This window comes from Mycobacterium sp. IDUB_9, assembly GCF_055419505.1.
Genome location: NZ_JBVAXU010000009.1, coordinates 1 through 57,671 on the forward strand (window position 1 = coordinate 1; position 57,671 = coordinate 57,671).

The 57,671-nt window shown below is 66.4% G+C and carries 52 protein-coding genes, 1 tRNA gene and 1 pseudogene (1 of these 54 running past the window's edge); 32 read left to right on the top strand and 22 right to left on the bottom strand.

Features of this window, described 5'->3' with window-relative positions; translation table 11 throughout:
- Nucleotides 1–246: 246 nt before the first annotated feature.
- The 6 genes from ACZY08_RS27140 to recN are packed head-to-tail and all read left to right on the top strand — an operon-like array spanning nt 247 to nt 5,857.
- Nucleotides 247–1,101: a tetratricopeptide repeat protein gene (locus ACZY08_RS27140; RefSeq protein ID WP_463747709.1), complete on the top strand. Its 855-nt coding sequence runs from the start codon at nt 247–249 to the stop codon at nt 1,099–1,101.
- Nucleotide 1,102: 1 nt separating this feature from the next.
- Nucleotides 1,103–2,119: an HAD-IIA family hydrolase gene (locus ACZY08_RS27145; protein ID WP_463747710.1), complete on the top strand. Its 1,017-nt coding sequence runs from the start codon at nt 1,103–1,105 to the stop codon at nt 2,117–2,119.
- A gap of 28 nt (nt 2,120–2,147) precedes the next feature.
- On the top strand, nt 2,148–2,354 hold the full coding sequence (locus tag ACZY08_RS27150; RefSeq protein WP_463747711.1) for a hypothetical protein: 207 nt from the start codon (nt 2,148–2,150) through the stop codon (nt 2,352–2,354).
- Between the two features lie 6 nt (nt 2,355–2,360).
- Nucleotides 2,361–3,170, top strand: coding sequence for a TlyA family RNA methyltransferase (locus tag ACZY08_RS27155; RefSeq protein ID WP_463747712.1), 810 nt, complete (start codon nt 2,361–2,363; stop codon nt 3,168–3,170).
- Nucleotides 3,167–4,090: an NAD kinase gene (locus ACZY08_RS27160; protein ID WP_463747713.1), complete on the top strand. Its 924-nt coding sequence runs from the start codon at nt 3,167–3,169 to the stop codon at nt 4,088–4,090. The genes ACZY08_RS27155 and ACZY08_RS27160 overlap by 4 nt, the downstream gene beginning before the upstream one ends.
- A 6-nt stretch (nt 4,091–4,096) precedes the next feature.
- Nucleotides 4,097–5,857 (top strand): DNA repair protein RecN, encoded by a 1,761-nt coding sequence (gene recN, locus ACZY08_RS27165; protein WP_463747714.1) that lies wholly within the window; start codon nt 4,097–4,099, stop codon nt 5,855–5,857.
- On the opposite strand, the gene ACZY08_RS27170 is transcribed toward recN, so the two are convergent.
- Nucleotides 5,854–6,738, bottom strand: coding sequence for a pyridoxamine 5'-phosphate oxidase family protein (locus ACZY08_RS27170; protein WP_463747715.1), 885 nt, complete (start codon nt 6,736–6,738; stop codon nt 5,854–5,856). The genes recN and ACZY08_RS27170 overlap by 4 nt on opposite strands.
- Before the next feature lie 15 nt (nt 6,739–6,753).
- On the bottom strand, nt 6,754–7,215 hold the full coding sequence (locus tag ACZY08_RS27175) for a VOC family protein (protein WP_463747716.1): 462 nt from the start codon (nt 7,213–7,215) through the stop codon (nt 6,754–6,756).
- 143 nt (nt 7,216–7,358) lie between these two features.
- Here ACZY08_RS27175 and ACZY08_RS27180 point away from each other — a divergent pair, with 143 nt between their 5' ends.
- The 6 genes from ACZY08_RS27180 to xerD all read left to right on the top strand — a co-directional run bounded on the left by ACZY08_RS27180 (nt 7,359) and on the right by xerD (nt 13,599).
- On the top strand, nt 7,359–7,880 hold the full coding sequence (locus tag ACZY08_RS27180) for a CGNR zinc finger domain-containing protein (protein WP_463747717.1): 522 nt from the start codon (nt 7,359–7,361) through the stop codon (nt 7,878–7,880).
- 100 nt (nt 7,881–7,980) lie between these two features.
- Nucleotides 7,981–9,165, top strand: a complete 1,185-nt coding sequence (gene steA, locus ACZY08_RS27185; protein ID WP_463747718.1) for a putative cytokinetic ring protein SteA — start codon at nt 7,981–7,983, stop codon at nt 9,163–9,165.
- A gap of 14 nt (nt 9,166–9,179) precedes the next feature.
- The gene (locus ACZY08_RS27190; RefSeq protein ID WP_463747719.1) at nt 9,180–10,121 is read left to right on the top strand and encodes a copper transporter; all 942 of its coding nucleotides are present in this window, start codon (nt 9,180–9,182) and stop codon (nt 10,119–10,121) included.
- A gap of 136 nt (nt 10,122–10,257) precedes the next feature.
- Complete coding sequence (locus ACZY08_RS27195) at nt 10,258–12,033, top strand: CTP synthase (protein ID WP_463747720.1); 1,776 nt, start codon at nt 10,258–10,260, stop codon at nt 12,031–12,033.
- Nucleotides 12,026–12,646 carry an NUDIX domain-containing protein gene (locus ACZY08_RS27200; RefSeq protein WP_463747721.1) on the top strand — a complete coding sequence of 207 codons (621 nt, stop codon included), beginning with the start codon at nt 12,026–12,028 and terminating at the stop codon, nt 12,644–12,646. The genes ACZY08_RS27195 and ACZY08_RS27200 overlap by 8 nt, the downstream gene beginning before the upstream one ends.
- A complete protein-coding gene (gene xerD / locus ACZY08_RS27205; RefSeq protein WP_463747722.1) occupies nt 12,643–13,599 on the top strand; it encodes a site-specific tyrosine recombinase XerD in 957 nt (318 codons plus the stop codon). The genes ACZY08_RS27200 and xerD overlap by 4 nt, the downstream gene beginning before the upstream one ends.
- On the opposite strand, the gene ACZY08_RS27210 is transcribed toward xerD, so the two are convergent.
- Genes ACZY08_RS27210 through ACZY08_RS27240 form a run of 7 tightly spaced genes read right to left on the bottom strand, consistent with a single transcriptional unit; the run spans nt 13,596 to nt 20,956 of the window.
- Entirely contained in the window at nt 13,596–14,345 is a 750-nt protein-coding gene (locus tag ACZY08_RS27210; protein ID WP_463747723.1) for an O-methyltransferase, read from the bottom strand. The two genes, xerD and ACZY08_RS27210, sit on opposite strands and share 4 nt — an antisense overlap.
- A gap of 54 nt (nt 14,346–14,399) precedes the next feature.
- A complete protein-coding gene (locus ACZY08_RS27215) occupies nt 14,400–15,152 on the bottom strand; it encodes an O-methyltransferase (protein ID WP_463747724.1) in 753 nt (250 codons plus the stop codon).
- Nucleotides 15,149–16,501 carry a cytochrome P450 gene (locus ACZY08_RS27220; RefSeq protein ID WP_463747725.1) on the bottom strand — a complete coding sequence of 451 codons (1,353 nt, stop codon included), beginning with the start codon at nt 16,499–16,501 and terminating at the stop codon, nt 15,149–15,151. Before ACZY08_RS27220 ends, ACZY08_RS27215 begins: the two co-directional genes overlap by 4 nt.
- A gap of 34 nt (nt 16,502–16,535) precedes the next feature.
- Nucleotides 16,536–17,579: an aminotransferase class I/II-fold pyridoxal phosphate-dependent enzyme gene (locus ACZY08_RS27225; protein ID WP_463747726.1), complete on the bottom strand. Its 1,044-nt coding sequence runs from the start codon at nt 17,577–17,579 to the stop codon at nt 16,536–16,538.
- Nucleotides 17,567–18,598, bottom strand: a complete 1,032-nt coding sequence (locus ACZY08_RS27230) for a 3-oxoacyl-ACP synthase III family protein (protein ID WP_463747727.1) — start codon at nt 18,596–18,598, stop codon at nt 17,567–17,569. Before ACZY08_RS27230 ends, ACZY08_RS27225 begins: the two co-directional genes overlap by 13 nt.
- 8 nt (nt 18,599–18,606) lie before the next feature.
- Nucleotides 18,607–19,272, bottom strand: coding sequence for an SRPBCC family protein (locus ACZY08_RS27235; protein ID WP_463747728.1), 666 nt, complete (start codon nt 19,270–19,272; stop codon nt 18,607–18,609).
- Nucleotides 19,253–20,956, bottom strand: coding sequence for a thiamine pyrophosphate-binding protein (locus tag ACZY08_RS27240; RefSeq protein ID WP_463747729.1), 1,704 nt, complete (start codon nt 20,954–20,956; stop codon nt 19,253–19,255). The genes ACZY08_RS27235 and ACZY08_RS27240 overlap by 20 nt, the downstream gene beginning before the upstream one ends.
- 183 nt (nt 20,957–21,139) lie before the next feature.
- On the opposite strand from ACZY08_RS27240, the gene ACZY08_RS27245 reads away from it, so the two are divergent.
- From ACZY08_RS27245 to ACZY08_RS27285, 9 genes are all read left to right on the top strand, one after another.
- Nucleotides 21,140–22,024 carry a ParA family protein gene (locus tag ACZY08_RS27245; RefSeq protein ID WP_463747730.1) on the top strand — a complete coding sequence of 295 codons (885 nt, stop codon included), beginning with the start codon at nt 21,140–21,142 and terminating at the stop codon, nt 22,022–22,024.
- A complete protein-coding gene (locus tag ACZY08_RS27250) occupies nt 22,021–22,899 on the top strand; it encodes a segregation/condensation protein A (RefSeq protein ID WP_463747731.1) in 879 nt (292 codons plus the stop codon). The genes ACZY08_RS27245 and ACZY08_RS27250 overlap by 4 nt, the downstream gene beginning before the upstream one ends.
- Before the next feature lie 8 nt (nt 22,900–22,907).
- Nucleotides 22,908–23,645, top strand: coding sequence for an SMC-Scp complex subunit ScpB (gene scpB / locus ACZY08_RS27255; protein ID WP_463747732.1), 738 nt, complete (start codon nt 22,908–22,910; stop codon nt 23,643–23,645).
- A gap of 1 nt (nt 23,646) precedes the next feature.
- Nucleotides 23,647–24,387 carry a pseudouridine synthase gene (locus ACZY08_RS27260; protein ID WP_463747733.1) on the top strand — a complete coding sequence of 247 codons (741 nt, stop codon included), beginning with the start codon at nt 23,647–23,649 and terminating at the stop codon, nt 24,385–24,387.
- Nucleotides 24,384–25,070, top strand: coding sequence for a (d)CMP kinase (gene cmk, locus ACZY08_RS27265; protein WP_463747734.1), 687 nt, complete (start codon nt 24,384–24,386; stop codon nt 25,068–25,070). Before ACZY08_RS27260 ends, cmk begins: the two co-directional genes overlap by 4 nt.
- Nucleotides 25,067–26,482 (top strand): ribosome biogenesis GTPase Der, encoded by a 1,416-nt coding sequence (gene der / locus ACZY08_RS27270; RefSeq protein WP_463747735.1) that lies wholly within the window; start codon nt 25,067–25,069, stop codon nt 26,480–26,482. Before cmk ends, der begins: the two co-directional genes overlap by 4 nt.
- Nucleotides 26,483–26,514: 32 nt before the next feature.
- On the top strand, nt 26,515–27,282 hold the full coding sequence (locus ACZY08_RS27275) for a sulfite exporter TauE/SafE family protein (protein WP_463747902.1): 768 nt from the start codon (nt 26,515–26,517) through the stop codon (nt 27,280–27,282).
- Nucleotides 27,283–27,525: 243 nt separating this feature from the next.
- Nucleotides 27,526–28,512, top strand: a complete 987-nt coding sequence (locus ACZY08_RS27280; protein ID WP_463747736.1) for a sulfite exporter TauE/SafE family protein — start codon at nt 27,526–27,528, stop codon at nt 28,510–28,512.
- A 36-nt stretch (nt 28,513–28,548) separates the two neighbouring features.
- Nucleotides 28,549–28,622, top strand: a tRNA-Pro gene (locus ACZY08_RS27285).
- Nucleotides 28,623–28,692: 70 nt separating this feature from the next.
- Here the strand turns inward: ACZY08_RS27285 and ACZY08_RS27290 are convergent.
- Nucleotides 28,693–28,926, bottom strand: coding sequence for a hypothetical protein (locus ACZY08_RS27290; RefSeq protein ID WP_463747737.1), 234 nt, complete (start codon nt 28,924–28,926; stop codon nt 28,693–28,695).
- Nucleotides 28,927–29,277: 351 nt separating this feature from the next.
- Here ACZY08_RS27290 and aspT point away from each other — a divergent pair, with 351 nt between their 5' ends.
- On the top strand, nt 29,278–31,002 hold the full coding sequence (gene aspT / locus ACZY08_RS27295; protein ID WP_463747738.1) for an aspartate-alanine antiporter: 1,725 nt from the start codon (nt 29,278–29,280) through the stop codon (nt 31,000–31,002).
- 27 nt (nt 31,003–31,029) lie between these two features.
- Nucleotides 31,030–32,670 carry an aspartate 4-decarboxylase gene (gene aspD / locus ACZY08_RS27300; RefSeq protein ID WP_463747739.1) on the top strand — a complete coding sequence of 547 codons (1,641 nt, stop codon included), beginning with the start codon at nt 31,030–31,032 and terminating at the stop codon, nt 32,668–32,670.
- Nucleotides 32,671–32,698: 28 nt separating this feature from the next.
- Here aspD and ACZY08_RS27305 read toward each other — a convergent pair whose 3' ends face one another.
- Nucleotides 32,699–33,058, bottom strand: a complete 360-nt coding sequence (locus ACZY08_RS27305; RefSeq protein ID WP_463747740.1) for a hypothetical protein — start codon at nt 33,056–33,058, stop codon at nt 32,699–32,701.
- Complete coding sequence (locus tag ACZY08_RS27310; protein WP_463747741.1) at nt 33,055–33,768, bottom strand: hypothetical protein; 714 nt, start codon at nt 33,766–33,768, stop codon at nt 33,055–33,057. The genes ACZY08_RS27305 and ACZY08_RS27310 overlap by 4 nt, the downstream gene beginning before the upstream one ends.
- Nucleotides 33,769–33,920: 152 nt before the next feature.
- On the opposite strand from ACZY08_RS27310, the gene ACZY08_RS27315 reads away from it, so the two are divergent.
- Nucleotides 33,921–35,666, top strand: coding sequence for an arylsulfatase (locus ACZY08_RS27315; protein WP_463747742.1), 1,746 nt, complete (start codon nt 33,921–33,923; stop codon nt 35,664–35,666).
- Nucleotides 35,667–35,682: 16 nt separating this feature from the next.
- Here the strand turns inward: ACZY08_RS27315 and ACZY08_RS27320 are convergent, their stop codons facing one another.
- The gene (locus ACZY08_RS27320) at nt 35,683–36,255 is read right to left on the bottom strand and encodes a hypothetical protein (RefSeq protein ID WP_463747743.1); all 573 of its coding nucleotides are present in this window, start codon (nt 36,253–36,255) and stop codon (nt 35,683–35,685) included.
- A gap of 428 nt (nt 36,256–36,683) precedes the next feature.
- Here ACZY08_RS27320 and ACZY08_RS27325 point away from each other — a divergent pair, with 428 nt between their 5' ends.
- The 4 genes from ACZY08_RS27325 to ACZY08_RS27340 all read left to right on the top strand — a co-directional run bounded on the left by ACZY08_RS27325 (nt 36,684) and on the right by ACZY08_RS27340 (nt 42,368).
- Nucleotides 36,684–38,048 carry a flavin monoamine oxidase family protein gene (locus ACZY08_RS27325; RefSeq protein ID WP_463747744.1) on the top strand — a complete coding sequence of 455 codons (1,365 nt, stop codon included), beginning with the start codon at nt 36,684–36,686 and terminating at the stop codon, nt 38,046–38,048.
- 69 nt (nt 38,049–38,117) lie between these two features.
- Nucleotides 38,118–39,425 carry a hypothetical protein gene (locus ACZY08_RS27330; RefSeq protein ID WP_463747745.1) on the top strand — a complete coding sequence of 436 codons (1,308 nt, stop codon included), beginning with the start codon at nt 38,118–38,120 and terminating at the stop codon, nt 39,423–39,425.
- Complete coding sequence (locus ACZY08_RS27335) at nt 39,425–40,366, top strand: glutamate ABC transporter substrate-binding protein (protein ID WP_463747746.1); 942 nt, start codon at nt 39,425–39,427, stop codon at nt 40,364–40,366. Before ACZY08_RS27330 ends, ACZY08_RS27335 begins: the two co-directional genes overlap by 1 nt.
- A gap of 1 nt (nt 40,367) precedes the next feature.
- Nucleotides 40,368–42,368, top strand: coding sequence for a serine/threonine-protein kinase (locus tag ACZY08_RS27340; protein ID WP_463747747.1), 2,001 nt, complete (start codon nt 40,368–40,370; stop codon nt 42,366–42,368).
- Nucleotides 42,369–42,371: 3 nt separating this feature from the next.
- Here ACZY08_RS27340 and ACZY08_RS27345 read toward each other — a convergent pair whose 3' ends face one another.
- The 5 genes from ACZY08_RS27345 to ACZY08_RS27365 all read right to left on the bottom strand — a co-directional run bounded on the left by ACZY08_RS27345 (nt 42,372) and on the right by ACZY08_RS27365 (nt 48,006).
- Nucleotides 42,372–43,010 (bottom strand): TetR/AcrR family transcriptional regulator, encoded by a 639-nt coding sequence (locus tag ACZY08_RS27345; RefSeq protein ID WP_463747748.1) that lies wholly within the window; start codon nt 43,008–43,010, stop codon nt 42,372–42,374.
- A 24-nt stretch (nt 43,011–43,034) separates the two neighbouring features.
- Nucleotides 43,035–43,673, bottom strand: coding sequence for a glycoside hydrolase (locus tag ACZY08_RS27350; RefSeq protein ID WP_463747749.1), 639 nt, complete (start codon nt 43,671–43,673; stop codon nt 43,035–43,037).
- Nucleotides 43,674–43,745: 72 nt separating this feature from the next.
- Entirely contained in the window at nt 43,746–44,867 is a 1,122-nt protein-coding gene (locus ACZY08_RS27355; RefSeq protein ID WP_463747750.1) for a patatin-like phospholipase family protein, read from the bottom strand.
- Nucleotides 44,864–45,970 carry a ComEC/Rec2 family competence protein gene (locus tag ACZY08_RS27360; protein ID WP_463747751.1) on the bottom strand — a complete coding sequence of 369 codons (1,107 nt, stop codon included), beginning with the start codon at nt 45,968–45,970 and terminating at the stop codon, nt 44,864–44,866. Before ACZY08_RS27360 ends, ACZY08_RS27355 begins: the two co-directional genes overlap by 4 nt.
- Before the next feature lie 8 nt (nt 45,971–45,978).
- Nucleotides 45,979–48,006, bottom strand: coding sequence for a CHAT domain-containing protein (locus tag ACZY08_RS27365; RefSeq protein WP_463747752.1), 2,028 nt, complete (start codon nt 48,004–48,006; stop codon nt 45,979–45,981).
- A gap of 311 nt (nt 48,007–48,317) precedes the next feature.
- Here ACZY08_RS27365 and ACZY08_RS27370 point away from each other — a divergent pair, with 311 nt between their 5' ends.
- The gene (locus tag ACZY08_RS27370) at nt 48,318–49,517 is read left to right on the top strand and encodes a hypothetical protein (protein WP_463747753.1); all 1,200 of its coding nucleotides are present in this window, start codon (nt 48,318–48,320) and stop codon (nt 49,515–49,517) included.
- A gap of 70 nt (nt 49,518–49,587) precedes the next feature.
- Nucleotides 49,588–50,925 (top strand): acyltransferase family protein, encoded by a 1,338-nt coding sequence (locus tag ACZY08_RS27375; RefSeq protein WP_463747754.1) that lies wholly within the window; start codon nt 49,588–49,590, stop codon nt 50,923–50,925.
- Nucleotides 50,926–50,985: 60 nt separating this feature from the next.
- Here ACZY08_RS27375 and aceA read toward each other — a convergent pair.
- Nucleotides 50,986–53,269 (bottom strand): annotated as a pseudogene (gene aceA / locus ACZY08_RS27380) (isocitrate lyase ICL2).
- 119 nt (nt 53,270–53,388) lie between these two features.
- On the opposite strand from aceA, the gene ACZY08_RS27385 reads away from it, so the two are divergent.
- A complete protein-coding gene (locus tag ACZY08_RS27385; protein WP_463747755.1) occupies nt 53,389–53,784 on the top strand; it encodes a DUF4267 domain-containing protein in 396 nt (131 codons plus the stop codon).
- A gap of 7 nt (nt 53,785–53,791) precedes the next feature.
- Here the strand turns inward: ACZY08_RS27385 and ACZY08_RS27390 are convergent, their stop codons facing one another.
- The gene (locus tag ACZY08_RS27390) at nt 53,792–55,057 is read right to left on the bottom strand and encodes a spinster family MFS transporter (RefSeq protein ID WP_463747903.1); all 1,266 of its coding nucleotides are present in this window, start codon (nt 55,055–55,057) and stop codon (nt 53,792–53,794) included.
- Nucleotides 55,050–55,904, bottom strand: a complete 855-nt coding sequence (locus ACZY08_RS27395) for an SDR family oxidoreductase (RefSeq protein WP_463747904.1) — start codon at nt 55,902–55,904, stop codon at nt 55,050–55,052. The genes ACZY08_RS27390 and ACZY08_RS27395 overlap by 8 nt, the downstream gene beginning before the upstream one ends.
- 174 nt (nt 55,905–56,078) lie before the next feature.
- Here ACZY08_RS27395 and ACZY08_RS27400 point away from each other — a divergent pair, with 174 nt between their 5' ends.
- Nucleotides 56,079–56,999, top strand: coding sequence for a DUF7159 family protein (locus tag ACZY08_RS27400; protein ID WP_463747756.1), 921 nt, complete (start codon nt 56,079–56,081; stop codon nt 56,997–56,999).
- Nucleotides 57,000–57,015: 16 nt separating this feature from the next.
- Here the strand turns inward: ACZY08_RS27400 and ACZY08_RS27405 are convergent, their stop codons facing one another.
- Nucleotides 57,016–57,671: the 3' portion of a Dyp-type peroxidase gene (locus ACZY08_RS27405; RefSeq protein ID WP_463747757.1), read on the bottom strand. The gene runs 661 nt beyond the window's last position; 656 of the gene's 1,317 nt are visible here — the last part of the coding sequence; its start codon lies off the right edge, out of view — the gene reads right to left on this strand; the stop codon is at nt 57,016–57,018.

Consider the following 57,671-nt stretch of genomic DNA (forward strand, 5'->3'; position numbering starts at 1 on the left):
CGGAAGCTAAGCCTGCCAGCGCCGATGATACTACCCTGTCGGGTGGAAAAGTAGGACACCGCCGAACACAAATTAAGAATCGCCCCCCACGTTTTACGTGGGGGGCGATTCGTTTTTAATTATCGATTTCACAGTCGAATTCAGTTGATATTCGAGCGATTACTCGCTGCGTCGGCGCTCACATAATTATGTCGGCCGTGGCTGCTGCCAGTATCCTTTGCGGGAAGGGCGGGTAGAAAGGCACACGTGGTCGGAGACAGACAGGGCGACGCAGAGCGGCGCCCGCGGCGTGCATCGAACGACCGCGCATCGGGCAACAGTTCAGGCCCTCGCCGGCACTACGACCAGCGCGGGAGGGATCAACGTGCCGGCGCACCCCGGGCCTCCGGGCCGGGCCGGGCGCGGTCGGCGCAGCCCACCGAGGATGGCGAACCGAGGAACGACGGCCCGAAATTGCCGGTCGACGTCGAGGCGAAAGAGCTCGCTCCCGATGTGCGTCGGGAGCTGATCACGCTGGACAAGACGACCGCCGATTTCGTGGCCCGCCATCTCGTGATGGCCGGCAAGCTGCTGGATGAGGATCCCGAGACGGCGCTGGCCCACGCTCGTGCCGCCCGCAACCGGGCCGGGCGGATCGCGGTGGTGCGTGAGGCGGTCGGTATCGCGGCGTATTACAGCGGCGACTGGGCCCAGGCGCTCGCCGAGTTGCGTGCGGCGCGGCGCATGGGCAGCAAGTCGGCCCTGCTGGCGATGATCGCCGATTGCGAGCGCGGTGTCGGCCGGCCCGAACGGGCGCTGGAACTGGCGCGCAGTGACGAGGCTGTCGCGCTCACCGGCGAGGACGCCGACGAGCTTCGGATCGTCACGGCTGGTGCGCGTTCCGACCTCGGGCAGTTCGAGCAGGCGTTGGCGATTCTGTCGTCCCCGCCCCTGGACCCGACCAAAGTGGGACCGACCTCGGCCCGGCTGTTCTACGCATACGCCGACACACTGCTGGCACTTGGGCGTGGCGACGAGGCCCTGCAATGGTTCGTCCACGCGGAGCAGGCTGATGTCGACGGAATCACCGACGCGGAAGACCGGATCACGGAGCTGTCCTGACGTGACCACGCTTGCACGGCAACATGATTGCCTGCTGCTCGACCTCGATGGCACGGTGTTTCGCGGGCACGAGCCCACCGCGGGTGCACTGGAGAGCTTGTCCGGGATCGACGCACGGGTGCTGTATGTCACCAACAATGCGTCGCGAGCGCCTGAACAGGTCGCCGAGCATCTGCGTGAACTCGGCTTCGCCGCCGAATCCGACGATGTGGTGACCAGCGCACAGAGTGCGGCGCACCTGTTGGCCGCCAATCTGCCGGCGGACTCAGCCGTTCTCGTCGTCGGGACGGATGCACTTGCCGGCGAGGTGAGCAACGCGGGGTTACGGCCGGTTCGGACGTTCGACGAGCACCCGGTCGCGGTCGTGCAGGGCCATTCGCCCACTACCGCATGGCCGGATCTGGCCGAGGCGGCACTCGCCATTCGTGCCGGTGCCCTGTGGGTGGCGGCCAACGTGGACCTGACGCTGCCGTCCGAGCGCGGGCTGCTACCGGGTAACGGCTCGATGGTGGCTGCATTGCGGGTGGCGACCGGCCAGGATCCACTGGTGGCCGGGAAGCCTCAACCGACTTTGATGAACGACGCGCTGAGCCGTGGGACGTTCGCGACTCCGCTGGTGGTGGGGGATCGGCTCGACACCGATATCGCCGGCGCCGTCGCGGCGGGGTTGCCGAGTCTCATGGTGCTCACCGGCGTCAGCACCGCAGTCGAGGCAGTGCGGGCGGTTCCTGCCGAGCGTCCCGGCTACCTGGCCGCGGATCTGCGGGGGCTGCATGACGACGCCGACGCCTTGCGCATCGCGGCGCAGCCGGCCTGGCGGATCGATGTGGACCGGGACACGGTGACCGCGCATGCCACCGGGGAGGATCCACGCGACGACCTGTCGGTGGTAAGGGCCACCGCGTATGCGGTCTGGAGTGCGGACCTGGACCACGCCGCGTTCACGGTGTCGGCCGGCGACGACACAGCCCGTCGAGCACTGCAACGTTGGTCCTTGCTGTCGGTGCCGGTCGATTAGTGCGCCATCGACTAGCGTGAGTGTTGCTATGAGTACCGATCCCGACGAACTGCGTGCCCAGGTCGCTGCGGTGCTGGCCGGTGTGCCGGATCCCGCGGTGGACCCCTCTGCACTCGAAGGCATGGACATCGACGTGGTGGCCTCGAGACTCGAGCAGGCCCACGATCTGCTGGTGGCGGCCCTTGAATCCGTCGACAGGGGGCAACCAAGCGGACCGCAGGCGACCGGAAGGTGAGCGTCGGTGGCGCGGCGCGCCCGCGTTGATGCCGAGCTGGTGCGGCGGGGTCTGGCCCGGTCACGCCAGCAGGCGGCGGAGATGATCGAGGCCGGGCGCGTGCGGATCGACGGCATGCCGGCCGCCAAAGCGGCCACGGCCGTGGCCCCGGACACCAACATCACGGTGATCGCGACCGCGGAACGGACCTGGGTCTCGCGTGGCGCGCACAAGCTGATCGGTGCGCTCGACGCGTTCGACGTCGCCGTTGAGGGTCGGCGCTGCCTTGATGCCGGGGCCTCCACCGGGGGCTTCACCGAGGTGCTGCTCGACCGCGGAGCCGCGGAGGTGGTGGCCGCCGATGTGGGCTATGGACAACTGGCCTGGCCGCTGCGGTCCGATGAACGGGTGCACGTGCTGGAGCGCACGAATGTGCGGGAGTTGACTGCCGAGGCGATCGGCGGGCCGGTGCAGCTGATCGTGGCCGACTTGTCGTTCATATCGCTGGCCACAGTTCTTCCCGCGCTGACGGCCTGCGCAGCTGCCGACGCCGATATCGTTCCGATGGTGAAACCACAGTTCGAGGTCGGCAAGGATCGGGTGGGCGCCGGCGGCGTGGTGTCCGATCCCGAGCTGCGCATCGACGCGGTGTGCACGGTCGCGCGCAAGGCGGCCACATTGCAGTGGCATGCTGTCGATGTGACGGCTAGCCCGCTCCCGGGGCCATCGGGCAATGTCGAGTACTTCCTGCACCTGCGTGCCCGGAGCGACCGTTCGCTGGACGGCGAAGCGCTCGAGCAGGCAGTGCGGCAGGCGGTCGAGGAGGGGCCGCAATGACGGCTGAACGCACGATCCTGCTGGTGGTGCACACCGGCCGGGACGAGGCGACCGAAGTTGCCCGTCGGGTGGAAAAGGTGCTCGGCGACAACGGCATTGGTCTGAAGGTGCTCTCGGCGGAGGCTGTGGACCGCGGCCCGTTGCACCTGGCGCCCGACGACATGCGGGCCCTCGGCGTGGACATCGAGGTGGTCGACGCAGAGGAGCGGGCCGCCGAAGGGTGCGAACTTGTGCTGGTGCTCGGCGGGGACGGCACGTTCCTGCGGGCCGCGGAGTTGGCACGCAACGTCGAGATCCCGGTGCTGGGAGTCAATCTGGGCCGGATCGGATTCTTGGCCGAAGCCGAGGCCGAGGCGATCGACCACGTGCTCGAGCGCGTCATCGGGCGTGATTACCGCATCGAGGAACGGATGACCCTGGACATCGCGGTCCGGGTGGGTACCGATGTGGTGGACCGGGGTTGGGCGCTCAACGAGGCCAGCCTGGAGAAGGGACCCCGGCTCGGGGTGCTCGGTGTGGTGGTGGAGGTGGACGGCCGGCCGGTGTCGGCGTTCGGCTGTGACGGGGTGCTGGTGTCGACCCCCACGGGATCCACTGCCTATGCGTTCTCGGCGGGCGGCCCGGTGCTGTGGCCGGACCTGGAGGCGATTCTGGTGGTGCCCAACAATGCTCACGCACTGTTTGCCCGTCCGATGGTCACGAGTCCGCTGGCCAGTATCGCGGTTGAGATCGAGGCGAGCGGCAACGATGCCCTGGTGTTCTGTGACGGTCGCCGCGAGATGGTGGTACCGGCCGGAGGCCGGCTGGAAGTGACCCGCTGTGGAACGCCGCTGAAGTGGGTGCGGCTGGACTCGGCACCGTTCACCGATCGGTTGGTACGCAAGTTCCGGCTGCCGGTCACCGGATGGCGAGGGCAGTAGATACCTGTGCTGTCGGAGATTCGTATCGAGTCATTGGGCGCGATCAGTGCTGCCACCGCGGAGTTCGATCGCGGGTTGACCGTTCTTACCGGTGAAACCGGCACCGGTAAGACGATGGTGGTGACCAGCCTGCATCTGCTCGGCGGGGCGCGGGCGGACGCGACCAGGGTCCGTTCGGGCTCTGACCGGGCTGTGGTGGAAGGCCGGTTCAGCACAATCGAACTCGGTGAGGACGTGTCCGGGAGGGTCGAGCAGATCCTGGAATCCTCCGGCGCCGAGCGTGATGATGACGGCAGTGTGATCGCAGCTCGCTCGGTGAGCCGGGCCGGACCGTCTCGGGCATATCTGGGTGGCCGCAGCGTGCCGGCAAAATCGTTGAGCGGTTTCACCGCCCAGGTGCTGACGTTGCACGGCCAGAACGACCAGTTGCGGTTGATGCGGCCCGACGAGCAGCGGGCGGCACTCGACCGGTTCGCCGAGGTGGACAAGCCGCTGACGCGCTACCGGCGTATCCGCGACGAGTGGCTGGCAGCGCGTCGTGATTTGACCGATCGTCGACGGCGGGCCCGGGAACTGGCCCAGGAGGCCGACCGGCTCAGCTTCGGCATCCACGAGATCGATGCTGTCGCACCACTTCCCGGTGAGGATGAGGCGATCATCGCCGACATCCGTCGCCTTTCGGAACTCGACGCGCTGCGGGAGGCGGCGCAGACCGCCCGCTTCGCGTTGTCCGGCGAGCTGGACGAGCCCGCGGAGTCCACCTCCGCGGCCGACGGTGTGGGCCGGGCGCAAGCCGCGCTGGAATCCACCGATGACGCCGCGCTGCAGGCACTGGCGGTCCGTCTGGCCGAGGCGATGGCGGTGATCAATGACGTATCCGGCGAGCTCGGGGACTATCTCTCCGAATTGCCCAGCGACGCCAGCACTTTGGAGACGAAACTGGCGCGTCAGGCCGAGCTGCGCACACTCACCCGCAAGTACGCCGCCGACGTCGACGGGGTGTTGGAGTGGTCGCGTGATGCCGCGGAGCGGTTGGCGCAGCTCGATGTGTCCGAGGAGAGTCTGGCTGTCCTCGACCGCAAGGTCGCCGAGCTGGAGGCGCAGTTGGCCACGGCGGCAGGCGAACTCACCAAGATCAGGTCCAAGGCGGCCAAGGGGCTGGCCAAAGCGGTGACCGCGGAACTTGCCGGCCTGGCGATGACCAATGCGGTGTTCACGATCGGTGTGGCGCCGATGCCGGCACGGGCCGATGATTCCGCGCCGGTGACTATGCCCGACGGAGAGCTGCTGCACGCCGGCCATGACGGCGTGGACGCGGTCGAGTTCGGGTTCACCGCCCACCGGGGCGCGGATGTGCTGCCGCTGGCCAAGAGCGCCTCCGGCGGTGAACTGTCGCGCGTCATGCTCGCTCTCGAGGTGGTGCTGTCGGTGTCGACGGCCGGCACCACGATGGTGTTCGACGAGGTCGACGCCGGCGTGGGCGGCCGGGCCGCGGTGCAGATCGGCCGGCGGCTGGCCCGGCTGGCCCGGACGCACCAGGTCATCGTGGTGACCCACCTGCCTCAGGTCGCGGCGTTCGCCGATGCCCACTTGCTGGTCGACAGCGGTAACGGCCGTGCCAAGTCCAGCGGTGTGCGGCGCATCGACGATGAGGACCGGGTTGCCGAATTGGCGCGCATGCTGGCCGGTCTGGGGGAGTCCGACAGCGGCCGGGCTCACGCCAGAGAGTTGCTCGAGGCCGCGCAGCAGGAGCGCAGCGCCCCCTAGCCCGGGTTGGCCGGCGACAACTCGGCGGAGCCCCATCGCAACGGGCTGATGTGTGTCAGCTCGACCACTTCGGAGACCGTGAAGTCGACCGCGCATTGTGTGCCGGCACCGGAATCGGCTTCATCCCAGTTGATTTCGGCGGTCCCGGTGAGTTGGATCGTTGATCCGGAAGACCAGTCGACCACCAACAATCCGCACCGCGGATCGGCGTCGATATTGCCCAGCGTCATGAACATCGAGTTTCCGCGATAGTCCGGCCAGCGCAGATGCCGGGGCGAGAGCACCTGCAGAAAACCGGGATTGCCACCGCGATGGGAGGCGTCGGCATTGCCCGCCGCATCCGCCGACCCGATGAAGAAGGCGTCGGCGCCGGCGACGAGCTGTTGCTGCCGGTCAGTCAGTGACTCGCCGCGGTGTACGTCGGGCACCTCCATCGTCGACCGCACCTCGGTGATATCCCTGCGCGAGATGTACTTCGGGCAGTTCGAAAACACCTGATCGACGTGGATCCGGAGGCCCTTCCCTGCTGGTTCGGCGGAGCCGTTGACCCGCATCCGGCGTCGGGTCCGCGGCTCGATGGCGATCATCCCGATCTGTTGACCGCTGCGCAGCAGATCGTGGAGAGGATCGCCCGGCCCGGGCAGCGCTTCCAGCAGGATCGTGCGTGGATCGTCGGCGTGGACGAAGCCGGGTGAGCCGGCGATCAAGCTGGTCCAGAGCCGGCCTCGGTCATCGGCTGCGGCGACCACGATCATCGGCTGTTCGGCGAGGAATGCCGCGGCGGCCTCTGGAACGTCGGTGCGGATCATCCGGCCGACGCGCGCGGCGATGGTCGACTGCCCCATCCGCCGCTGCACCGCCAACTCACCTGAGTGATACATGCTCACCTACTCGGCTCAGAAGAATCCGCAGGTGGGGGTCGCCCCATTTGGTGCAGGGGCCGTCTGCGCCCCATTCGGGGCGTACACCTCGAGCCGGGTTCCGTCCGGGTCGGTGAAGAAGATACCGCCGGATGTGGCGCCCTCTCCGTGCGCGACGACGCCGTCGTGCGCGAACTCGGTGCCAAGTGCTTTCAGGGCTGCTTCGACCGTCCGCACCTCATCGATGTCGGCTGCCTCGAACGACAAATGGTGCAGGCCCGGAGTGTCGGTGGAGAATCGGCCGTTGCTCTGCTGCCAGAGGGTCAGGCGCAGCGTCCCGCCGGCTCCCAGGAAGGCGTACCGGTGCTCGCCCTCGCCGTGGACGGCCAGCGGTTCGAAGCCGAGGGCGGTTCGGTAGAAGGCGACGGAGCGGTCGAGATCGGTGACGTTGATGCCGACGTGTCCGGTGGCGAGCTGGGGCGTGGTGGTCCCGGGCATGTAGTCCTCCTGAATGAATAACCGTTGAAGTTGTTTACACAGGTTAGAACTAGTGCAGGGCTGCCGTCAACCGCCTAATCAAATTTCATCGGTTAGTTCGGCGGGTGTCCATTGCTGTCGGTGGCGCGTGGTTACCCTCAGGTATGCGTGATCCGCGCCCGCATGTCGGCGAACCTCTTGCGCTGGATCTGCTGAACACCCGGTGGATGTCGGCGGACGGACCGCAGGACCTTCTCGCGGACGTCGAGGGGCTGCGGTGCTGGTTGCTGGCCAACGGACTGGATGACCGCTGCGAGGCTGACGAGAAGTCGCGGATTGCGCTGGTCGCGGCCCGCGAGGCGATCCTGCGGGCTCTGCAGGCAGGATCCGTCGACGAGGTGAATGAGGTGCTGGAACGCGGCCGGATCCGGCGCATCCTCACGGCCACGGGCCCCGCCGAGGCTGCCGAGGTACACCAACCCGAATGGTTGGCCGGCTGGCTGGCCGCCGTGGACCTGCTGCGGTTGCTGACCGAGGCGCCCGACCGCGTCAAGCAGTGTGCACATCCGCACTGCATCCTGTGGTTCCACGACACCTCCAAAAACGGGGCACGACGCTGGCACTCCATGGCCACCTGTGGCAACCGCGCGAAGGCGGCGCGGCACTATGCAGCGAAGCGCGATTGAGACCGATTGGCTGTTACTGATGTGACAGAAGCCAACTTGTGAGGCTGGTGTTACGGCGCGCCTCCGCCCTCTGACCGGCGATGCCCGACAGAATCGGCGCATGAAGATGTCCACGCTGCTCACTCGCAATGCCAGTACGCGTCCCGGAGTGACCGGCACTGCGCGAGTGGACCGCGACATCGATCGGCTGCTGCGTCGCGTCGGCCCCGGCGACATCGTCGTCCTCGACGCCCAGGATCTGGACCGGATCACGGCCGATGCGCTTGTCGAGGCCCAGATCGCCGGTGTCGTCAACGCCTCGCCGTCCATCTCGGGGCGTTATCCCAACCTCGGGCCCGAGGTGCTCGTCGCCAACGGTGTGGTGCTGATCGACGAGGCCGGGCCGGAGGTCTTCAGGAAGATCAAGGACGGGGCGCGGATCCGCCTGAACAACGGCGGCGTCTACTCAGGTGACCGACGCATCGCGGTCGGTACCGAGCGCAACGACCAAGAGATCCACGAGTTGATGCACGACGCCAAGAGTGGCCTCGTGGCGCACCTGGAGGCATTCGCGGGCAACACGATCGAGTTCATCCGCAGCGAGAGCCCGCTGCTCATCGACGGCATCGGAATCCCGAACATCGACGTGGACCTGCACCGTCGCCACGTGGTGATAGTCGCCGAGGAACCCGACGCAGCAGAGGACCTCAAGGCGCTCAAGCCCTTCATCAAGGAGTACCAGCCGGTGCTGGTCGGCGTCGGGGCCGGCGCGGATGTCCTGCGCAAGGCCGGATACCGGCCCGCCCTGATTGTCGGTGACCCGGACAAGATGAGCGTCGAGGTGTTGCGGTGTGGCGCCCAGGTGGTGCTGCCCGCCGACGCCGACGGCCACGCCGCCGGGCTGGAACGCATCCAGGATCTCGGTGTGGGTGCGATGACCTTCCCTGCCGCGGGATCGGCGGCTGACCTGGCGCTACTGCTGTGTGATCACCACGGTGCGTCACTGATCGTCACGGCCGGTCACACTGCCTCGATCGAGGAGTTCTTCGACCGCTCGCGCCAGCGCAGCAACCCGTCGACGTTCTTGACCCGGTTGAAGGTCGGGGAGAAGCTCGTCGACGCCAAGGCCGTGGCGACCCTGTACCGCAGCCGGGTGTCCGGCGGGGCGATCGCGCTGCTGGTCATGGCCATGCTGGTGGCCGTGGTCGTGGCGCTGTGGGTGTCTCGCGCCGATGGTGCGGTGTTCGACTTGGTCGTCGACTACTGGAACCGCTTCACGCTCTGGGTGCAGAGCCTGGTCAGCTGAGTGGGCGGTGAGCTGTGATCACGCTACGCGCGCATGCGATTTCGTTGGCGGCAGTGTTTCTGGCGCTGGCAATCGGGGTGGCCCTGGGTTCGGGACTGCTGTCGAACACGGTGCTGTCGGGTCTTCGGGACGACAAGTTGGACCTCCAGCACCAGATCGAGGCACTCAATGACGGCAAGAACGCGCTCAATGAAAAGCTGAATGCCGCAAGCGAATTCGATGCCCAGATGGCGCCGCGGATGGTACGCGACGCATTGAAGGACAAGACGGTGGTGGTGTTCCGCACGCCGGACGCCGCCGACGGCGATGTCGACGCGGTGACGCGTTTCGTCCGTGACGCGGGCGGCACCGTGACCGGGAAAGTGGCACTCACGAACGAGTTCGTCGAAGCGAATTCGGCGGACAAGCTGCTCTCGGTGGTCAACTCGCCGATCGTGCCGGCGGGAAAACAGCTGAGCACCGCGGCGGTGGACCAGGGGTCACAGGCCGGCGACCTGTTGGGGATCACCCTGCTGATCGACCGGAACCCGGCCGCGGCGCCCGTCGATGACATGCAGCGGCAGACCGTGCTCGCCGCGCTGCGCGACACCGGATTCCTCACCTATGACGATGCGCACATCGGCGCGGCCAACACGGCGCTGATCGTGACCGGCGGCGGGCTGGGGGAAGACGGCGGTAACCGCGGCGCGACCGTGGCCCGATTCGCCGCCGGCCTGGCTCCGCACGGCACGGGAACCGTGCTCACGGGTCGCTCCGGGTCCGCGTCTGGAACCGGACCCGTGGCGGTGACCAGGTCAGACGCCGGACTGGCGGCTGCGGTCGGCACGGTGGACGACGTCGATTCGAGCGCGGGCCAGATCACCGCGATCCTGGCGCTGAGCGACCTCGTGGGCGGCGGGAAGCCGGGCAGGTACGGGACCGGGCAGGGCGCGATGTCGGTGACCGTGCCGCAATAGGGGCGAGCCGGCCACCGATTTGCCGCAGGCGTACGCGGCGCGCCAGCGGCGGCTTGTCGGTGTCGGTGTTAAGGTGAGATTCCGTGGGTCGGCAGGCCACAGCAGTTTCTCGATCCCCTGCCCGTCGTCACGGAGGATGCTTTTGCCCGCCTTACGCAAGCACCCGCAAACCGCCACCAAACACCTCTTCGTCACCGGTGGCGTGGCGTCTTCACTCGGTAAGGGGTTGACGGCCTCGAGCCTCGGTCAGCTGCTGACCGCGCGGGGACTGCAGGTGACAATGCAGAAGCTCGACCCCTATCTGAACGTCGATCCCGGCACCATGAACCCGTTCCAGCACGGTGAGGTGTTCGTGACCGAGGACGGCGCCGAGACCGACCTCGATGTCGGCCATTACGAGCGGTTCCTGGACCGCGACCTGTCCCAGTCGGCCAACGTCACCACCGGTCAGGTCTACTCGTCGGTGATCGCCAAGGAACGTCGCGGCGAGTACCTCGGCGACACCGTGCAGGTGATTCCCCACATCACCGATGAGATCAAAAGCCGCATCCTGGCCATGGCGGAGCCTGACGCGACCGGTCACCGCCCCGACATCGTGATCACCGAGATCGGCGGCACGGTCGGCGACATCGAGTCGTTGCCGTTCCTGGAGGCCGCCCGTCAGGTGCGCCACGAGGTTGGCCGTGACAACTGCTTCTTCCTCCACGTGTCGCTGGTTCCGTACCTGGCCCCGTCCGGTGAGCTCAAGACCAAGCCCACCCAGCATTCGGTGGCCGCACTGCGCAGCATCGGCATCACCCCCGACGCGCTGATCCTGCGGTGTGACCGCGACGTGCCCGAGCCGCTCAAGAACAAGATCGCGCTGATGTGCGACGTCGACATCGACGGGGTGATCTCCACTCCGGACGCGCCGTCGATCTACGACATCCCCAAGGTGTTGCATCGCGAGGAACTCGACGCGTACGTGGTGCGCCGGCTCAACCTGCCGTTCCGCGACGTGGACTGGTCGGAGTGGGACGACTTGCTGCGCCGGGTGCACGAGCCGCACGAGACTGTGCGGATTGCCTTGGTGGGCAAGTACATCGACCTCTCGGACGCCTATCTGTCGGTGGCCGAGGCGCTACGCGCCGGCGGCTTCAAACACCGTGCCAAGGTGGAGATCCGGTGGGTGGCCTCCGATGACTGTGAGACCGAAGCCGGCGCGGCGGCTGCGCTCTCCGATGTCGACGGGGTGCTGATTCCCGGCGGGTTCGGCATTCGAGGTATCGAAGGCAAGCTCGGGGCGATCTCCTTCGCCCGCAAACGCAGCCTCCCGGTTCTCGGCCTGTGTCTGGGACTGCAGTGCATCGTGATCGAGGCAGCCCGGTCGGTCGGCATCGCCGGCGCCAACTCTGCCGAGTTCGATCCGTTGACCCCGGATCCGGTGATCTCCACGATGGCCGATCAGAAGGACGCCGTCGCCGGCGAGGCCGACCTGGGCGGCACCATGCGACTGGGTGCGTACCCCGCGGTGCTGGAGGCCGGATCCATCGTGTCGGAGGCCTACCAGGCCACCGAGGTGTCCGAACGGCACCGGCACCGCTTCGAGGTGAACAACGCCTACCGGGACCGGATCGCCGAGAGCGGGCTGCGGTTCAGCGGCACTTCACCGGACGGGCACCTGGTGGAGTTCGTGGAGTACGACTCCAAGATCCATCCGTTCCTGGTCGGAACGCAGGCTCACCCTGAGCTCAAGAGTCGCCCGACGCGGCCGCATCCGCTGTTCGCGGCATTCATCGGCGCAGCACTGGCCTACAAGGCCGAGGAGCGGTTGCCCGGGATGGAGCTTCCCGAACAGTTCGACGAGGCGGGCGGGGAAGTGGATGCCGGCGCGAGTCCGGCGGACGAAGCCGAAGCCGCTTCTCTTGGCTGAACACGACTTCGAGACCCGGGCCAGCGAAACCGTCTACGTCGGAAACATTTTCGCGCTGCGCGCGGACGAGGTCAGCATGCCCGGCGGCGGGTCGGCCCGGCGCGAGGTCGTCGAGCACTACGGTGCCGTCGCCGTGGTGGCTCTCGACGAGGACGGCAACGTGGTACTGGTGTACCAGTATCGCCACCCGCTGGGGCGTCGGCTCTGGGAACTGCCTGCCGGCCTCCTCGATCTGGGCGGGGAACCTCCGGAGGTGACGGCCGCGCGCGAACTGTCCGAAGAGGTCGGCCTTGCCGCCGCTCACTGGCGGGTGCTGGTGGACCTCGATTCGACGCCGGGGTTCTCCGACGAGAGCGTGCGGATCTTCCTGGCCACGGAGTTGACCGACATCGGCCGTCCCGAGGCCGAGCACGAGGAAGCTGACATGATCGTCGAGCGGGTGCCGCTCGGGGAGGCAGTGCGGCGGGTGTTCTCCGGCGACATCGTGAATGGCATTGCGGTGGCAGGCATTCTGGCCGCCCACGCGATGCCCGACGCGGAGGCGTTGAGACCGGTCGAATCGGTGTGGACCGACCGTCCGACGGCGTTCAGGCGGCGCAAAGGTCTGTCATGACAACACCGGCGCCCCTCCGATCGGCCCTCGACGACCAACTGCAGGGCTACCTCGATCACCTGACGATCGAGCGGGGCGTGGCGGCCAACACCTTGAGTTCGTACCGGCGCGACCTGCGCCGCTATGCCGAACACCTGACGCAGCGGGGCATCAGGGATTTGGCCCAGGTGGCCGAGACCGATGTCAGCGACTTCCTGATCGCCCTGCGTCGGGGCGATCCCGAATCGGGGGTGACCGCGCTGTCGGCGGTTTCGGCGGCCAGGGCCGTGGTCGCCGTCCGTGGACTGCACCGGTTCGCCACGGCCGAGGGCATCACCGAGCTCGATGTCGCCCGCGGGGTCAAACCACCCACCCCCAGCCGTCGGCTGCCCAAGAGCCTCACCCTCGACGAGGTGCTCGCGTTGCTCGAGGCCGCCGGCGGGGAGAGCGAAGCCGACGGCCCGCTGACGCTGCGTAACCGGGCACTGCTGGAACTGCTGTACTCCACCGGCGCGCGCATCTCCGAGGCCGTCGGACTCGACGTCGACGACATCGACACACATGCGCGTTCGGTGCTGCTGCGAGGCAAGGGCGGCAAGCAGCGGCTCGTACCCATCGGCCGCCCGGCGGTCACTGCGCTCGACGCGTACCTGGTGCGGGGGCGTCCGGATCTGGCCCGCCGGGGCCGGGGCACCCCCGGAATCTTCCTCAACGCCCGCGGCGGCCGGCTGTCCCGTCAGAGTGCCTGGCAGGTGTTGCAGGATGCGGCTGCGCGGGCCGGCATCGCGTCGGCGGTCTCACCGCACACCTTGCGGCATTCGTTCGCGACGCACCTGCTCGACGGTGGCGCCGATGTGCGTGTCGTGCAGGAACTGCTGGGCCACGCTTCGGTGACCACCACGCAGATCTACACCATGGTCACCGTGCACACCCTGCGCGAGGTCTGGGCGGGTGCGCACCCGCGGGCGCGTTAACCCAGGTACTCCGACTCCAGCACCAGATCGGGCAGCAGCGTCTGATATTCGGCATGGGTCTTGTGATGGGTGGTGTTCCAGAGCGAGCTCTGATGCGCGCTCATGTAGGCCAGGTACTTCGGCGCCCCCGGCAACTTCACGTTGTCGGCGACCACGATCGAGCCCGGATGCAGCCAGTCGCGGTCCAGCAGGCTCTGCAGGTCGGACAGATAGGCGTTCTTGTCGTGATCGAGGAACACGAAATCCAGTGCGCCCGGGCTGAATCCGGCCGCCGCGAGCGTGTCCAGCGTGCGGCCGCCGTCGCCGATGGTCCCGACCACGCACGTGATGCGGTCGGCAACCCCCGCGTGGGCCCAGATGCGCCGGGCGATCTCGGCGTTGGTGGCGGAGAACTCGACCGAGAACACCCGGGCAGTCGGCGCGGCACGGGCGATGCGCATCGCCCCGTAACCGCAGTAGGTACCAAGCTCGAGGGCCAGTCGCGGGTTCGCCCGGACCACTGCCGCGTCGAGCAGCGCGCCCTTCTCGTCGCCGACGTTGATCAGGAACGACTTCTCGTAGGCGAACTTGTCGATGGTGGCGATGACATCGTCGAGGTCGCCGGCGCGGGCATTGGCCACCACATAATCGGCGGCCGCGGCCTCTCGGCCGTCGCCCCATTGCCCGGTGCGGGCGAAGTGTCTGGCGCCGATTCCCATCCGGATGAACGACCACCGCAACAACGGCAGCCGCTGTTTGAGACTCATGACGGACAGCCTAGGACGGCAGATGCCGGCAGGTCAGGGTTCCTTCGGCGTGTGTCAGCCGAGGAGATCGGATTCCAGCACCAAATCGGGAAAGACGGACCCGTACTCGCCATGCGTCTTGTGCTCGACGGTCCGCCATCTCGCACCCTGCTGCTCGCGCATGTAGGCGCGGTACTTCGGGGCGCCGGGGAGCTTCACGTTGTCGGCCACCACGATCGTGCCCCTGTGTAGCCAGCCGCGGTCAAGGATGCTCTGGAGATCGGATAGGTAGGCGTTCTTGTCATGGTCGAGAAAGACGAGATCGACTGAGCCGGTGCCGAACTCGTATTCATCCGCCAGCGTCTCGAGAGTGCGGCCACCATCGCCGATGGTCCCGACCACGCAGGTAACCCTGTCATCGACGCCCGCGTGTTCCCAGATGCGTCGGGCGTTTTCGGCGTTGTCGGGCGACAGTTCGATCGAGTACACGCGGGCTGTCGGTGCTGCCCTGGCGATCCGAAGTGCCCCGTAGCCGCAGTAGGTTCCGAGTTCGAGTGCCACCGCGGGCGCAGCGCGGCGTACCGCGGCGTCGAGCAGCTCGCCTTTCTCGTCGCCGACGTTGATCAGGAACGACTCGGTGTAGGCGTATCGGTCGATGGCGGCCAGAACGTCGTCGATGTCGCCCTGGCGAGCATTCGCGAGCACGTACCGCACCGCCGCGGCTTCCCGTCCGTCGCCGATCTGTCCGGTTCTCGTGATGTTTCGACTGCCCAACGCCAGTCGCCAGAAGGACCATCGCAGCAGCGGCACGCGTTGCTTCAAACTCATGATTCCCAGCCTCGTTTCGTATCGGGTGGTGGCGGTAGCTTGCGGACGACGTGCAACCTGATGGGCCGGTTCGGTACCGCGGCGACGCCGCGGGGAATCGACCGTGGCTGTTTGCGCATTCGATCGCCGTCCGGCCGCTTCAGTTCGACCCGGCTGAGTAATGTGCCCAGAACGATCGACAGCTCCAGCGAAGCGAAAGCTGCTCCAGGACAACGCCGGTGCCCGTAGCCGAACGGCGAGTACTCAGCAGGAGGTGGCTTACGCTCCAGAAAACGGTTGGGATCGAACCGGCGTGGGTCCGGCCAGACGGCCGGATCGGCATGCAGCGCCGGCAGTGACACGCCGATCACGTCGCCCGCAGCCCTCGGGATCTGCCAGGCCTGAATGGCCGACTTCAGCTGGCGCACCACGATCGACACCGTCGGATGCATCCGGAGCGTCTCCGAGATGACGGCGCCGAGGTAGGGCAGTTTGGGCATGTCCTCGGGAGGTGGATTGCCCGCCAGCTCGGCAAGTAGCCTGCCACGGACGACGTCGTCATCGTGGATGTGAAACAGGGCCCACGCGACGGTGGTCGCCGATGTCTCGTGTCCGGATACCAGCAGCGTCCGGAGTTGTTGCAGCACCTTGTCATCGCTGCGATTGCCGGCCCGGTCATCGCACAGTAGGACGCTGAGGACGTCGTCGTAGCCGGCGGTGCCCGTCCGTCGTCGCAGAGCGATCTGCTCGGACAGCAGACCGTCAAGCTCCGCACGCCGCCGCGAGAAACGTCGCCAAGGACCGAGGCCGAACGGGGCGCGGCGCAGCGCGGGGAAGAACATGAACGGCGCGACGTAGTTGCGCATCATCGACTTGACGGTGCGGACGAATTGGTCGGTGCGCACGCGGTCCTCGATGCCGAAGACGGTCCGGATGATGATGCGCAGTGTTATCGACTGCGCCGCGTCCCGAGCGTCGATCGATATGCCTGGCCGCCAGGACTCGATCTCTTCCTCGGCTGCCCGCGCCATCGCATCGGCATAACGGCGAATGCGTTCACCGTGCAACGCGGGCAGAAACCGGGCCCGTTCCCGCTTGTGGGGCATTCCGTCGAGCAGGATTATCGATCCTTCGCCGACCACCGGCTCGATCGGATTGGGCATCGGTGGAGTCAGTACCGATGACGGAATGGTGAGGAATTCGCGGACGTGTTCGGAGCGGGTGGCGAAGAGCACCTCGCCGAGGCCCGGTATGGCCATGCCGAAGGGGCATCCGCGACGAGACCGCCTGCGGAAGTAGGCTTCAGCGTCGTACCAGGCGGCGACGGCGTGGGCGAACCGCATTCGCGGGGTGATCCCGGACTTTGCCATGTGACTCCTTCGTACCCGGGGTGGCATCGCCTCGTCACACACCCGCGGCGACCGACTTGCCGATGGCAGCCAGCACCGCGATGGTCGACGGGCGGCCGGCGACAGTGATTCGCACTCCACCGTCGCTGTAGGAGCGCACCTGCAGTCCGGTTCCCTCGAATGCCTCGCGCCACGGTTTGCCGGCCGGAGGCAGGTAGACGAAATTTGCATGCGAATCAGTGCTGGCCACACCGAGGTCGCTGAGTCGGGCGCGTAGATAAGCCCGCTCCGCAGTGATGAAGCGGATACGTTCCTGCAGTTGGTCTTCGGCGGCATAGGACGCCGCGACCGCGGCCAGGCTGGTGAAGGTGGAGCCGAACGGCAATTGCATCGCCCACAGTGCCTGCGCCGACCGTGGTGAGGAGATGCCGTAACCGGTGCGCATGCCGGCCAGTCCGTACGCCTTCGAGAAGGTGCGCACCACGATGACGTTGGCGTGCCGGCGGACCAACTCCCGGCAATCGAGACGGTACGCGGGATGCACGAATTCGATGTAGGCCTCATCGACTACTACCACGACGTCGGACGGCACCCGGTTCAGGAATCGCTGCACTTGTCCGGCGGTTTCGACGGTACCGGTGGGGTTGTGGGGCCGGCAGATCACGACCACGCGGGCATCGGTGGCTTCCTCGGCCATGGCGTCGAGATCTTGATGTCCATGTCGATCGAGCGGCACCGTAACCGGCGTCAGTCGCGCCATCTGGGCAAAGATGGGATACCCGTCGAACGTCGGAGTGGCCAGGACGATCCGGTCACCCGGTGAAGTCACCGTATGCAGGACTTGCATCATCACGCCCGTCGCTCCGGCAGCGACGATCACCTGTTCGTCGAGCACGCCGACGTGTGTGGCGATGAGGCGCCGAAGCTGTTCGGGCAGGAACTCGGGATAGCGGTTGGCCGACGCGGTGGCCTCGACGATGGCCGCGTGCACGGCAGGCAGTGGCGCGAAAGGATTTTCGTTGAGCGACAGTGCCAACGGGTTGTCCGATATTGGCACGACCTCGTGTGGGCGGGCGGTGATCTGCGTCAGCGGTTGCACGTCAGCCTGCCGCCCCAGCGGACCGCGGCCGCAGCGGCGAAGTCGCCGGCGTGGGCAAAGGCCGCCATCAATACGGTGTCACCGGCGCTCACCTGACCGTTCTGGATGGCACGGTCGAGGTTGACCGGGATGCCTGCGGCGAAGAGGTTGCCGCATTCGTCGAAGGTGTGGACATGCCGGTCGCTCGGCAATTCAAGCGCCTCGCTCCAGTTGCGGAGGAACACCCGGTTGGGCTGATTTGTGACCAGTAGGTCGATGTCTTTGGGGTGCATGCCGATTCGGTCGCACACCGCATAGGAGACCTCCGGCACTTGGCGGTTTCCCCGAGCCAGTACTTTGGTGATCTTGGATTCGGTGAAGCCGATGTACCCTTCGCCGGGGCCCGGCTGCCACCATTTGCGGGGCGGGTCGACCGCGATGGCCATGTCGCCGGCATACTCACCGTAAGTGCGGCATTCGACGTCGAGGATCGGCGATTTGTCCGAGATCGTCAGCAACCCGACTGCTGCGCCGTCGCCCGGCACGGCGGCCTGCGCCTTACGTCGCACCCCTGGTTGGTCGAACACCTGGCCGGCCGCATTCTGCGCGACCGCGACCAGCGCAGTGCTTCCTGCTCCCGACGACAACAGCCGGCGGGCGGTCTGCATGCCCAGTACGAACGCGGCGCACCCGCCATTGTGCAGATCGAGAACCCAGTCCGGGCGCATGCCAAGCCGGTGCGCGATGCCCCCGCCGGAGCCGTAGAACGGTATGTCGGGCATCTGGGTGTGGGTGATGAGCACGTCCACGTTCGCGACGACGTCCTGCCCGTGCCGTTCGATGAGACCCGTTGTGGCGCGTTCGATCATGTCGATCGCCGTTTCGTCCGGGGCGACGTGATGGCGGAATTTCGGTGCCCGGAACATGAGGTTGTCACGCAGTTCATCGGATTCGGCGAACTGGGCGTAGTACTCGGCGCTGATGGGTTCGCCGGGCAGATAGGTGGAGACGTCGACCAGGCTGACAGTGGTTTGGCTCATCGTTGGTCTCATTTCATCCAGGCCGGTGTCACGGGTAGTCCATTGCGGTGGCGGTATTCGGCGATCGCCTTGAGGTTTTTGAGTTCCAGGAGATGGCCCGCTCCGAACATGTCCCAGAAGTCACCAACCCACACCGGCCGTTCGGGTGGGGCAGTCTCGGGGTAGGGGTTGTTGTCATAGAACGGGTGATGGCAATTGGTCCACAGCACAACGGAACCCGGTTTGTTCAAAACCGTCTGTGCATCGACGACCCGCATGAGATAGACCATCCAAAGGTGCTTGCCCTGATCCCAGGCACAGTGGTAGTCGACGGTCATAGCCTGTTTGTTCGCCGTTGTGCGAGTGAAGATCTCAGTCTCGGTCCCCAAGCGGTCATACGCCGCCCACAGGCCGGCCTCATCGGTCGGCCGGAATCCCCGCAGGCTGTAAGTCCATTCCTCGAGGCAACGCGTGTCCGACAGGTAATCGAACAGATCCTCAGGCGGGCAATCGATGTAGTCGTTGATGGTGCAGTATTCGCCGAACACCAGGTCGTGTGGGTACACGGACCGCATCATCTCCATGATGATCGGAGTGGCGTTCTCCCGCGGCGATGTTTCGATCCGGACGATGCCGTCGATGGCCGTGGTGGTTCCGGAGTGAAGGGCGATGTCCTCAAGCGCGGGCAGCGACATATGACTGATCCTTCTGTGCGATCGAAATGGATTGGGCTGGAGCTAAAAAGGGCGCAAATGGCGGAATCTCGTCGGCCGAGCACTCGATGCTCACGACCGATGGGCCCTCGGCGGCCAGAGCGCGTGCGAGTGCCTGTGGAAGGTGCTCTTTCGCGTCGACATCCTCAGCCGTCAGACCGGGAAACATCGACGCCACACCCTGGCCGAGACGGCTGGCGGTGAATCGGTTGTAGCTGTAGCGGTCTTGGTAAAAAAGCTGCTCGCGGGTGACACACATCGCGTGGGCGTTGTTGTTGAACAGCACGAAGGTGATCGGCAACCGGTATTGCACAGCGGTGTGTATCTCCATGCCGTGCATGAAGAAGGCGCCGTCACCGGCGATGACAACGGTGCGCCGTTTCTTCCGGGCGAAGGCCATGCCGATGGCAGCGCCGAAGCTGTAACCCATCCCACCCATGCCGAGCGCGACGACGAACCGTCCCGACTGGCGTGCGGGCAGATGGTGAATCGCCGAGGCTCCGGTGTTACCGGCGTCGACAACGACATCGGCGTCGTCGGGCAGCGCCTCGTCGAGCAGCTTCATCGCATCCCGGTAGCGCACACCGGCTCCGTCAGACGGCGGAGGGGCCAGCTCGGCCCGAACCGGGGCGGGAATCTGTTGTCGGTGCGGGTCCGATTTTGCTCGTACGGCGCGGGTCACCTGCGCCAGCGATGCCCTCAGGTCGTCGGTATGGACATGGCGGCATGGCCGATACGGCACCGCCGACCCGATGGAGAAAGTCGGGACCGTCGCCAGTGCCTCGTCGAGCCCGGCGCCGGCGGTCAGTGGCAGCCTCGTCCCGATCAGAAGACACATGGCACTGGCCGTGACCGCCTCGGCCACACCGCGATGGCCCATGACACCCGTCACGCCCAGGTCGGCGGCGGATACGTCCTTGGCGTCGGGCACCGTGGCCACGCGTGCGCCCGTGGCCAGGCGTAGTTCTTCGAGTTCGACGCGGGCGTCGTCACGGGCGATTTGCTCGCCGGCGATGATCGTGACGGGCCCGCCGAGAGCCACGAGTGCTTCGGCGATGGCATGGGGTTCGGCGGGCGACTGACGTCCGCCGATCTGCTTGACGTGCGCAGCAGCGAGCCTGCTCTGTTGGACATCTTTGGGGATGAGCAGCACGGCGGGCCCCCCGGTTCGCGCCGCTTCGACGGCCCGCGGCAGCTCGACGGCGAGCTCGTCGGGGCTGAGCACGCGCGAGCAGTGCACCGACACCTCGCTGAACAAGGCTTTGGCGTTGAGCGAGCCGTTGCGCCCGCTGGTGTCTTGAAAGCTGCCGCGTCCGTCCTGCGTGCTGGGCGGCTGACCGACCACGGCCAGAACCGGAACCCGGCTGGCGAGCGACTCGCCCAGTCCGGGGATCAGGTTGAGGCTCGCACCGCCGGACGTTGCGGCGACCACGCCGAGCCCGGCGCTTGCTCGGCTGTACCCATCGGCCATGGTGGCTGCCGAGAACTCATGCTTGGCCAGTACGGCGGTGATCCCGGTATGGAAGTACGCGGCGTCATAGAGGTCTTCGATGTTGGCGCCGCCGACGCCGAACAGATGGCGAACACCCACATGTGCGAGGTAGTCGACGATGAAGTCGACGACTCGGACAGCGGAGGAGTAATCCGGCACCCACGGTTTGTCCACAACGGTAGTTCGGAGCCGAGGGCCGGGCGGATGGGTTTGATTGTCGACTGTGGAAGTTTTGCTGTCGCCAGAGGGCAAAACTGCGGGCTGCCCGCGGGTCTGCCCGTCCTGGCAGGGTGACGACGTTAAACTTGCCGGGATGTGCGCGAATACTGCGGGATGCCTGACCAGCGGTGGTCGGGTATGAACGACGACAGCGCACACGACGGCCTCTTTGAACACAGCTCACCCGAACTCGGCCTGACCGGCCGGCCACCGCGAGACATCCCCGAGCCGCCGGCCCGTTCGACACATGGCCCGGCCAAGGTCATCGCGATGTGCAATCAGAAGGGCGGGGTCGGCAAGACCACCTCGACCATCAACCTGGGTGCCAGCCTGGCCGAGTACGGCCGTCGAGTGCTGCTGGTCGACCTGGATCCGCAGGGCGCACTGTCGGCGGGTCTCGGGGTGCCGCACTACGAGCTCGAGCACACCGTGCACAACCTGCTGATCGAGCCGCGGGTGTCGATCGACGACGTGGTGATCAAGACCCGGGTCAGCGGCATGGACCTCGTGCCCAGCAACATCGACCTGTCGGCCGCCGAGATCCAGCTGGTCAACGAGGTGGGCCGCGAACAGTCCCTGGCCCGTGCCCTCTACCCGGTGCTCGACCGCTACGACTACGTGCTGATCGACTGCCAGCCGTCGCTGGGTCTGCTCACGGTCAACGGGCTGGCCTGTGCCGACGGTGTGATCATCCCCACCGAATGTGAGTACTTCTCGCTGCGCGGGCTGGCGCTGCTGACCGACACCGTGGACAAGGTCCACGACCGGCTCAACCCGAAACTGTCCATCAGCGGCATCCTCGTCACCCGCTACGACCCGCGCACGGTCAACGCGCGCGAGGTCATGGCTCGCGTAGTGGAGCGCTTCGGCGACCTCGTGTTCGACACCGTGATCACCCGGACAGTCCGTTTCCCGGAGACCAGCGTGGCAGGCGAGCCGATCACCACCTGGGCGCCCAAATCGGGCGGTGCCATCGCGTACCGATCGCTGGCACGCGAAGTCATCGACCGGTTCGGCGCGTGAACGATGTCCTGAACACCCCGGCCACTCCGACCGCCGATCATGTCGAACCAGCTGCCGCGGTCGGGCCCGAGCCGGCCGAGGGGGATCAGCAGAACCGCTTCAAGGTTCGGCTCACCAACTTCGAGGGGCCGTTCGACCTGCTGTTGCAGCTGATCTTCGCGCACCGCCTTGATGTCACCGAGGTGGCATTGCACCAGGTCACCGATGATTTCATCGCGTACACCAAGGAGATCGGCGCCCGGCTCGAACTCGACGAGACCACGACGTTCCTGGTGATCGCGGCCACGCTGCTGGATTTGAAGGCGGCCCGGCTGCTGCCGTCGGGTGAGGTACACGACGAAGAAGACCTCGCCCTGCTCGAGGTCCGCGACCTCCTGTTCGCACGACTGTTGCAGTACCGGGCGTTCAAACACGTCGCGTTGATGTTCGCCGAACTGGAGGCCGCGGCGCTGCGCAGCTATCCGCGTGCGGTGTCGCTGGAGGACCGCTTCTCCGACCTGCTGCCCGAGGTGATGCTCGGCGTCGACGCCGGCAAATTCGCCGAGATCGCGGCTGCCGCCTTCACGCCACGCCCGGTGCCCACAGTCGGCATCGACCACATCCATGCACCCAAGGTGTCGGTGCCCGAACAGGCACACCGGATCATCGCCCTGCTCGAACAGCGCGGGGTCGGCCAATGGGCAACTTTCTCCGAACTCGTGGCAGAGTGCACCGACGGACTCCAGATCGTCGGCCGCTTCCTGGCGCTGCTCGAACTGTTCCGGGCCAGAGCGGTAATATTCGAGCAACCAGAAGCGCTTGGAGTGCTCCAGGTTTCGTGGACCGGAGATCGGCCGACCAGCGAACATCTGGCAACCGCTGATGCGGAAGAATAGCGAGAACAATGACTGACGAGATCTCCGATTCCGGAGAGCGGTCCGATGATGCCCCGGGTGATGTGTTCCCGGTCGGAGATGACCTGGGCATCGATGTGGCGACGGTTCCCGAGCTCGAAGACGGTGAACTGGGTGCCGTCCTCGAAGCGTTGTTGCTGGTGGTGGACACGCCGGTGACAGTGGATGCGCTGGCCTCGGCGACCGATCAGCCTGCCTACCGGGTGATGGCCAAGTTGCGTCTGATGGCTGATGAGCTCGCCGCGCGGGACAGCGGCATCGACCTGCGCGAGGCCGCAGGTGGCTGGCGGATGTACACCCGGGCGCGCTACGCCCCATACGTCGAGCGGCTCCTTCTTGACGGCGCGCGGACCAAACTGACCCGGGCGGCCCTGGAGACCCTGGCCGTGGTGGCCTACCGCCAGCCGGTGACCCGGGCGCGGGTGAGCGCAGTGCGCGGCGTCAACGTGGACGCGGTGATCCGGACCCTGGTGGCGCGCGGTCTGATCACCGAGGCGGGCACCGACTCGGATTCGGGTGCAGTGACGTTCGCCACCACCGAGCTGTTCCTGGAACGGCTGGGCCTGTCCTCGCTGACCGACCTGCCCGATATCGCGCCGCTGCTGCCCGATGTCGACGTGATCGACGATCTGAGCGAATCTCTCGGTGACGAGCCGCGTTTCGCCAAACTCAACGGTGGCTCATCCGGCAGCAATCAGCCGCTGGCCTTCGACGTGGACAAGGACTGACATGGCTGAAGAAGGCGTACGACTGCAGAAAGTGCTGTCGCAAGCGGGAATTGCCTCCCGCCGCGTGGCCGAGCGGATGATCACCGACGGCCGGGTCGAGGTCGACGGCAGATTGGTGACCGAGCTCGGCACCCGTGTCGATCCGGCGGTCGCGGAGATCCGGGTGGACGGCTCACGGGTGGTCATCGATGACACGCTGGTCTACCTGGCGATCAACAAGCCGATCGGCATGCTGTCCACGATGTCCGACGAGAAAGGCCGCCCCTGCGTCGGCGATCTGGTCGAACACCGGGTTCGGGGCAACAAGAAGCTCTTTCACGTCGGCCGGCTCGACGCCGACACCGAGGGGCTGCTGCTGCTGACCAATGACGGGGAGCTCGCCCACCGGCTGATGCACCCGTCGTACGAGATCCCCAAGACCTATGTGGCGACCGTGGTCGGAACGGTGCCGCGCGGACTCGGCAAGAAGCTGCGCGGCGGTGTCGAACTCGACGACGGTCCGGCGCGCGTCGACGACTTCGCGGTGGTGGACACGGTTCCCGGCAAGACCTTGGTGCGGGTCACCCTGCACGAGGGTCGTAACCGCATCGTGCGGCGCATGCTGGCCGCAGTGGATTTCCCGGTGCAGGAGCTGGTCCGCACCGACATCGGTTCGGTGGCGCTGGGGGACCAGCGGCCGGGCAGTATCAGGGCGCTCAGCCGCAAGGAAATCGGCGAGCTTTATCAGGCGGTGGGAATGTGAGCGGATCTCTGGTGGTGGCGGTCGATGGACCGGCCGGGACCGGAAAGTCTTCGGTTTCAAGAGGTTTGGCGCAAGCCCTGGGTGCGAGCTACCTGGATACCGGCGCGATGTACCGCATCGTCACGCTGGCAGTGCTGCGCGCCGGGGCCGACCTGGACGATGCCGCGGCGATCGACGCGGTGGCCTCAGGTGCGGTGATCGGTGTGGGTTCGGATCCCGGTGAGGACCGCGCGTTCCTGGCCGGCGAAGACGTCTCAGACGAGATTCGCGGTGACGAGGTGACCCGCGCGGTCTCCGCGGTCTCTGCGGTCCCGACGGTGCGGGCCCGGCTGGTCGACCTGCAGCGCGAGTTGGCGTCTGCGGGGGGACGTGTGGTGGTCGAGGGCCGCGACATCGGAACCGTCGTACTGCCCAAGGCCGACGTCAAGATCTTCCTGACCGCCTCGGCCGAGGAGCGGGCCCGGCGTCGCAACGCCCAGAACATCGCGAGTGGTCTGCCCGACGACTATGCGACGGTGCTTGCCGATGTGCAGCGGCGCGACCACCTGGATTCCACAAGGGCCGTCTCCCCGCTGCGGGCGGCCGAGGATGCGGTGGTGGTCGACACCAGCGATATGGACCAAACACAGGTCGTGGCACACCTTCTCGACCTGGTGACCCAGCATGCGGGGGTGCGCCGATGAGCTCCGACGGTGACGGAACCTGGTCGGACGAGAGCGACTGGGAGTTCAGCGACGAGGTCGCCGAGGTTCTCGAGGAGGCCGCCGCGCCGCCTCCGGTGCTGGCCGTCGTCGGCCGGCCCAATGTCGGGAAATCCACTCTGGTGAACCGGATTCTGGGGCGTCGCGAAGCCGTCGTGCAGGACATTCCCGGGGTGACCCGCGACCGGGTGTCCTATGACGCGAACTGGCTCGGGCGCCGCTTCATGGTGCAGGACACCGGAGGATGGGAACCCGACGCCAAGGGTCTGCAGCAGTTGGTGGCCGACCAAGCGCTGGTGGCGATGCGCACTGCCGACGCGATCATCCTGGTGGTCGATGCAGTCGTGGGCGCAACATCGGCCGACGAGGCGGCGGCCCGGATGCTGCGAAAGTCGGGCAAGCCGGTTTTCTTGGCGGCCAACAAAGTCGACACGCAGCGCGGTGAGTCCGATGCCACGGCACTGTGGTCGCTGGGTATCGGCGAGCCGCACCCGATCAGCGCAATGCACGGCCGGGGCGTGGCCGATCTGCTGGACGTGGTGATGGAAAAGCTCCCGACCGTCTCGGAGGTGGCCGGCGCCGGTGGCGGCGGCCCACGCCGGGTGGCGCTCGTGGGCAAGCCGAACGTCGGCAAGAGCTCACTGCTGAACCGGCTGGCCGGTGACGAGCGTTCGGTGGTGCACGACGTCGCGGGCACCACGGTTGATCCCGTCGACTCGCTGATCGAATTGGGCGGTAAGACTTGGCGTTTCGTCGACACTGCGGGTCTGCGCCGCAAGGTCGGGCAGGCCAGCGGTCACGAGTTCTACGCCTCGGTGCGCACCCATGGCGCGATCGACGCTGCCGAAGTCGCGATCATGCTGATCGATGCCTCCCAGCCGCTGACCGAGCAGGATCTGCGGGTGCTGTCGATGGTGATCGAGGCCGGGCGTGCACTGGTCGTCGCGTTCAACAAATGGGATCTGGTCGACGAGGACCGGCGCTACCTGCTGGACAAAGAGATCGACCGTGAACTGGCACAGGTGCAGTGGGCGCCGCGGGTCAACATCTCGGCCATGACCGGCCGGGCGGTGCAGAAGCTGGTGCCGGCGCTGGAGGCGTCACTGGCGTCCTGGGACAAGCGGATCTCGACCGGCCAGCTCAACAACTTCCTCAAAGAGATCGTGGCAGCGACGCCACCGCCGGTGCGCGGCGGCAAGCAGCCCAAGATCCTGTTCGCCACTCAGGCAGCCACCCGGCCGCCGACCTTCGTGCTGTTCACCTCGGGGTTCCTGGAGGCCGGCTACCGGCGGTTCCTGGAGCGCCGTCTGCGTGAGCAGTTCGGTTTCGACGGCAGCCCGGTGCGGATCAACGTCCGGGTCCGCGAGAAGCGCGGAGCACCCAAGAGGCGCTAGCCGATAGGGTGGCCCGGGTGTCCGTCACCCACATGATCCTGATCGCGCTGGCCGGTGTCGGTGCGGGCGCGATCAACGCCATCGTCGGGTCCGGCACGCTGATCACCTTCCCCACGCTCGTGACGCTGGGGATTCCGCCTGTCACGTCGACGATGTCCAATGCCGTCGGGCTGGTCGCCGGCGGGGTGTCGGGTACCTGGGGATATCGCCGCGAGCTTCGCGGTCAGTGGAAGCGGCTGCGCTGGCAGATACCCGGTTCGCTGATCGGTGCCGGGCTGGGCTCGTGGCTGCTGCTGCACCTGCCGGAGAAGGTCTTCGTCACGGTGGTGCCGGTCCTGCTGATCCTGGCACTGGTCCTGGTCGTCGTCGGCCCGCGGATTCAGGCCTGGGCTCGAAAGCGCGCCGAGGCGTCCGGGCAGTCTGCCGACCATGTCAGCCCACGTCGTATGGCCATCCTGGTGATCGGCACGTTCGCCGTGGGCATCTACGGCGGCTACTTCACCGCTGCCCAGGGAATCCTCCTGATAGCGGTGATGGGTGCGTTGCTGCCGGAGTCCATCCAGCGGATGAATGCCGCCAAGAACCTGCTGTCGTTGCTGGTCAACATCGTCGCTGCCCTCGCGTACACGATCGTCGCGTTCGACCGGATCAGCTGGGAAGCAGCGGGCCTGATCGCGGTCGGTTCGTTGATCGGTGGCTTCCTCGGCGCGCACTACGGGCGCCGGCTGTCACCGAACGCGCTGCGCGCTGTGATCGTGGTGGTGGGACTGATCGGCCTGTACCGGTTGCTGAGCCTGTAGGGCCGGGCCTTGCCTGTCCGAAGCCTCAGGTAAAGTCACGTCAACTGTCGAGCAGGAAGGGGTGACCGGTGGCTGAACTCGCCTACCGCACCGCACCGTCTGCTCTGGCTGCCCTCGAGCCCTTCTGGCCGTCGCGCCGGTTGATGGCTTTCGACGAGTGGTGTCGCGCGGGTCGATAGACACGCGCCCAACCTTCCGTCGGGTCACCCGGGGCGGTGACCACAATCGAAAGCAGCCGAACCCATGCGTTCGCTTCTGATCTTCACGCTCGTCGGCCTCGGCGCCCAGTTGGTCGACGGTGCGCTCGGAATGGCCTTCGGTGTGACCGCCTCGACGCTGCTGGTGCTCAGCGGGGTGGCTTCGGCGCAGGCCAGCGCCGCGGTGCATCTGGCGGAGGTCGGCACCACGCTGGCGTCGGGTCTGTCGCATTGGCGGTTCAAGAACATCGACTGGCACATCGTGCTCAAGCTCGGAGTGCCGGGCGCCATCGGCGCGTTCGCCGGGGCAACAGTGCTCTCCTCGCTGTCCACCGAGGACGCCGCGCCGCTGATGGCCACGATCCTGCTGTGCATCGGTGTGTATGTGCTGCTGCGGTTCTCGTTGCGCACGCCGCCGGCCCTGCGGTCGGGCAGCACCCCGCACACCGCGAAGTTCCTCACCCCGCTCGGCCTGTTCGGCGGTTTCATCGACGCCTCCGGTGGAGGCGGCTGGGGCCCCATCACCACCAGCACGCTGCTGTCCCGCGGCAAGACCGCGCCTCGCACCGTGATCGGTTCGGTGAGCGCGTCGGAGTTCCTGGTGGCGGTGTCGGCGTCGCTGGGCTTCCTGGTGGGCCTGCGGCAGGACTTCCTGCACAACCTCCCGGTCGTGGCCGGCCTGGCGGTGGGCGGCGTGCTGGCCGCGCCGCTCGCAGCCTGGCTGGTGTCGAAGGTCAGCCCCGCGCTACTGGGTACCGCAGTGGGAGGCGTGATCGTGCTGACCAACGCCCAGAAGCTGCTCAAGTACTTTGGCATTCACGGAGCGGCCTCGACGGCCATCTACGTCACGATCGTGGTCGCCTGGGCCGGGTTGGTCCTGTACGCCTGGCGCACGTCCCGGGCGCCGGAATACCTGCCCGAGCAGCTCGACGCCGAGGAGCCTGCCGACGAACAGCTGGCAGACGAGCCGGACACCGCCCGGGTGGTGACGCGCAGGGGGCGCGATTGGGGCGAAAGCGAGTCTCTACGGTAAGCTTTCGACTCGCTGCCGGTGCAAGCCGGAAGCACGCGGGCTGTGGCGCAGCTTGGTAGCGCACTTGACTGGGGGTCAAGTGGTCGCAGGTTCAAATCCTGTCAGCCCGACAGATGAAGTAGCAGGTCAGAGGCGGTTTCCGAGAAAACGGAGGCCGCCTTTGCCGTACCCGGTTGATGGTCAGCCCAGACCGACGCCGAAACCGAATTCGAAGTCCACGTTGACCCCCGGTACACCGGTGACGGTGTCGGCGGGCGAGTTCGGGTTGCCGACGCAGTAATCGACCTCGACGCCATCGACAACGTCGCTGGTGCAGGTTGCGATCGGTTCGGCCGCGGCGTTCGGCGCGCTGACGACGGCGGATAGGGCGAGCGCGCTCGCCGCCATTGCCCGCCGCCCCAATCGTGCCCGCACAGCGCGCTACGTCGTGAGTAACGAGTGGTACAGCTCGGCTTCGTCGGCGTTCCAGACGTCGCCCGAGAACGCCCTGACGACCTCTGTTGATCGCATGTCTGTACGATCCCACTCTTCTGTCATGGCCGCCGGGATTTCGACATGCGGGCAGAAAATCCTGGTTCTACTCCCACGACGGGTTTCCCGTTCGACGGGTGGAGGGCGCGAAATCATTTGGCTGTGAGGGCAAATCGAACCGCCCGTGGTCTTTGCGAGTGGGGCAGATGTGAAAGAAACCCGGACACACCTGGGTTCGGGTAATACGGTGGCGGTGTTGCCAATCCTGTCCGTCAGCATGCGTAGGGAAACGTCTTGCACAACATCGCGCAGGCATTCATCGACCATCCTGAGATACCGATCTTTCTGGCGCTGGCCGGCGGCTATTTCTTCGGGAAATTCCAGTACCGGGGTCTGGGCCTCGGTGCGGTCACCGCGACGCTGCTCTGTGGCGTCATCATCGGTGCGGTGTTCCAGACAGATGGGGACAGCATCCACATCGACGGTGTGGTCAAGCAGGTGTTCTTCCTGCTGTTCCTGTTCGCACTCGGGTACAAGCTTGGGCCGCAGTTCTTTTCGGGTCTCAAAGGTGACGGCCTGCCGCAGGCGGTGTTCACGGTCATCCTGATAGTCGTCGGCCTGGCCACGGTGATCGCGCTGGCCAAGGTGCTCGACTACGATCCGGGCCTGGCGGCCGGCCTGGCATCCGGGGCTCTGACGCAGTCGGCGATCATCGGTGTCGCCCAGACGTCGATCGCCGACCTCGACATCGCCGCCGACACCATGAGGCAGTGGCAGGACCTGGTGTCGGTCGGGTATGCGGTCACCTACATCTTCGGCACCATCGGCGCGGCGATCTATTGCGGCAGCATCGCCCCCCGCCTGCTGGGTATCCGGGATCTCCCGGCATCGGCGAAGGCTCTCGAGAAGAAACTGGGTTTCCAAGAGGAGGTCGCCAACGTCCTACCGGCCTATGACCAGATCGTGCGCCGGTCCTATCGGATCGTGCGAGGAAGGCCGGAGCGGCACGGCGAAGGCATGACGGTCACCGAGATCGAGAGCTTCTTGCGACAGGCGACCGGTGGCCGCGTGTCCATTGCGCAGGTCCGCCACGACGGCAAGATCGTTCCTGCGGCAGCCGATCTCCGGGTGTTCCCGGGTGACGACGTCGCGGTGAGCGGGCGGCGGGAATGGGTCATCGGCGGACCGGTCGCCGAGCTGTGCGAGGAGGTCGACGACCCGGACTTGCTGTCCTATCCGCTCGAAGAACTCGACGTCGTGCTCACCAAACGCAGCGTCGACGGCATGACGATCGCACAGGCTTCCGCCGCCCCCGACTTCCGCGGTGTCTACCTCAAGCGCATCATGCGGGCCGGCCACGAGATCCCGATCGCTTCCGAGGTGAAGCTGAGGCAGGGCGACGAGGTCCGTCTGGTCGGGGAGCGTCACCTGGTCGAGAACGCCGTTTCCCTCGTTGGCTATCCGGAGCGCACCACACCGGAGACCGACATGGTGACCGTCGGCCTCGGCGTCGCCGTCGGCGCGCTGATCGGGCTTCCCACCGTCATGGTGGAGGACATCCCGCTGTCGCTCACCACCAGCGTGGGTGCGTTGCTGATGGGTCTGCTGATCGGCTGGCGCCGATCGAAATCGCCCACCTTCGGCCGCATTCCCCCTGGCGCACAGTGGTTCTTCGAAGGCGTCGGCCTGACCGCGTTCATCGCCATCGTGGGCATCACCTCGGGCCCCGGCTTCATCAAAGGGCTGCAGAACTACGGTGTCTCCCTGTTCCTGGCCGGCGTGGTGGTCACGATGGTGCCCCTGGTGGTGATGACGTTTATGGCCAGGTACGTCTTCAAGTTCGATCCGGTACTGACGCTGGGCATGCTGACCGGCGCGCAGACCACGACGGCAGCGGTCGGATCGGTGCGCGAGGCCGCGAAATCCAGTGTGCCCCTGCTGGGTTTCACGGTGCCCTACGCCATCGGGAACATTTTCCTATCCATCGGCGGCGCTGTCGTCGTCGCATTCATGGCTTAGCCGACACGATCCCTGAGAGGACCTTCGATGACCTTTGAGCACATCTCCCGTGAGGAGATCGTCGAACTTCAGCAGCTCTCGCCGTTCGAACTCAAGTCCAAGCTGATCGAACTGGCCGACGAACTCGAGGAGCGCTCGACGTTCCACATGCTCAACGCCGGCCGCGGCAATCCCAACTTCATCGCCACCACCCCGCGGGAGGCATTCTTCGCCCTCGGAACGTTCGCGCTCGAAGAATCTCGTGCCGACCGGGAGTGGGATCACGAACTCGTCGGCGTGCCACAGAAGACCGGCATCGCGGACCGGTTCCGGGCGTGGTTGGCCGACCACAAGGGGCAGCCGGGGATCAAACTGCTCTCCCAGACGTTGGCCTACGGCGTGGACGAATGCGGTTTCGACGCAGACTCTTTCGTGTGGGAGCTGGCTGACTCGATCATCGGCGACCATTATCCCGAACCCGACCGCATGCTCAAGCACAACCACGAGATCACCAAGCGCTACCTGATGCAGGAACTGGTGCCCGGCAAGGAACTCGGTGATTACGACCTGTTCGCCGTCGAGGGCGGTACCGCGGCGATGTGTTACATCTTCGACTCGCTGATGCTCAATCGCCTGATGCACCGCGGCGACAAGGTTGCGCTGATGGTGCCGATCTTCACGCCCTATCTGGAGATCACGGAACTCGACGAGTTCGATTTCGAGCGCGTCTACATCGAAGCGTCGGGCACCTTCGAGGACGGCCGACACTCCTGGCAGTTCCCCGACTCGGAAATCGACAAGCTGCTGGACCCGGACATCAAGATTCTCTACTGCGTCAACCCGACGAACCCCCCTTCGGTACGGATTGCGCCCGGGACCCTTGAGCGGATCGCCGACATCGTCAACACCAAGCGGCAGGACCTCATCGTCATCACCGATGACGTTTACGGCACGTTCATCGACGGCTTCCAATCGTTGATGGGCGCCGCGCCCCGCAACACCATCACCGTCTACTCGTTCTCGAAGTACTTCGGCGCCACCGGCTGGCGGCTGGGCACCATCGGCATCCCCGCCGACAACGTGCTCGACGAGAAGCTGGCCGCGCTGCCGGAGGAGGACAAGATCCATCTTGACAAGCGTTATGCGCCATTGACGTTGACACCGCGCAACATCAAGTTCATCGACCGCTTGGTGGCCGACAGCCGCAATGTGGCGCTCAACCACACCGCGGGGCTGTCGCTGCCCCAACAGTGCCAGATGCTGTTGTTCTCCGCCTATTGCCTGCTGGACAAGGAGGACTACTACAAGCACCAGGCGCAGGCGCTGATTGCCAGGAGATACAAGGCGTTACAGCGCGGCATGCAGATCGACATCGACCCCGACCCGAACCGGGTCGCCTACTACGTCGAACTCGACTTCCTGGTGTGGGCCGCGGAGCGCACCTCGGATCCGAAGTTCATCGAGTTCGTCAAGGCCAACTACGAGCCCACGGACATCCTGTTCAGGTTGGCCGAGCAGACCGGTGTGGTGCTGCTCAACGGCGGGGGGTTCGAAGGGCCTGAGTGGTCGATCCGGGTCTCGTTGGCGAACCTGCGCGACAAGCAGTACGAGGAGATCGGAGCGGCGATGATCACAGTGTGTGAGCAGTACCTCGCCGAATACGGGGAGAGCCGAGACGACAAGGGCTGAGGGCCGAAACTCGCTGGGGTCCGGGCCACTATCCGGACGTGGCCCGAATAGGTTCGGCTTCGTCGGGCACCAGTTCGAGGCTGTCGCCGACGTCTATCGTGACCACGGCCGTGGCCTGGAACAGGCCGTAGAAGTCGTCGGTTCTGGCGAATGTGTGTGCGCGGGAGAACAGTGGCTGCACATCGAACACCCGGACTCGAAGCTTCTCGCGCGTGAGTCTGCCCAATTCCCGGCCCGATTCGGGGTCGGTGATCACCTGGCCCGACTCTGAGTGCACGGCGAAGATCATGCCTGGCACGACACCTGCCTCAGCGCCACGATTGATGACCAATGTGTAGTCGTCCTCGATGAGCGCGACCTGGCCGGAGAGGGTGTGTCCGTTGTTCATGAGGCCGCCAGGGAATTGCTTTCTCGCAAGGATCTGGACGCGGAGCCGGGCCGGATTCGCGGCCGTGCCTCGTGATCCTCCACGGACAGCAGCGCGTCGATGTGGCTCACCGCGTCCTGCTCTGTCCCGAGCGTGAGCTCGACGGCCGTCTTGGCCTGAAACAGCGCGATCATCGCGTGTTGTTGACGTTCGGCGCCGAATGCGTTGAGTGCGATCGCGAGCTTCTTGTCGACATATTCGACCGACCGCTGCAGCTCCGGCGTCGAGGGTCCGGCGGTCGGGCCTTCCACCCGCGGCGCGGGTTGCACGTCGAGTCCGCTGTACCAACGGTGCCCGAGCGCGCCGAGGGCGAACGAGCACACCGGGACCACCACGACGATGCAGGCGAGGCCGAGTGAGCTCGGTAGCGCGATGGCGCCGACAATGCCCAGGAGCATGGTCACGCCCACCACGGTCAGTAGGCGTACGGCCGGCGGCACAGTCTCGATCGCACGCGACGCCTGCCTCAACCCACGAGCGCCAAATCGGGCGATGTCGGCGATGAACCCGAGGACGGCCGTGCCGGCGTTGAGCGCGATTTGTCCGACCCTGTCGGCCTGCGTTCGCGTCACTGCAGGCTTGGGCATCGACCAGACCCGCTTCTGCTCTGACGCCGAACTGGGATGCTCGGGTACCGGCACGTCATTGGTCACATTCGCATCAACAACCACATCTGCATCATCTCGCCATTGAGTACGATGCCGGCTCCGGCGCGCCGACGACGCCCGAATTCGCTGCATGGCGCGCGACAGGCCGGGGCCTGCGTCCGGCGCCGATTCTACTTCTTCGTCTCACCCTTTTCGGATGAGAGACAACGATTTTGGTGGTGCGACACGCGAATAATCGGTCTTGGTTCCGCCGATCCCGGATTGATGGCAAGGTGGCGGGGGTATGGACCAGACAGGGCGTGTCTCCTCGCCCACGGCCTCGTCGTCGATCGATGAGGGCAATCTGCAGCCAGCGAGCTGACTGCACGTCACCGGAGGTACACATGGCAGAAAAGTCAGGCAATACCAAGCCGAACATTGTTCTCATCGTCTCCGATGACTTCGGTTACGGCGATGCAGGCGTGTACGGAGGTGGCGAAAACCGAGGAATGCCCACCCCCAATCTCGACAAAATGGCCGACGAAGGCATGCAGTTCCTGTCGTTCTACGCCCAACCGAGTTGCACCCCCGGGCGCGCGGCGATGCTCACCGGACGTATCCCGAATCGCAGCGGCATGACGACCGTGGCCTTCCAGGGCCAGGGCGGCGGGTTGCCGGCGGCCGAGTGGACTCTTGCGTCCGTGCTCAAGACCGCCGATTACAAGACATTCTTCACCGGCAAGTGGCACCTCGGTGAATCCGACTATGCGCTGCCCACCGCGCACGGTTACGACGAAATGCGGCATTGCGGGCTGTATCACCTCAACGCATACACCTACGCCGACCCGGAATGGTTCCCGGACATGGACGAGGAACTTCGGGAGATGTTCGCGCGCGTGACTCAGGGGGCGCTGTCGGGCAAAGCGGGCGAGAAGGCCAAAGAGGAGTTCAAGGTCAACGGCCAATACGTCAACACACCTGAGAAAGGGATCGTGGGGATTCCGTTCTACGACGAGTATGTCGAGCAGGACGCGCTCGAATACCTAGACGACAACGCGAAGTCCGAATCCCCATTTTTCTTGCACGTCAACTTCATGAAGGTGCATCAGCCGAACATGCCGCACCCCGATTTCAAGGGCAAGTCGCTCTCGAAGTCGAAGTATGCGGATTCGATCGTGGAGAACGACACCCGGATCGGCCGCATCATGGACAAGATCCGCTCGCTGGGCCTCGACAAGAACACATACGTGTTCTGGACGACGGACAACGGCGCCTGGCAGGACGTCTATCCCGACGCCGGCTATACACCGTTTCGCGGCACCAAGGGCACGGTGCGGGAGGGTGGCAATCGCGTTCCGGCAATCGCCTGGGGCCCGGGGGTCAAGGCGGGATCACGTAACTCCGACATCGTCGGCGGCCTCGACTACCTGGCGACGTTCGCCGCGCTGGCCGGCGTGCAATTGCCGGAGAACGATCGCGAAGGCGAACCGATCATCTTCGACAGCCAGGACATGTCGCCGGTGTTGTTGGGATCGGGCAAGTCGGAGCGCAAGTCATGGTTCTACTTCAGTGAGAACGAACTGACGCCGGGGGCGGTGCGCGTCGGCCACTACAAGGCTGTCTTCAACCTGCGCGGTGACAACGGCGCAAGCACGGGCGGCCTGGCGGTCGACACCAACCTGGGCTGGAAAGGTGCGGAAGCGTACGTCGCGACCGTCCCGCAGATCTTCGATCTCTGGCAGGACCCGCAGGAACGCTACGACATCTTCATGAACAACTACACCGAACACACCTGGACCCTCGTGACCATCAACGAGGCGATCAAGGAGCTGATGCAGACCTACCTGAAGTACCCGCCACGGAAACTTCAGAGCGAAGGCTATTCGGGCCCGATCACCGTCACGCAGTACCAGAGATTCCAGTTCCTCAGAGAGCAACTTGCGGCAGACGGATTCAACATCGCGCTGCCCACCGGTAACTGAGCCACAGCCCGCAGGGCTACGTCAGATACGTTTCGTGTCCGGTGGGGAATCCGCCGCCGTTGGTGGCGATGTGCACATGGTCGAAGTGGTTGGCGGTGATTCCGCCGCGGTCCGACATCATCCTGGGTGCCCTGCCGCGGGAGTAGATGTGCTGACGGAAGATCACGTGGTTCACACCGAACCGGTCGGCATTGTCCAGGGCATACGCGACGATCCGTTCTCCGAGCGCCTTGCCTTCCGGGGTGGCGTAGTTCGGGATCATCACGTCGATCGCCAGTCCGTTGGGGTGCCACTTCATCGAATCGGCCCGGACCCCGCCGATGTCCAGAATTTGGGGGAATCGTGCGCTGACCGCGCGGGCCGCCAGAATGGTCTCCACCTGTAGGCCTTTTTCGGAGGCCCGGCCGGCGGGCAGTGGGAACCTCATGTTCCGTCGCACGGCGCGCTCGGCCGGTACTGCTGGTGCCGCAGGCGCGGCGGCCGGCGTGACGGCGGGGGCTGCGACAGCTGCGGCGTCGGCCTGGGGGGCCGGTCCGGTGTCTGCGCCGACGACGATGAGTGCGACGGCAGGCACGACGACCGCTGCCACGGCTGCGGATCGGCGGCGCCGATCCTTTTTCAACTGGTGTCTACCCACGAGGACCGGACCCTACCGGCGGGCGGAACGATCCCCGGAATCGCGAAGTTGTCTGGTGCTGTCGATGGCAACCAGTTCGGCGTTCATGCGTCAACCGCGGCTTGACGCTCGCTGGTGTCAGGGGAACGCGAGGTGAACCATGGGTAAACCCCGGTGAATTAGCTGGTCATAGATTATTGCACAGCCGGCCGGCGGTCCAACTTTCCGGGGTCCGTTCGGTGTCGGAGGCGACCCTGGCTCCGCACGAACGCAGTGACTTGTGCCCGGGCGGGCAAAATTTATGGCATTTACCACATCTGTCGGCCGACAGTGCCTCCGAACTGGCTGACGACGGCGTAATTTGAGCGAATCTGGCCCGTCGAAAACGGGGAGGGCGGCCCATGACAGAGGTCGACTGTTGCGTGGTGGGTGCGGGGTTCGCGGGCCTGACCGCGGCCCTGCGGCTGAAGCAGGCGGGCCGCTCCGTGGCGCTGCTCGAAGCACGTGATCGGGTTGGTGGCCGCACCTTCACCGAGGTGCTGCCGGACGGCACGTGGATCGACCGGGGCGGGGCCTGGATCGGGCCGGGGCAGGACCGCATCAAAGGGCTGATGGCCGAGTTCGGCGTCGACGAATACAAGGAGTACGTCGACGGCAACGCGATGATGATCCTCGACGGCAAACAGCACCGCTATTCCGGCACCATTCCGTGGGCGATGAGCCCGTGGGCGATCGCCAACCTCGGCGCCGGATTGCTCGAGGTGGAACTCATGTGCAGGACGATTCCCTTCGAAGCCCCGTGGGAAGCGAAGAAGGCGGTTGAGTGGGACCGGATCAGCTTGGGGGAGTGGATCAACCGTCATATGCGTTCCAAACAGGCGCGCGAGATGATCGACATGGCGCTCGCCGGCATCTACACCTCGGCAGGATCCGAAGTCTCGTTGTTGTGGGCATTGCACCAGATGGGGTCGGGCGGCGGGCCCGGCTTCGTCATCTCCAATCGGGGCGGTGCCCAGGATGCGCGGGTGCGCGGCGGCATGGGCGCAATCTACGGGCCGATGGCCACCGAACTTGGTGAGGCGCTGCACCTTTCGCAACCGGTGCGGCTCATCGAGCAGGACAACGACGGCCTGACAGTGCACGCCGAGGGCATGACGGTGCAGGCGAGGCAGGTGATCGTCGCTGTCCCGTTGGCCGTGGCGAGTCAGATCGCCTATGAACCGATGCTTCCCGTCGACCGGATGTTTCTTCATCAACGGATGCCCAGCGGAGCCGTCTTCAAGATCTCGGTCGTCTACGACACGGCGTTCTGGCGTGCCGACGGGCTGTGCGGACAGTCCGCCGCTCCCGGCAGCCCTGCCACGCTGACCATCGACGCATGCACCGACACCGGCACCCCGGGGATCATGTGCGTCATCACCGAAGGACCCGCCGCCCGCCGGCTCGGGCTGCTCGACACTGCGGAACGCAAATCCGTGGTGATCGGCGAGCTGATCGACCGGTTCGGTTCCAGGGCCGCGTCCCCGCTCAGTTATCACGAGCAGAACTGGACGGTGGAGCGCTACTCGGGTGGCGGGATGATCAGTCACGCACCGCCGGGCGTGCTGACCGAATTCGGCCATGCCCTCCGGGAACCATGCGGGCGCATTCACTGGGCAGGCACGGAGAGCTCGGCGGTCATGTGCGGCTGGATCGATGGCGCGGTTCGGTCTGGCGAACGCGCCGCCGCCGAGGTGCTGGCCGCCGAGAGCGTGGCAGCAGCGTAATTAGCCCGCGTAGCGCGGTGGCGAGGGTTACCGTGCAATTCTGACCAGCCTGCGGCGAGGTGATGTCGAGTGCACAGCGGTGAGTTGGAGAGTCGGCAGACCCTCACACTCGACGAGTCCGTGCTGGCCGACGCCGAGGAGCAGGACCGGCCGGTCGTCGAATTCCTGCGGGCCACGCCGGGCCGGATAGCGGTGCTGGCCGTCGTTCTGATTGCGGCAGTTCTCGCCGTGGGCGTGGCGGCGTCGATGACCGAGTCGAGCCGCCAACGCCAACTGGAGACCCTGCGGTCACACACCGAGCCGCTGGCCGATGCCGCGCAACGGATCTACAGCGCGCTGTCGTCCGCCAACACCACCGCGGCCACCGCATTTCTGGCCGGCGGCGCCGAACCAGGCGAAGTCCGCGAGCGCTACGACGCGTCTGTCGGGGCGGCATCGGCGGGGCTGATCACCGCATCGAATGGGGTGTCGCCCAACGACATCCAGTCGCTGACATTGCTCACCGACCTGTCCAACCAGCTGGCCGTGTACACCGGCACGATGGCGACCGCTCGTGCGACCAACCGTGGTGGCGACCCGATCGGCGTCGGGTACCTCAGCGAGTCGTCCACGCTGCTGCAGCAGTCCATCCTGCCCGATGCCGAGCGGCTGTACCGGGCCCAGGCTGACGCCGTCACGGCATCAGGACGGTCGGCCGCTACACCGTGGACGTTGATCGTCGGCGCCGCTCTGGTGGTGGGTTTGTTGGTGCTCGCGCAGGTCTTTCTCGCCAGACGCAGTCACCGGCGCCTCAACCCCGGCCTGGTGGGGGCGTCGCTTCTGATGGTCGTCCTCGTGGTGTGGTTGGCGGTGTCCGGGCTGGTGGTGACGCACGCGATCACCAGTGCCCGTATCGAAGGTGGCGAGCCACTGGAATCGGCAGTGACAGCTCGGATTCTGGTCCAGCAGGCCCGTGCCGACGAGATCCTCGGATTGCTCAATCGCGGCTCCGACACGCTCTCCGACATTCGATTCGAACAGCGCATCACCGATGTCGGTCGGATTCTCGACAAGCATCCGGTGAACGGGGCGCAGGACACGCTGCGAAGCTGGAAGGAATCGCATTCCGATGCCCGGAACCTGCTGGGCAGTGGCGACTACGCCGGGGCCGTGGCGATCGCGCGGGACGGCGGGCCGCAGCACTCCACTGCCCAGTTCAGCCGCCTCGACGACGCGTTGGGCGCCGACATTGCGCGTTTGCGCGATCGACAACGTGACGGGATCACCCGCGCCTATGGGGGATTGAGTGCACTTCCGGCCGGTGCCGCGGCCATCGGTGTGCTGGCCGCACTTGCGGTTGCCGCCGGTGTCGCACCGAGGCTGAGCGAGTACCACTGATGCGGGCCGTCGCCGGACTTCTCCTCCTGGCCGCGGCCGTGATCGCGGGATGTTCCACGCCACAACCGCTTGTCGAGATTTCCGCCTCGCGCACCACGCTGCCGCTGCCGAGCGGCGCCGCCGTGGCATCACAGGTTCCCGGTCTGCCGGTCGAGAGTTGCGATGCCACAGCGAGTTTGCGCCCATCGACAGCCTCCGGCCCGGCTGTGCAAGCAATCCGGCAGCGCGGCCGGCTGGTCGTCGGTATCGACCAGAGCACCAATCTGTTGAGTTTTCGCGATCCGGTTTCGGGTGAACTGCAGGGCTTCGACGTCGATATCGCCCGCGAGGTGGCCCGCGACCTGTTAGGCGATCCGGCCAAGGTGGAATTCCGCCTGCTGACCTCGCCCGAACGCATCACCGCGGTGCGCGACGGGACCGTCGACATCGTCGTGAAGGCGATGACGGTCACCTGTGCTCGCGCGGAGCAGATCGCCTTCTCCACGGTGTATCTCGATGCGCACCAGCGGCTGTTGGTGCCGAAGGATTCACCGATCGAGGGGCCTGGAGACCTGGCCGGGAAACGGGTGTGTTCCCAGGTGGATACCACCTCGCTGGCCACGGTCGCCCGGGTGGCGCCCGCAGCGATCCTGCTCGCAGTGCAGAATTGGGACGACTGCCTGGTGGCGCTGCAGCAAGGGCAGGCCGACGCGGTCAGTACCGACGACTCGATACTCGCCGGCATGGCGGTGCAGGATCCCAACCTGCACCTGGTCGGCCCCAGCCTTGAGGACGAGCCCTACGGCATCGGGATGAACAAGTCCCGGGAAGATCTGGTCCGGGCGGTCAACGGCACCCTGGAACGAACGCGGCGCGACGGCACCTGGTTGTCGCTGTACCGGAAGTGGCTGAACGTTCTCGGCGCTGCGCCGGGTCCGCCGGAGCCGAGGTACCGGGACTGACATGGCAGGCGAAGAGGGCACTCGAGCCGTCCTGGTGACCGAATCCGCACCGGTCAAGACCGAGGGCGCGATCACCCGTCCGCGACTGCGTACCGGCCGCCGGCGCATCGGCGATGGCCTGGTGGAGATCCCGATTCGCGAGGACATCGAACCGGCCGGTGCCGTCCTCACCAACCCTGTTGTCGCCGAGGCGAAACGGGAGTGCGCCGGCTGCGGCCGTCCGGTAGGGCGGGGGACTGAGGGACAACCGGGCCCAAGCGACGGGGTATGTCCGCAGTGCGGCACCCTGTTCTCGTTCTCCCCGCAGCTGGAGACCGGTGAGTTGGTGGCAGGTCAGTACGACGTTCAGGGCTGCATCGCGCACGGCGGTGTGGGCTGGATCTACCTTGCGATCGACCGCAATGTCAGCGATCGCTGGGTGGTGCTCAAAGGCCTACTTCAACCCGGAGGGCAGCAGGCGCAGGAGATCGCGGTCGCCGAACGGCAATTCCTCGCGATGGTCAACCACCCCGGCATCGTCAAGATCTACAACTTCGTCGAACACCCGGGATTTGACGGAAACCCCGTCGGCTACATCGTGATGGAGTACATCGGCGGAACCACGCTGGAAGCCATCCTGGACAAGCAGCAGCCTGCCGCGGGTGGAGAAGCCAGGCAGATGATGCCCGTGGAGGAGGCGCTCGGTTATCTGCTCGACGTAATGCCGTCGCTGTCCTACCTGCACTCACTCGGCCTGGTGTACAACGATCTCAAGCCGGAGAACATCATGCTCACCGAGGACAACGTCGAGTTGATCGACATGGGTGCGGTATCGGGTGTCGAGGAGTTCGGATACATCTACGGCACCAAAGGATTCCAGGCGCCTGAGATCGTGCGGACCGGACCCTCCGTCGCCACCGACGTCTACACGGTCGGCCGCACGCTGGCCAAGCTGACCGTCGACCTGCCCAACGACCGCTACGCCGAGACATTGCCCAACCGTGACGAGGTACCGCTGTTCGAACAGTACGAGTCGTTCTACCGTCTGCTCGTCCGTGCGACCAACCCCCGTCCGGCGCAACGGTTCTCGTCGGTAGAGGAGATGGCTGACCAGTGCCGGGGTGTGCTCCACGAAATCCTCGCCGAGCAGACCGGCTCGCCGAGTCCCCGGACCTCGACGCTGTTCAGCCCGCCGCACTCCACCTTCGGGGCAGATCTGGCATTGCAGCGCACCGACGTGTTCGTCGACGGCCGTCGGCGCACCGTCGCGCTGGACGCCCGCGACGTCGCGGGTGCACTGCCTGAGCCCGTGCAGGTCGAGGACTCCGACGATGACTGGCGACTCGAGTGGGACGACGGGATCAGCGGCCTGAAGGCCGGTGGTCATGGGGCGGCCCTGGCATGCTTCGAGCGCGTCGTCGCCCTGCTTCCCGGTGAAGCCGCACCCAAGTTGGCGGCGGCCGCGGCGGCCGAACTGCTGCTGGACACGCACGGCGCACCGGATGCGGAACGGTTGCGGCACTTGGCCGAACGTGACTACCGCACGTTGTGGCGCACCGACCACGCGATGGTGAGCGCGGCGTTCGGCCTGGCTCGTGTCCTCTTCGGACGCGGCGATCGGTCGGGGGCGATCGAAGTGCTCGACCAGGTCCCGGTGGCCTCGCGCCACTACGGCGAGGCCCAACTGACGTCGGTGGTGCTGCTGCTCGAGGGGCGGCCCCGTACGGAGATCGCGGAGGCAGACCTGCGCGACGCCGCGCGGCGGGTGGGCAGCCTGCCCGAGACCGAGGCGCGCGTTCTGCAGATCCGCGCGTTCGTCCTCGGCATCGCCCTGGACTGGCTCCGGTCCGGCGCTGTGAGCGCCTCCGGCGAACCGCTTTTCGGTCACGCCTTCGACCAATGCGGTTTGCGCGTCGGTGTCGAGGAGGTGCTGCGGGAACTGGCGCGGCACTCGCCGCGGCGGCGTCACCGCTACCGGCTGGTCGACGTGGCGAATGCGATCAGGCCGCCGAGCTGGATGTGACGCTCAATCGTCCGGCCGGGTGACACCGCGAACCAGGGCGACACAGAGGGTGGCGCATTCGGCCGCGAGTTGCTCGGGCGTTTCGGCGGGATCCTCAACCCAGGCTTCGATGATCTGGTTCACGCCGCCGACCATGAACTGTGCTCCGCGGCGCAATTCGGCCGGGCTCGGAGCCGCCGACTGCAGCACATCCGGGGCGAGCTGGATGATCAGGCCGGTGATCATCTCCAATATGTGCGTGCGGTGCTCGGTCAGTCCGGTGACGCTGCTGACATCTCCGGTGGCGATGCGGTGGATGTGCGGGTCGGCCGCGATGATCTCGAGAAATGCGGTGAGTGCGGAGCGGAGTTTGTCGGTCAGTGTGCCCGGGTCGCCGACGCCGGCGTTGACCAGCGCGGTCAGCAATTGATCCCGCACGTCGTCGGAAATGGCGAACAGCAATGCGTCTCGGGTCTCGAACTGTTCGTAGAAATAGCGTGATGTCAGCCCGGCGGCGCTGCAGACGGCACGGACGGTCACTTCGGTGATCCCGGATTCGCCCCAGATCTGGCGTCCGGCGGCGAGCAGCTTGCTCCGTCGTTCGGTCCGGCGGTCGGCCGCGCTGATGCCGCCGTATCCGCGCACCACCTGTACGCGCTTCATCGACAGCACCCTACATTCGGCTTCCTAGCGGCTCATCGATCCCATGAAATAGGTCTCGTGCCCGGTGGGATATCCGCCACCGTCGGTGGCGATGTGCACATGGTCGAAGTGGTTGGCGGTCTCGTTGCCGTAATCCGCGGTCCAGTGCGGTGCGCCGATCCCTGGATAGAGGCCCTGACGCCAGATCACGTGCAGCACGCCCCAGCGTTGGGCGTTGGCCAAGGCGAAACCGGCGATCTGATTGCCGAGCGCGATGCCGTCCTTGGTGTGATAGTTCGGGATCATCACATCGATCGCCAGACCATTGGGGTGCCACTTCAGCGCGTCCTGGCGATACCCGCCGATCGTGGTGATCTCGGGGAACATCACGGCAATGGCGCGGGCCACCCAGATCGTCTTGATTTGTAACCCGCTCTCGGGTGCCGGACCTTTCGGCAGGGAGAACTGAAAGTCGCGGGCCGCCACGGGCGCACTGGCCGCCACCAACTCGGCCTGAGCTGGCACTGGTGCCGGTTGCTGAGTGCTGGGCGGTGCTGCCGACGGGATCTCCGGGCAGCAGTCCGCCCCCGTGTTCTGCGCGTACACCATGCCCGCAGCGAGGGTGACGGAGGCGGCAAGCGCCAGCAAGCGTCCCCGGCCGCCGGCCAACAGTCGTTTCCCCACGGCAGCAATCTACTGCGGTCGCCGCTGCGGCGGGCAATCTTCGCCATCCGTGTGGTCACTGACCATTAGCTGTCAGCCCACGCCGTCGGTCGGGTACGGATACCCGGGCGGGTCGGAAAGCCCCGGGTCGAAATAGCTGCGCAGGGCTGCATCGCAGGCGGCATAACCCCAATTGACCAGTTGCCGGCGCAGAGTCGGATCCAGCTTCTTCAGCCGCGTGGGCGTCCTGGACAGGAGCTTGGTGGCCGCGTCGGTCGCGGGCAGCGCCGGACTGCGTCGCGGGAACCGTGCGTACTCGGTGTTGATGGCCATGAAGGCTCCGCGACGTTGCTTCGACGCCAGCAGTCCCACGATCTGACGTCGACGTAACCGGCGGACCTCGACATCGACCGTGTCCAGGACGCGCAACGTGGCGCGCACCCAGTCTCTTTTGGGGTTCGGGTCGACCTTGAACGTGCCGCCACCGTCGCTGACGAAGACCGTGGCGCATCGCTTCACCACGGGCTCCAACCCGAGGTTGTCGAAAACACCGCCGTCGGTGAGTTGCAGAGTGGGCTTGCCCGGGATGTCGAGCAGGTTGGGTGACAGAAACGGGGGGAAGGCCGAACTGGCGGTGACGGCATGGGCGATCGGGAGAGTCGGGTTGGCGATGGACTCGGTGCGCCAGTCACGCATGTACGGTTGGCTGAACCGCCACGCCGATCCATTGCTCAGATTGGTCGACAGGATCACGAATAGCGGCCCCTGACCGTTGTGGGGGAGGTCCTGCAGCGTCGCACCGTGGAACAGGTGCTTGTCATACGCGTGCTGCACCCGCCGCGAGATCCGCCCGGGCATCAGCAACCCGCCCAGCACCGCCGGGCGGTCGACGGTGTGGCCGGCCAGGTCCATCACCGGCTCCTCGACCTCGCCTACGAAATTGCCTGCGACACCATCGTTGTCGAACTCGAGACGGTGCCAGGCCAACCCCAGGACGGCGGCCGTGACCGAACCCCCGGACACCGAGGCCACCCGGGTCAGCCGGGCCAGCCATCCGGTCTCGTTCAGTCGGCGCAGGGTGCCCAGGTGAAACAACATGGCCCGGAATCCGCCGCCGGACAGGCACAATCCCACACCGTCGCGCGGGCCGACGGTCGGCAGGTCGAGGACATCAGGCTGATCGCCGTCGTCGGTAATGCTCGTCGGCTCCGTCATGCCGTCGCCGAAACCCGTAGTCCCGTGCGCCCGTTCGCCGGCAGGACGAATTTGGCACCGACATCGGCCGCCCGCGCCTGCCACGGCTCCGTGAACTCGCTGCGGTAGTTGCAGTAGAACGTGGGAGGGTGAGCCGAGCCGATGATGATCCGCGCGATCGCGGCGTGATCCGGATGCGCGAAGTTGTCCCCGTTGGTCGAGATCAGATACCTCTTGGCGGCGATCGCGTCGACCAGTTCCGCGGTGACGTTGGCCCGGCTTCCGTGGTGCGGAAGCTTCACCAGATCCAGCCGAACTCGTTCCTCGCCAACCGTCGTGGCGTACTTGGTCAACGACTGCACGAGTACATCGGAGTGGGCGTCGGCGCCCAACAGGGCGCGCCGGCCGTCATATTCGACGATGAACGCAATGCTCGATCCGTTGGCCTCCGAGTTGTCGGCGGTCGACGCCGTCGCCATCTTCCGCAGAATCTGATCGGTGAGCTTGTCGGGCAGCGGCGGGACTTCCTTGTGGCGTATCGGTGGTGTCCGCGCTTCCAGCGGGGTTCCCTCGCCGGGCACCAGACCCGCTGCGGTGACCACCGATCGCCATTCGGTCGCCATCTTTTTCAGCTTCTGCCCGGTAGGGGACAGCAGATGGATGGCGGCACCGCCGGGCAGTTCGATGACAGGAAGCTCCGTACCTGAGGCCGAAACCACGACCGGCCCACCGACTTTGTTGCTGACCCGGTTGGGGAAAGGTTTGTTCCAGCGGAACGGGCCGTCGTTGATCCGCTGGGTGAGCCGCTCGCCGTCGACGGGCCCCAGCACGCTGCCGCCACGTTCACAGTGCACGAATCCGTTGAACCAGATGTCACGGATCCGGTGGCTCAGATCCGGATCGGCGAGAATCTGCAGGCTGCCACCGATGTGATCCTCATCGACATGGGTGATGACCATCGCCTCGTAGGTGTGGTCGGGCCGGGCCTTGAGCCGTTCACGCACGGCATCCCAGGAACGTGCGGTGCCGCCGTCGATCAGAATCCGGTGCGTGTCCGCCGCGGTGCCGTACTCGACGACGAGGGCATCGCCGTGACCGCCGGGCAGCATGTCGATGGCCAGCATGACTTCTCCTAACCGACCAGCTTGAGGTCGATCTCACCGACGGCGACCAGTAACAGACCAACCAACAAGCCGTTGGCGACCAGATCGCGTCGGGCCTGGGTCAAGGCCGATCCCAACGTGAGCCCGCCGCCCGCCGCATTTGCGAACAGTGCAGAAACGACCGCGACAGCGGCTTGGGAAGCCTGCTGGCCCTTGAACTTCGTCAGTGTCGCCACCACCGCCGCAGCGCCCATGCGAATGAATGTCGCGGGCAACGCTCCGAAGACGTCACCGGATATCGCGGAGTCGCAGGCGAACAGCAGCACGATCGGTGCGGGACTGGTGGCGACTCCGAGCTCACGTTCCGAGATGTCCGGTTGGGACAGGGTCGAATCCTTGCCGATCGCGATCCGGAACTCGGACTGCGCCTGGTCGGTGTGGCCCAGCACCACCAGCAGTTGCGGACTGGTCTGCTTCACCGCGGTACGCCACCTCGGCCACGTCTCCACCCGTGTGCAATCGGTGGAACCCACGCGCTGGGTGAGCGCGGACTGCAGGAGTTCCGAAGGCAATTGATTTGCCGGACTGCCGATGTCGGCGCGATTGGCGGCGGCGTAGACGACGGGCCGCAAAGCCAGTTCGGCGAGTTTCGGGCGCGATTCGGTGGCGGGCACGGGGCCGAAGCGCACCGTACGGGCGATGACGCGGTTCATTCCCCAGAACGCCCACGGGCACACCCGACGCCTGGAGCGCCGCCGTGTGCACGGTTGATTGGCAGCCTGGCCCACGCAGTCGCAGAGGGACGCAGTCTCGGTCGGAGTAGGGCCGTCGTAGGCGAGCTCGAGGGGCAGGAGCGACCCGTCGTATCGCACCATCACGGAGATGGTGCGGGCGTCCCGCAGGCCGAGTTCACCCAGTTTCTTGGCGAATTGGCTGCCGCGCCGGGCGAGCAGGATCAGCAGCCGCACCGCTTCTGGATCGGTGATCGATCCAGGAGCGGAGTCGGTGCCCAAAACCTGCGAAGCCACCTGCTCGAAGGCCTTCGACCAATTCTCCGCGCCGGCAAGGGGAATGCCGTCGGAGTGATCGGTCCCCTGTAGGGACAGCGTGACGCCGTTGTCGTCGAGCGCGACGTCCGCACCGGTGACCTCGGTGGGCTCAGATGGCGAGCTCAGGCCGATCGGCCAGAACTGGACCTCGTCGTCGGGCAGTGCGCTGCTGCGGACGACGGCGACGATCCGGCCGGCACGGATCGGCCGATTTCGGTACAGGACAGTGATATTCAGCTGCAGAATCGTCCCGTCGTCACCGGCGCGGACGGGAAATGCCGCCGTGGTGCTCGGGCGGGTGCGGTCCCGCGGTAACACCATGGGCCGGGTGGCGTGAAACGTTCCGTCGTCGCTGGTGACGTCGATGACCAGATCGGCCGCTCCGTCCGCGTCGAATTCGACGTCGTCTTCGTCGAAGTCGATGCCTCGCTGACCGGGACGGGGGACGGCAATCCGCACTGCGAGCGTGTGGTCCTGCCCGGGCGTCAACACCGTGCAGACCGCGCCGTCGCGGAAGATCTCGGCGATCAGCCGGCGGGGTGTCTCCGTGTCCGTGTCCGTGTCGGTTTCCAAGGGAGACGGCTGTTCCTGGACGCCAAGGTCGGGTTGGTCCAGCGGCGCCATGTGGACCACCACCTCCCCGCCGAGGTCGCCGTAGCCCTCGATCAGGTCCCGCCAGCCGTCGTGTGCGGTGTCGAAGGCTGCCGCGACATCCGGCATGGAGGCCATCACCTGCAGACCGGTGATGTGATCCCATTGCGCCAGCCGAACGGCATCTTCGGCGGTGGCCACTCGGACATAGAGCGCCGAGACGTCGTGGTCGTGGGCGTGTATCACGGTCTGCCGCCACGCGGTGTGGAGCTGCGGCGCTATTCGTGCCGTCAATTCCAGGTCCGGTGCCACCCAGTACGGTGGGTCCGTTGGCCCGCCGGGACCCGAATCCGCGCACATCTGGATCAGTTTGTCGAGGCTGTCCAACAGTTTGTCGACGTTCAACTGTGGTGCCAACGAATCGTTTCCTGCCAATAATCCGGCAGCGAACAATACGTCGACAGGTATTGTTTTGCCGGAGGTCATTGCCGGAATCTCCTACTCGACGGGTCGATCAAGAACTGCACTGAGTATCCATGGGTATGGCTCGTCTGTCCGTCATTCAGATGAGGTACGGACATTCTTCGAAACAATCTATTTCTGCTTGCAAATACATGACATTCAGCCATTTATTGATGCGGCAGAACAATGGCGTGCCGCAATTTCTGATCGGTACCCGGGGTGATCTCTGTGCCGGCCGGATGTCCGGCGGCTCCTAAACTGCCAGGATGCTCACTCGGGCGCGGACGATAGCCGCGACGCTGGCGGTCGTGCTCGCACTGGTGTCCTTGGCCCATGTGCTTTACCTCGGGTTCGGCCCACTTCCGGACCGCGCCGAGCGTCAACTCGGATTCCTCGACGCAGCACTGGCATCCGGCCGTGACACCGAAATGCAGGGGCTGTTCCCGGAGGGTGAGTACTTCACCAGGGTGCTGACCGGTCTGGCCGAGGCCCAACTCGCCGCGCAGGTCGGCTCGGACCCCCGATCCTCCGGGTATGTCGCGCGGGCCCGAACTCGGCTTGCCGCCATCGAAACCCCGGAATCCGTGGCGGTGTTCGGCCGCGGAATGGTTCCGGAAAACGGGATTTTCGCGGCAGGCTGGTCGCTTGCCCTGGCCGTCGCGATCGCGCGGGCGTCGGACTCCGATGCGGACCGCGCCGCGGTGCTGGAGCGGGCTCACGTGGTGCATTCAGTGCTGGAACAATCGGATTCACCGTTTCCCCCCAGCTATCCGGGCCAATTCTGGCCGTGTGATTCAGTCGTGGCAGCGGGAGCGCTCGCCCAGGCGATCGCGATGCTCGATCTGCCATGGCGCGAGGATCTCGCCGAATGGCGGTCGCGGGCACTGGCTGCCGCGGATCCGGACACGGGTCTCCTGCCGCATCAGGTTGATGACCGCGCCCACACCATCGCGGCACCACGAGGGTCGTCCCAAGCCATCGTTCAGACTTTCTGGCCTGCGGTCAATGACGTGGTCGGGATCAAAGATGATCAGTGGCAGCAGTTTTCGGACCTTTTCGTTACCAGCAAGGCCGGAATGGCCGGAGTTCTGGAGTATCCGTCCGGCACCGGCGGTGATGCGGATGTCGACAGCGGTCCGTTGATCCTCGGGGTGAGCCTGAGTGCATCGGCGGTCGGGTTGGCGGCGGCGCGAGCCAACGGCGACGCTGACCTGGCCGGCCGGCTGACCCGGCAGGTCGAACTGATCGGGGTGCCGGTGGGTTTACGCACCACGCGATATCTGTTCGGCGTCCTCCCGGTGGCTGATGCGTTCATCGTGTGGGCACGCACCGTGCCCGCGGGTGAGGTGGCGCTGAATGCGGGCTCGGGGCGGTCGGCGTGGTTTGTGGTGTGGACCGTGCCCTCGGTATTGCTGCTCGTGGCGGGACTGGCGTTGTGGCCGGGCAGACGGCGGCCGGGAAAATGACTCGGAAAACTCGGGAAACAAGGTAGGACTACGCATCCCTTCCCGACCGATCGCCCGGCAGACTGAACCCATGCCAAGCCCCGAAGTGGTGCCGTCGGTAGATGCCGTGGTGCACGACACCAAACCCGACCGCGACCGCGCCGTTGACGTGGCGCGCCTCGGCGCCCTGCTTGTGGTGATGTTCGGCCACTGCGCCCTGCTACTGGCCACCATCGACTCGGGCGGTGTGCGGGTCGGCAACATCCTCGGCGCCTTGCCGTCGCTGGCCCCGGTCACCTGGGTGCTGCAGGTGATGCCGCTGTTCTTCATGGCCGGTGGGGCCGCGGGTGCCTACAGCTGGCACGACGGACGCTCCTGGGGAGAATGGCTGCTCGCGCGCGCCCAACGGTTGTGCCGGCCGGTGTTCTGGTACCTGGCCATGTGGACGGTGGTCCTGCTGGTGGTGCGCGCGACGATGGGAGCTTCATCCGCGTCGGCGCTCGGGCGCGAATGTGTGGCGCTCCTGTGGTTTCTGGGTGTCTACCTGGTGGCGCTCGCCTTCGTCCCGGCGCTGATGCGCCTGTCCACCGGCCGGGCGTTCGCGTGGGTGATAGCCGCATTGCTTGCCGGGTCCGGGGTGGTGGATGCCATCCGGTTCGCAGTGGGAACACCCGAGGCGGGCACTGCCAACCTGATCATCGTCTGGCTGATACCGGTTGTGATCGGCGTGGCCTACGCGCGTCACGTGATCTGCGCGCGACGGGCGTTGGGAATCGCGATCATCGCGTTCGCGGTGCAGGTAATCGTCGCTCTCACAGGTATTTACGACGTGTCCCTGGTTGTCACCGGAACCGAACGGGTGTCCAACGTCTCGCCGCCGACACTGCTGCTGGCACTGCACTGCATCTGGATGCCATGCCTGTTCATCGCCGCCGCGGACCCGATCCGGCGCTGGGCCGCCCGTCCGCGCGTCTGGCGCATCGTGGCGACGGGCAACGGGGGAGCCATGACGCTGTACCTGTGGCACATCCCGGTGATCGCGGTCGCCGCATTCACCTTGCACGCCGTCGGTCTCGATGCCTTCGATCCACACGCTCCAGGGTTCTGGGCCCACCTGGCTTTGCGCGCAGTGGTTTTCGCCGTTCTCATGGCGGTTGCCTTCCGTCTGCTGTCACCGCTGGAACACCTCCCTCTGCCGTGGTGGGACAGCCGGGTCCAGATCGGCGGGGGCCGGTCGGTGCTGACCGGTGCGCTTCTGTGCGTCGCCGGTGCCGCGTTGACTCTGATGGCCAAGAACGGGCTCGACGGTGTGCTGGGTTGGTCGGCGCTCGGCGGGTTCGTCATCGCTGCGGTGGTCGCGCGCGTGAGCGCAGGGCGCCCGGATCCATCAAGGCCCACGGGTAACCGGTTTTCTACTCGAGGGTCGTGACCCGCGCGAGCCACGACCCGGCGGTAGAAACCGGCGCAGTACTACGCGGCCCGCCGACCCTCAGTCCTCCTTGCGGATCAACCGTCCCAGGGCCTCACGATCGGGTGCCAGCAGTTCATCGATGCGGGCCTGGTTCACGTCGGCCACGATGATCTCGCCGACCTCCTGGTACACATCGCTGAAGATGCCGTGCGCCTTCATCTTCTCGGTCTGATAGACGTTGTCCTCCGTCGGCGTCACGTAGTAGACGATCTCTGGCTTGAACCGGTGGATGAGCCACACGTGGATCAGGTCCATCAGGCGCTTCTTGCGCAGCTTCTCGGCGAAGGTGTTCTGGTCGCGCACCGTCAGGATGTTGCGGCCATGCCGGTCTTTGATGGGGTCGACGACGACGTTGGCCAACGGGTCGTCACCGTCGCCGTAGATACCGAGGTCGAGTACGTCCGACCCGGCGCGGCGCGGCCGCAACTGCACCCGCAGGTTCTCACCGATCTTGTAGTAGTCGCCCCAGATCGCCAGCCACTCTTCGAGGAGTTTCTTGGGCACCTCGGTCTGCACCAGATGCTGGTGTTGCGTGGAACCCGCGCCCATCGCCTTGGTGGTGGCGGTACGGCCCGACGAGGCGGCCAGGGCGGCGTCGCTGCGTGGACCGCCGACCAGCGTCTGCGGTGTCCGGTAAGGAGATTCGACCAGACGCATCTTGCGTTGCAGCCGGGCCAGTGCCAGCATGCCCTCCTGTCGCAGCGACGTCGCGAACTCCTCGCACGCCACGCCGTCGACCTGATGGCCGCCGTAGGTGATGAAGTTGAAGACGAACCCCATCTTGCCGAGTTCCTCTGGGAACGCCCGCATCTCGTCATCGGTCATGCCGGTGGTGTCCCAGTTGAACGACGGTGACAGGTTGTAGGCCATCATCTGGTCGGGGAACTCGGCGTGGATCGCATCGGCGAACTGCTTGGCATCGGCCAGATCGGCGGTCTTGGTCTCCATCCACAGGATGTCGGCGAACGGCGCTGCCGCCAGCGACTTCGCGATCGCATACGGAATGCCGCCACGAACCTGGTAGTAGCCCTCGGGGGTCTTGACCCGCTCGCAGTCCCAGGCCACGTCGGCGCCGAGTTCGTGCGCCTTCTGTTGCGCCGTGTACAGCGATGCCCGCGCAGCGAAGACGCGCCAGTCAGCCGCGCTCATCGCAGCCGGCTCGCCCTCGCGTTCTCGGAACTCTAGAAGTTCGGCGACCGCCTCGCCGTAGGTGTTGAGTCCGGCATCGTCCTGCCACGCCTCCACGAACGCCGACTCGACCTTGTCGAACAATGAATCGACCGAATCGCCGGTCCGGTGGCCCTTCGCGGCTTCGTCGATCGTGTTCGTGATGCCCTGGCGTTCCAGCCAGGCGTCGGCGGTCGCGTACTCGCCCTCGGGAAGTGCATAAAGCAGGTGTCCGTTGAGCTCGGTGACGCCCTGGTTGTAGAACCGGCGCACCATCGCAAGGAAACACGACTTGTAGGTGGGCACCGACAGATTCGTCGCCCCGAGCAGGAACGGCTGATCCCGCTCATCTGCGCGACCGTCGAGGAGGTTGGCGGCCTCGGCATCGGTGCGGGCCACGATGATGCCGGGAACCCGCATGATGTCCAGCTGGAACCGGGCCGTGTTGAGGCGTTTGATCTGCTCATCCGAGGGCACCAGCACCTTGCCACCCTGGTGGCCGCACTTCTTGGTGCCGGGCCGCTGATCCTCGATGTGGTAACCGGGCACCCCGGACTCGACGAAGCGGCGGATCAGGTTGCGGACATGCGGATCGCCACCGTGACCGGTGTCGGCGTCGGCGATGATGAACGGCCGGTAGTCGACGACCGGGGTCGTCGCGCGCTGCTCCGGCGTCATCCGCAACCGCAGGTACTGCTGATTGCGGTCGGCGGTCAGTAGCGCCCGGACCAGGCCGGCGGCCTCGTCGGGCACCTGGCTCAGCGGATAGCTGGCCAGGTCGGGCCCCGGATCTTCACTGATCGAGCCCTTGGCGGAGGTGGCCCACCCGCCCAAGTAGATCCCCTCGATGCCCATCCGTTTCATGACCACCGCCTGGCCCGGTGAATACGGACCGAAGGTGGTGATGCTCTTCTTCTGCGCGAACAGTTCGCGCAGATGCGGAAAAGAACGCGGTCGCGGCCTCGCGGGCGACCGGATAGTCGGACGGGATCGTGCCGCGTTGCTCGGCGACCTGACGTGCCGTGTACAGCCGGATGATGCCCTCGAACCGAGGACTGTCGATGTAGGCCTGGGTGGCTGCGACATCACTCTCGAAAGACGAGTCGGTCTGTGCGTTGGCTTCGATTGTGGCCATGTGTGCGCTCCTGAACTCGGGTACCCCAATCATTGCTGGCAAGTTGCGGCGCCGGAGCCGGTTGGGAGATTTCACAGGAGTTCCCCGTGCGGCGGACCCGACGTTCTAGGCTGCACGCCATGTCGATCGACCGGGCCGCACTGGCCGCCGGTGCCATCCGATTCGCGTCGGGCGTCTCGTTTCTCGTCGACCCGAAGCGGGCCGACCGGTTATGGGGCGGGCGGGAAACACCTGACGCAACCGCGCAGCTGATGTGGCGGTCGATGGGATATCGCGATGCGCTGATCGGCGGCCTGCTGCTGGCGGCGGGACTACGCGGGAAGGACACGCGCGGCTGGTTCCTGGCCTCCGGCGGCGCCGACGCGGCCGACCTGCTTGGCGGCGTGGCGGTCCACGACCAGCTGCCGCGGTCGCAGCAGGTCATCGGCCTCGGGGGAGCCGTGGTCGGCATCGCCGTCGGGCTGTGGGGCGCCACCCGCCGCCGAGAGCGTAGGCCGGACCGGGCGGCAGACTAGGTCGGGCCTATTCACCCGCCTCGACGATGTCGCTGCGGTACCAGCGGGCGGCGACGAGATAGCAGCCCATGGCCAGCAGTTGCAGCGCCGGAACCAGGATCAGCAGGGCCCGGCCGAGTGCGTGTGCGCCGAGATCGGCGGTCAGCGCGTCGCTGATCAGGCCCGTGACGAACGGGCCCACAGACCCGAGAGTGGCATTGAAGAACAAGAACAAGGCCGACGCGGTCGCCCGCTGTCTGGGCAGCACCAGACGCTGGATTGCGGCGATCGACGGGGCCAGATATGCCGTGCCGATGACGTAGCTGAGCGCCAGGAGCCATACGCACGCGAGGCGACTCTCGACGGTGAAGGCGAGCACCGAGGCGGGCAGCAGCACCGCCGTGGTGAGTACCACGATCCACAGCAGCCAGCGCGCGTCGCGCAACGCCAGCCGATCGGCCAGCCGGCCCACGATGAGCAGTCCCAGCACCCCGGCCAGTCCGGTGGCCAGGCCGTACTCCCACCCGACCTCGCTGAGCGACATGGACCGGGTGCGCATCAGGAAGGCCGGGGAGAAGGTGGTGAGCGAGTAGCCGGCGGCCGAGACGAATGCGGTGCCGCCTACGACGGCCAGGAAGCTGCGCTTGCGTAGCAGCGCCCACCACTTGACCGGCGGGCCGTCCTCCGCGACTGTCGCGACCGGCAGAGTCTGGCGTGTGCCGACCACCATCAGCACCAACGGGGCGAAGACCACGCTGAACGCACCCATCGCCACGAAAGCCGTTCGCCAGCCGAGGTTCTCGGCCAACAGGCCACCGCCGATCAGGCTGGCGCCGCTGGCCAGTGGGATCGCGAAGGTAAGCACCGCAAGTGGCGCCGCGCGACGCGACGGGGCAAAGTTGCGGGCCACGTACGCGTGTGCGGCCGGGGTGCTGCCCGCCTCGCCGACCGCTACGCCCACCCTGGTGAGCGCGAGCTGAAAACCGGATTGCACGGCACCGCCGAGCATGGTCATGGTGCCCCACAGGGTCAGGCAGGCGGCGATCACCGCGCCGAACGCCCCACGGTCGGCAACCCGTGCCACCGCGACGCCGAGCACCGCGTACACGATCAGGAAGCCGAACCCGTTGATCACCCCGATTGCGGTGTCGGACAGGGCGAGTTCGTGTTTGATCGGCTCGGCCAGGACCGAGGGCAGGAACCGGTCGACGTAGTTGAGGGTGCCGACCAGGGTCAGCAGTGCGACCGCCGCCCAGGCGCGCCGTGGTCCGTGTACGTGGCCCGGCTCAACCATGTCGTACGCCGCGGGCAAACCGCCAAAGATACCGCGGCAGCCGGCGCAGTGGCACAGCCTTCGGCCAGTCCTGGGGACGGAAGAAGGCGTCGGAGCCACCGTCGACGAAAATCACACTGCCGCAGAGGAAGTCGGCAGAGTCCGACAGCATGAAACACATCCAGTCGGCGAGGTGGCCGGCGTCGCCGTATCCGCCGATCGGTACCGGGAACCTCCGCACGGCGGCGCCCTCGCGCGGATCGGCGAGTTGGGCCTGCAGGAGTGGCGTCAAGATCGCGCCTGGGGCCAGGGCATTCAGTCGGATACCGGCACCGGCCCAGGCCGCGGTGACCGCATTGACCCGCAGCCAGCGGCTGACCGCTATCTTGGAAGCCGCGTACATGATGGCCGACCCGTTTCGCCCGAACAGGCGCAGCGAGCGGATCGCCCTGTCGGTGTCGCGCGCCAACAGTGCCCGAATTGTCCGGCGCGGAACGATCGGTACCGTCGTCGTCGAATTGCTGGAGATCACCACGACTTTGGCGCGGTCCGCGTTGGCCAGCGCGGGCCGCCAGGCCTCGAGTAGCTCGACGACGCCGAGGAAATTGACCTCGGCGATCAACCGATTGCGGTCCGCGCCGGGGCCCGGGCCGAGCCCGGCCGCCAGCACGGCCCCGTCGAGCACTCCGCCGCACGCCGCCAGCACGCCGTCGGCCGCCGCTCGGCGGCCCTGAGGGGTGGACAGATCGGCAACCACATCGCCCTCTTTGAGGTCCACACCGATGACGGCGTGCCCGAGGTCCTGGAGCCGCTGGGCGGCCTGCAATCCCATACCGGATGCGGACCCGGTGACCGCGTATGTGCCGATGATCGTCTCCTTGCTGCCCGATTCCGGGCTGGTTCGGCGGCAAAAATAGCATCCAGGTGAATTCTGGGTGCCCAACCGGTTACCGACCCCTTCTCCCGGATGCCGACGCCTGCGGGGCGACTTACGCTCGTCGCGGCCGGGTGCCGGTCACGCGAGAGGAATCGAGGTCGCAGGGTGAGGACAGTGCTGGGGCTGTCGGTGACTTCGCACGGCATCGCCTGGGCCCTCGTCGGGGGCGATGACCGCACCACAGATCTCACCCCGCTGGATGACGACGCCTTCGATGTCGACGACGCCGATGATGTGACTGTCCGGGCCGTCGCCGCTGCCCGCAGCGCCCAGGCCATCGCGGCCGCCAGTGGTCAGAACGTCGCCGCGATCGGCGTGTGTGCGCCCGGACTCGTCTCCGGTGACGGCCATGACGCCGTGCCCCAACTGCTCGACCTGCTCGCCGCCGCGGGATTCGACGATGTGCGGACCGTCCCCGGACGGTCCGGCACCACCGCCCGGGCCGCCGCAGTGGCCGTCGCGACCAACGCGGTCGCCAGGACACCGAGGCCTGCCGCGTTGCGGACTCCGGCCCCGCGCCGGCACACCGCGGTACGGGCTATGGCCGCCACGGCTGCGGCGATCGCGACAGGACTGCTCACGGTCGGCTCGCAGTTCGTGGAACCGGCGCCGGGCCCGGCGCCCGACGACGCTTACATCTCCGCGGCGGCCGCCGAGCCGCAACTCGTCACCGTCATCACCCCGCGGGACGTGACACGTTCGGTGAGGGAGTTGCCGGCCGAGCCGGGAGTCTCGAACCAGGCGGCCGAACGGTCAGAGCGGGTGCCGGTCGCCGAACCGGTCGCGGTGGTCCCGGTTCCCGCCCCGGCACCGCCGCAGGCCCCGGCCGTGCCGATTCAGCAGCCGGTCGCAGTCACCGTCCCGCACCTTCCGGCAGCTGAGCCACACCTACCGGCACCCGCACCCGCCGCCGAACCGCACATTGCGGCAGACCCGTCGCCCGGGCCCGCACTGGCCGCGGTACCTCCCGCGGCAACACCGGGTCCTGCGCCGGCCGGACTGTGGTTCCTCGGCGCGATGCCGTAACCGGGACCAGCCGAAACTACGGCATGGTCGCCAGGTACCGCAGTCCCGACATGCCCGGCAGGAAGAAGTATGCACCACCCCGAAGTGTGGTGAAGGCCGGAATTCCCTTGTGCACTTTACGTATCGGACGTTTGGGGACCGTGAAGTCGAGGGTGCCGTCCTGGGTACCGCAGATCGGGTCGTGCTCGTTGCCCAGTTCGTGGAACGTCTTGTCGTTGATCCAGACGTTCTGCGCGAACTCGAACTGGCGCACGAGGTCGGCACAGACGATGAACGCTGCGATGCCGCGTTCCACCCCGTCGTCGGGCGCGCCGTCGGGCAGGGCGGGGCCGTAGGTGGCGCCGCGCCGGATCATCCGGCGGCGGTTCATGTAGTGCGCGGTGTCGCGTGGGTTGAGCCGGCGCGCATGCGACCCGAGCGGGCACGCATAGCCGAAGGGATCCATTTCCTTGTAGTTGAAATCGTTGTTGCGCGCCGGATCCGCGCCGAGCTCGGGATCATCGTGCTCGGGCGCCAACACCAGGGGCGCGCCGCTGCGCCACCGGCCCATGAACTTGGCGGCCAAGAGTTCCTCGGTCTCCGGCGAATCGGACCGCTCACGAAGGTAGTCCCGGAACAGCCCGACGTGTTCCTCGAGCCGGCGGTAAGCCAGATAGCTCCCGTTGCGGGACA

Coding starts and splice junctions, on each gene's coding strand:
- ACZY08_RS27150 (WP_463747711.1), top strand. CDS start 2,148: ATGAGTACCGATCCCGACGAACTGCGTGCCCAGGTCGCTGCGGTGCTG.
- ACZY08_RS27160 (WP_463747713.1), top strand. CDS start 3,167: ATGACGGCTGAACGCACGATCCTGCTGGTGGTGCACACCGGCCGGGAC.
- ACZY08_RS27170 (WP_463747715.1), bottom strand. CDS start 6,738: ATGTATCACTCAGGTGAGTTGGCGGTGCAGCGGCGGATGGGGCAGTCG.
- ACZY08_RS27175 (WP_463747716.1), bottom strand. CDS start 7,215: ATGCCCGGGACCACCACGCCCCAGCTCGCCACCGGACACGTCGGCATC.
- ACZY08_RS27180 (WP_463747717.1), top strand. CDS start 7,359: ATGCGTGATCCGCGCCCGCATGTCGGCGAACCTCTTGCGCTGGATCTG.
- steA (WP_463747718.1), top strand. CDS start 7,981: ATGAAGATGTCCACGCTGCTCACTCGCAATGCCAGTACGCGTCCCGGA.
- ACZY08_RS27195 (WP_463747720.1), top strand. CDS start 10,258: ATGCTTTTGCCCGCCTTACGCAAGCACCCGCAAACCGCCACCAAACAC.
- xerD (WP_463747722.1), top strand. CDS start 12,643: ATGACAACACCGGCGCCCCTCCGATCGGCCCTCGACGACCAACTGCAG.
- ACZY08_RS27210 (WP_463747723.1), bottom strand. CDS start 14,345: ATGAGTCTCAAACAGCGGCTGCCGTTGTTGCGGTGGTCGTTCATCCGG.
- ACZY08_RS27215 (WP_463747724.1), bottom strand. CDS start 15,152: ATGAGTTTGAAGCAACGCGTGCCGCTGCTGCGATGGTCCTTCTGGCGA.
- ACZY08_RS27220 (WP_463747725.1), bottom strand. CDS start 16,501: ATGGCAAAGTCCGGGATCACCCCGCGAATGCGGTTCGCCCACGCCGTC.
- ACZY08_RS27230 (WP_463747727.1), bottom strand. CDS start 18,598: ATGAGCCAAACCACTGTCAGCCTGGTCGACGTCTCCACCTATCTGCCC.
- ACZY08_RS27235 (WP_463747728.1), bottom strand. CDS start 19,272: ATGTCGCTGCCCGCGCTTGAGGACATCGCCCTTCACTCCGGAACCACC.
- ACZY08_RS27245 (WP_463747730.1), top strand. CDS start 21,140: ATGAACGACGACAGCGCACACGACGGCCTCTTTGAACACAGCTCACCC.
- scpB (WP_463747732.1), top strand. CDS start 22,908: ATGACTGACGAGATCTCCGATTCCGGAGAGCGGTCCGATGATGCCCCG.
- ACZY08_RS27260 (WP_463747733.1), top strand. CDS start 23,647: ATGGCTGAAGAAGGCGTACGACTGCAGAAAGTGCTGTCGCAAGCGGGA.
- der (WP_463747735.1), top strand. CDS start 25,067: ATGAGCTCCGACGGTGACGGAACCTGGTCGGACGAGAGCGACTGGGAG.
- ACZY08_RS27275 (WP_463747902.1), top strand. CDS start 26,515: ATGATCCTGATCGCGCTGGCCGGTGTCGGTGCGGGCGCGATCAACGCC.
- ACZY08_RS27280 (WP_463747736.1), top strand. CDS start 27,526: ATGCGTTCGCTTCTGATCTTCACGCTCGTCGGCCTCGGCGCCCAGTTG.
- aspD (WP_463747739.1), top strand. CDS start 31,030: ATGACCTTTGAGCACATCTCCCGTGAGGAGATCGTCGAACTTCAGCAG.
- ACZY08_RS27305 (WP_463747740.1), bottom strand. CDS start 33,058: ATGAACAACGGACACACCCTCTCCGGCCAGGTCGCGCTCATCGAGGAC.
- ACZY08_RS27325 (WP_463747744.1), top strand. CDS start 36,684: ATGACAGAGGTCGACTGTTGCGTGGTGGGTGCGGGGTTCGCGGGCCTG.
- ACZY08_RS27335 (WP_463747746.1), top strand. CDS start 39,425: ATGCGGGCCGTCGCCGGACTTCTCCTCCTGGCCGCGGCCGTGATCGCG.
- ACZY08_RS27340 (WP_463747747.1), top strand. CDS start 40,368: ATGGCAGGCGAAGAGGGCACTCGAGCCGTCCTGGTGACCGAATCCGCA.
- ACZY08_RS27345 (WP_463747748.1), bottom strand. CDS start 43,010: ATGAAGCGCGTACAGGTGGTGCGCGGATACGGCGGCATCAGCGCGGCC.
- ACZY08_RS27355 (WP_463747750.1), bottom strand. CDS start 44,867: ATGACGGAGCCGACGAGCATTACCGACGACGGCGATCAGCCTGATGTC.
- ACZY08_RS27360 (WP_463747751.1), bottom strand. CDS start 45,970: ATGCTGGCCATCGACATGCTGCCCGGCGGTCACGGCGATGCCCTCGTC.
- ACZY08_RS27370 (WP_463747753.1), top strand. CDS start 48,318: ATGCTCACTCGGGCGCGGACGATAGCCGCGACGCTGGCGGTCGTGCTC.
- ACZY08_RS27375 (WP_463747754.1), top strand. CDS start 49,588: ATGCCAAGCCCCGAAGTGGTGCCGTCGGTAGATGCCGTGGTGCACGAC.
- ACZY08_RS27385 (WP_463747755.1), top strand. CDS start 53,389: ATGTCGATCGACCGGGCCGCACTGGCCGCCGGTGCCATCCGATTCGCG.
- ACZY08_RS27390 (WP_463747903.1), bottom strand. CDS start 55,057: ATGGTTGAGCCGGGCCACGTACACGGACCACGGCGCGCCTGGGCGGCG.